Source organism: Aeromonas sp. R4-3, from assembly GCF_040908275.1.
In the GTDB taxonomy this organism is placed as follows: Bacteria; Pseudomonadota; Gammaproteobacteria; order Enterobacterales; family Aeromonadaceae; genus Aeromonas; species Aeromonas rivipollensis.
In genome coordinates this window covers 1-56470 of the sequence record NZ_JBFODK010000038.1, presented here as the reverse complement: position 1 = coordinate 56470, position 56470 = coordinate 1, and the positions used below count along the sequence as shown (strand labels likewise).

50 protein-coding genes and 3 tRNA genes (1 of these 53 cut by a window edge) are annotated in these 56470 nt (G+C 61.7%); 28 read left to right on the top strand and 25 right to left on the bottom strand.

Annotation, left to right across the window (positions count from 1 at the left end; genetic code table 11):
- The 8 genes from AB5Y91_RS13320 to AB5Y91_RS13285 all read left to right on the top strand — a co-directional run.
- A protein-coding gene (locus tag AB5Y91_RS13320) for an ABC transporter permease subunit (protein ID WP_163149793.1) crosses the window boundary here: on the top strand, nt 1-1528 show its 3' portion. Its footprint begins 710 nt before the window's first position; only the last 1528 of its 2238 coding nucleotides appear in the window; its start codon lies off the left edge, out of view; its stop codon occupies nt 1526-1528.
- A gap of 51 nt (nt 1529-1579) precedes the next feature.
- Complete coding sequence (gene pstA / locus AB5Y91_RS13315; protein ID WP_106886380.1) at nt 1580-3229, top strand: phosphate ABC transporter permease PstA; 1650 nt, start codon at nt 1580-1582, stop codon at nt 3227-3229.
- 107 nt (nt 3230-3336) lie between these two features.
- A complete protein-coding gene (pstB, locus tag AB5Y91_RS13310; RefSeq protein WP_005328825.1) occupies nt 3337-4155 on the top strand; it encodes a phosphate ABC transporter ATP-binding protein PstB in 819 nt (272 codons plus the stop codon).
- Nucleotides 4156-4266: 111 nt separating this feature from the next.
- The gene (gene phoU, locus AB5Y91_RS13305) at nt 4267-4977 is read left to right on the top strand and encodes a phosphate signaling complex protein PhoU (RefSeq protein ID WP_025327511.1); all 711 of its coding nucleotides are present in this window, start codon (nt 4267-4269) and stop codon (nt 4975-4977) included.
- Between the two features lie 192 nt (nt 4978-5169).
- Entirely contained in the window at nt 5170-6489 is a 1320-nt protein-coding gene (locus tag AB5Y91_RS13300; protein ID WP_163135115.1) for a hemolysin family protein, read from the top strand.
- Nucleotides 6490-6508: 19 nt separating this feature from the next.
- Nucleotides 6509-7051 carry a hypothetical protein gene (locus tag AB5Y91_RS13295; protein WP_162627170.1) on the top strand — a complete coding sequence of 181 codons (543 nt, stop codon included), beginning with the start codon at nt 6509-6511 and terminating at the stop codon, nt 7049-7051.
- A 275-nt stretch (nt 7052-7326) separates the two neighbouring features.
- Complete coding sequence (locus AB5Y91_RS13290) at nt 7327-8229, top strand: homocysteine S-methyltransferase family protein (RefSeq protein WP_368169998.1); 903 nt, start codon at nt 7327-7329, stop codon at nt 8227-8229.
- 9 nt (nt 8230-8238) lie between these two features.
- The gene (locus tag AB5Y91_RS13285) at nt 8239-9639 is read left to right on the top strand and encodes a basic amino acid/polyamine antiporter (RefSeq protein WP_368169997.1); all 1401 of its coding nucleotides are present in this window, start codon (nt 8239-8241) and stop codon (nt 9637-9639) included.
- A 70-nt stretch (nt 9640-9709) separates the two neighbouring features.
- Here the strand turns inward: AB5Y91_RS13285 and AB5Y91_RS13280 are convergent, their stop codons facing one another.
- The gene (locus AB5Y91_RS13280; RefSeq protein ID WP_368169996.1) at nt 9710-10549 is read right to left on the bottom strand and encodes a sterol desaturase family protein; all 840 of its coding nucleotides are present in this window, start codon (nt 10547-10549) and stop codon (nt 9710-9712) included.
- A 257-nt stretch (nt 10550-10806) separates the two neighbouring features.
- Between AB5Y91_RS13280 and AB5Y91_RS13275 the strand changes: the two genes are divergently transcribed.
- Nucleotides 10807-11169: a hypothetical protein gene (locus AB5Y91_RS13275; protein ID WP_111910100.1), complete on the top strand. Its 363-nt coding sequence runs from the start codon at nt 10807-10809 to the stop codon at nt 11167-11169.
- Between the two features lie 119 nt (nt 11170-11288).
- Here AB5Y91_RS13275 and AB5Y91_RS13270 read toward each other — a convergent pair whose 3' ends face one another.
- The 4 genes from AB5Y91_RS13270 to AB5Y91_RS13255 all read right to left on the bottom strand — a co-directional run bounded on the left by AB5Y91_RS13270 (nt 11289) and on the right by AB5Y91_RS13255 (nt 13966).
- Complete coding sequence (locus AB5Y91_RS13270; RefSeq protein WP_163149812.1) at nt 11289-12032, bottom strand: amino acid ABC transporter ATP-binding protein; 744 nt, start codon at nt 12030-12032, stop codon at nt 11289-11291.
- On the bottom strand, nt 12016-12138 hold the full coding sequence (locus AB5Y91_RS13265; protein WP_368169995.1) for a hypothetical protein: 123 nt from the start codon (nt 12136-12138) through the stop codon (nt 12016-12018). The genes AB5Y91_RS13270 and AB5Y91_RS13265 overlap by 17 nt, the downstream gene beginning before the upstream one ends.
- A complete protein-coding gene (locus AB5Y91_RS13260) occupies nt 12122-13081 on the bottom strand; it encodes an amino acid ABC transporter permease (RefSeq protein WP_368169994.1) in 960 nt (319 codons plus the stop codon). Before AB5Y91_RS13260 ends, AB5Y91_RS13265 begins: the two co-directional genes overlap by 17 nt.
- Nucleotides 13082-13177: 96 nt before the next feature.
- The gene (locus AB5Y91_RS13255; RefSeq protein WP_162520050.1) at nt 13178-13966 is read right to left on the bottom strand and encodes a transporter substrate-binding domain-containing protein; all 789 of its coding nucleotides are present in this window, start codon (nt 13964-13966) and stop codon (nt 13178-13180) included.
- Nucleotides 13967-14429: 463 nt separating this feature from the next.
- On the opposite strand from AB5Y91_RS13255, the gene AB5Y91_RS13250 reads away from it, so the two are divergent.
- Nucleotides 14430-15554 (top strand): GGDEF domain-containing protein, encoded by a 1125-nt coding sequence (locus AB5Y91_RS13250; RefSeq protein WP_368169993.1) that lies wholly within the window; start codon nt 14430-14432, stop codon nt 15552-15554.
- 93 nt (nt 15555-15647) lie between these two features.
- On the opposite strand, the gene AB5Y91_RS13245 is transcribed toward AB5Y91_RS13250, so the two are convergent.
- The 8 genes from AB5Y91_RS13245 to AB5Y91_RS13210 all read right to left on the bottom strand — a co-directional run bounded on the left by AB5Y91_RS13245 (nt 15648) and on the right by AB5Y91_RS13210 (nt 24269).
- Nucleotides 15648-16982: an MFS transporter gene (locus AB5Y91_RS13245; RefSeq protein WP_368169992.1), complete on the bottom strand. Its 1335-nt coding sequence runs from the start codon at nt 16980-16982 to the stop codon at nt 15648-15650.
- Between the two features lie 27 nt (nt 16983-17009).
- The gene (uhpB, locus tag AB5Y91_RS13240) at nt 17010-18527 is read right to left on the bottom strand and encodes a signal transduction histidine-protein kinase/phosphatase UhpB (RefSeq protein ID WP_168235382.1); all 1518 of its coding nucleotides are present in this window, start codon (nt 18525-18527) and stop codon (nt 17010-17012) included.
- Nucleotides 18524-19114 carry a transcriptional regulator UhpA gene (gene uhpA, locus AB5Y91_RS13235; protein ID WP_025327498.1) on the bottom strand — a complete coding sequence of 197 codons (591 nt, stop codon included), beginning with the start codon at nt 19112-19114 and terminating at the stop codon, nt 18524-18526. The genes uhpB and uhpA overlap by 4 nt, the downstream gene beginning before the upstream one ends.
- Nucleotides 19115-19312: 198 nt before the next feature.
- A complete protein-coding gene (rnk, locus tag AB5Y91_RS13230) occupies nt 19313-19708 on the bottom strand; it encodes a nucleoside diphosphate kinase regulator (RefSeq protein ID WP_025327497.1) in 396 nt (131 codons plus the stop codon).
- Nucleotides 19709-19935: 227 nt separating this feature from the next.
- Complete coding sequence (locus AB5Y91_RS13225) at nt 19936-20709, bottom strand: substrate-binding periplasmic protein (protein ID WP_368169991.1); 774 nt, start codon at nt 20707-20709, stop codon at nt 19936-19938.
- A gap of 43 nt (nt 20710-20752) precedes the next feature.
- Entirely contained in the window at nt 20753-21436 is a 684-nt protein-coding gene (locus tag AB5Y91_RS13220; RefSeq protein ID WP_368169990.1) for a hypothetical protein, read from the bottom strand.
- 50 nt (nt 21437-21486) lie between these two features.
- Entirely contained in the window at nt 21487-22854 is a 1368-nt protein-coding gene (locus AB5Y91_RS13215) for an alkaline phosphatase (RefSeq protein WP_368169989.1), read from the bottom strand.
- Nucleotides 22855-22877: 23 nt separating this feature from the next.
- Nucleotides 22878-24269 (bottom strand): alkaline phosphatase, encoded by a 1392-nt coding sequence (locus tag AB5Y91_RS13210; protein WP_368169988.1) that lies wholly within the window; start codon nt 24267-24269, stop codon nt 22878-22880.
- 326 nt (nt 24270-24595) lie between these two features.
- Between AB5Y91_RS13210 and ylqF the strand changes: the two genes are divergently transcribed.
- Together ylqF and AB5Y91_RS13200 are read left to right on the top strand one after the other, a co-directional pair.
- Nucleotides 24596-25546: a ribosome biogenesis GTPase YlqF gene (ylqF, locus tag AB5Y91_RS13205; protein ID WP_106886395.1), complete on the top strand. Its 951-nt coding sequence runs from the start codon at nt 24596-24598 to the stop codon at nt 25544-25546.
- Between the two features lie 172 nt (nt 25547-25718).
- Nucleotides 25719-26867, top strand: coding sequence for an MFS transporter (locus AB5Y91_RS13200; protein ID WP_368169987.1), 1149 nt, complete (start codon nt 25719-25721; stop codon nt 26865-26867).
- A 173-nt stretch (nt 26868-27040) separates the two neighbouring features.
- On the opposite strand, the gene AB5Y91_RS13195 is transcribed toward AB5Y91_RS13200, so the two are convergent.
- From AB5Y91_RS13195 to dinG, 3 genes are all read right to left on the bottom strand, one after another.
- Complete coding sequence (locus tag AB5Y91_RS13195; protein WP_368169986.1) at nt 27041-27937, bottom strand: histone deacetylase; 897 nt, start codon at nt 27935-27937, stop codon at nt 27041-27043.
- 72 nt (nt 27938-28009) lie between these two features.
- A complete protein-coding gene (locus AB5Y91_RS13190) occupies nt 28010-28669 on the bottom strand; it encodes a DUF2057 family protein (RefSeq protein ID WP_368169985.1) in 660 nt (219 codons plus the stop codon).
- 144 nt (nt 28670-28813) lie between these two features.
- Nucleotides 28814-30886, bottom strand: a complete 2073-nt coding sequence (gene dinG, locus AB5Y91_RS13185; protein WP_368169984.1) for an ATP-dependent DNA helicase DinG — start codon at nt 30884-30886, stop codon at nt 28814-28816.
- A 385-nt stretch (nt 30887-31271) separates the two neighbouring features.
- Between dinG and AB5Y91_RS13180 the strand changes: the two genes are divergently transcribed.
- From AB5Y91_RS13180 to AB5Y91_RS13170, 3 genes are all read left to right on the top strand, one after another.
- Nucleotides 31272-32315 (top strand): porin, encoded by a 1044-nt coding sequence (locus tag AB5Y91_RS13180; RefSeq protein WP_202046094.1) that lies wholly within the window; start codon nt 31272-31274, stop codon nt 32313-32315.
- Between the two features lie 202 nt (nt 32316-32517).
- Nucleotides 32518-33459, top strand: a complete 942-nt coding sequence (locus AB5Y91_RS13175; RefSeq protein WP_368169983.1) for a hypothetical protein — start codon at nt 32518-32520, stop codon at nt 33457-33459.
- A gap of 146 nt (nt 33460-33605) precedes the next feature.
- Nucleotides 33606-34796, top strand: a complete 1191-nt coding sequence (locus AB5Y91_RS13170; RefSeq protein ID WP_111910086.1) for an amino acid aminotransferase — start codon at nt 33606-33608, stop codon at nt 34794-34796.
- Nucleotides 34797-34951: 155 nt separating this feature from the next.
- Here the strand turns inward: AB5Y91_RS13170 and AB5Y91_RS13165 are convergent, their stop codons facing one another.
- The 3 genes from AB5Y91_RS13165 to AB5Y91_RS13155 all read right to left on the bottom strand — a co-directional run bounded on the left by AB5Y91_RS13165 (nt 34952) and on the right by AB5Y91_RS13155 (nt 37590).
- Complete coding sequence (locus AB5Y91_RS13165) at nt 34952-36457, bottom strand: helicase HerA-like domain-containing protein (RefSeq protein WP_368169982.1); 1506 nt, start codon at nt 36455-36457, stop codon at nt 34952-34954.
- A gap of 126 nt (nt 36458-36583) precedes the next feature.
- Nucleotides 36584-37078 (bottom strand): DUF2062 domain-containing protein, encoded by a 495-nt coding sequence (locus AB5Y91_RS13160; RefSeq protein WP_368169981.1) that lies wholly within the window; start codon nt 37076-37078, stop codon nt 36584-36586.
- Nucleotides 37072-37590: a DUF2062 domain-containing protein gene (locus AB5Y91_RS13155; protein WP_106886404.1), complete on the bottom strand. Its 519-nt coding sequence runs from the start codon at nt 37588-37590 to the stop codon at nt 37072-37074. The genes AB5Y91_RS13160 and AB5Y91_RS13155 overlap by 7 nt, the downstream gene beginning before the upstream one ends.
- Nucleotides 37591-37618: 28 nt before the next feature.
- Between AB5Y91_RS13155 and AB5Y91_RS13150 the strand changes: the two genes are divergently transcribed.
- The 11 genes from AB5Y91_RS13150 (at nt 37619) to AB5Y91_RS13100 (ending at nt 48180) form a co-directional block, all read left to right on the top strand.
- Entirely contained in the window at nt 37619-39874 is a 2256-nt protein-coding gene (locus AB5Y91_RS13150; RefSeq protein WP_368169999.1) for a DNA internalization-related competence protein ComEC/Rec2, read from the top strand.
- A gap of 291 nt (nt 39875-40165) precedes the next feature.
- The gene (msbA, locus tag AB5Y91_RS13145) at nt 40166-41935 is read left to right on the top strand and encodes a lipid A ABC transporter ATP-binding protein/permease MsbA (protein WP_106886405.1); all 1770 of its coding nucleotides are present in this window, start codon (nt 40166-40168) and stop codon (nt 41933-41935) included.
- Nucleotides 41935-42930, top strand: coding sequence for a tetraacyldisaccharide 4'-kinase (gene lpxK / locus AB5Y91_RS13140; RefSeq protein ID WP_368169980.1), 996 nt, complete (start codon nt 41935-41937; stop codon nt 42928-42930). Before msbA ends, lpxK begins: the two co-directional genes overlap by 1 nt.
- Nucleotides 42931-43083: 153 nt before the next feature.
- Complete coding sequence (locus tag AB5Y91_RS13135; RefSeq protein ID WP_005331987.1) at nt 43084-43284, top strand: Trm112 family protein; 201 nt, start codon at nt 43084-43086, stop codon at nt 43282-43284.
- Nucleotides 43281-44030, top strand: coding sequence for a 3-deoxy-manno-octulosonate cytidylyltransferase (kdsB, locus tag AB5Y91_RS13130; protein ID WP_168235365.1), 750 nt, complete (start codon nt 43281-43283; stop codon nt 44028-44030). The genes AB5Y91_RS13135 and kdsB overlap by 4 nt, the downstream gene beginning before the upstream one ends.
- Before the next feature lie 210 nt (nt 44031-44240).
- A complete protein-coding gene (uvrY, locus tag AB5Y91_RS13125) occupies nt 44241-44885 on the top strand; it encodes a UvrY/SirA/GacA family response regulator transcription factor (RefSeq protein WP_025327477.1) in 645 nt (214 codons plus the stop codon).
- Between the two features lie 127 nt (nt 44886-45012).
- Nucleotides 45013-46866 (top strand): excinuclease ABC subunit UvrC, encoded by a 1854-nt coding sequence (gene uvrC, locus AB5Y91_RS13120; protein ID WP_368169979.1) that lies wholly within the window; start codon nt 45013-45015, stop codon nt 46864-46866.
- Between the two features lie 266 nt (nt 46867-47132).
- Nucleotides 47133-47687: a CDP-diacylglycerol--glycerol-3-phosphate 3-phosphatidyltransferase gene (gene pgsA / locus AB5Y91_RS13115; RefSeq protein WP_025327475.1), complete on the top strand. Its 555-nt coding sequence runs from the start codon at nt 47133-47135 to the stop codon at nt 47685-47687.
- A 181-nt stretch (nt 47688-47868) separates the two neighbouring features.
- Nucleotides 47869-47944, top strand: a tRNA-Gly gene (locus tag AB5Y91_RS13110).
- 35 nt (nt 47945-47979) lie between these two features.
- A tRNA-Cys gene (locus tag AB5Y91_RS13105) sits at nt 47980-48053 on the top strand.
- 40 nt (nt 48054-48093) lie between these two features.
- A tRNA-Leu gene (locus tag AB5Y91_RS13100) sits at nt 48094-48180 on the top strand.
- Nucleotides 48181-48434: 254 nt separating this feature from the next.
- Here AB5Y91_RS13100 and AB5Y91_RS13095 read toward each other — a convergent pair.
- Nucleotides 48435-48584, bottom strand: coding sequence for a hypothetical protein (locus tag AB5Y91_RS13095; protein ID WP_162520054.1), 150 nt, complete (start codon nt 48582-48584; stop codon nt 48435-48437).
- Nucleotides 48585-48822: 238 nt separating this feature from the next.
- On the opposite strand from AB5Y91_RS13095, the gene AB5Y91_RS13090 reads away from it, so the two are divergent.
- Nucleotides 48823-49446, top strand: coding sequence for a glutathione S-transferase family protein (locus AB5Y91_RS13090; protein WP_368169978.1), 624 nt, complete (start codon nt 48823-48825; stop codon nt 49444-49446).
- Nucleotides 49447-49653: 207 nt separating this feature from the next.
- Here the strand turns inward: AB5Y91_RS13090 and AB5Y91_RS13085 are convergent, their stop codons facing one another.
- The 4 genes from AB5Y91_RS13085 to AB5Y91_RS13070 form a co-directional block, all read right to left on the bottom strand.
- Nucleotides 49654-49902 carry a GlsB/YeaQ/YmgE family stress response membrane protein gene (locus tag AB5Y91_RS13085; protein ID WP_106887912.1) on the bottom strand — a complete coding sequence of 83 codons (249 nt, stop codon included), beginning with the start codon at nt 49900-49902 and terminating at the stop codon, nt 49654-49656.
- 119 nt (nt 49903-50021) lie between these two features.
- Nucleotides 50022-50750 (bottom strand): UDP-2,3-diacylglucosamine diphosphatase, encoded by a 729-nt coding sequence (gene lpxH, locus AB5Y91_RS13080; RefSeq protein ID WP_368169977.1) that lies wholly within the window; start codon nt 50748-50750, stop codon nt 50022-50024.
- A complete protein-coding gene (locus AB5Y91_RS13075) occupies nt 50747-51460 on the bottom strand; it encodes a DUF4269 domain-containing protein (RefSeq protein WP_368169976.1) in 714 nt (237 codons plus the stop codon). The genes lpxH and AB5Y91_RS13075 overlap by 4 nt, the downstream gene beginning before the upstream one ends.
- Entirely contained in the window at nt 51450-51947 is a 498-nt protein-coding gene (locus AB5Y91_RS13070; protein ID WP_025327420.1) for a peptidylprolyl isomerase, read from the bottom strand. The genes AB5Y91_RS13075 and AB5Y91_RS13070 overlap by 11 nt, the downstream gene beginning before the upstream one ends.
- A gap of 203 nt (nt 51948-52150) precedes the next feature.
- Here AB5Y91_RS13070 and cysS point away from each other — a divergent pair, with 203 nt between their 5' ends.
- A complete protein-coding gene (gene cysS / locus AB5Y91_RS13065; RefSeq protein WP_368169975.1) occupies nt 52151-53527 on the top strand; it encodes a cysteine--tRNA ligase in 1377 nt (458 codons plus the stop codon).
- 763 nt (nt 53528-54290) lie between these two features.
- Here the strand turns inward: cysS and AB5Y91_RS13060 are convergent.
- The gene (locus AB5Y91_RS13060) at nt 54291-56234 is read right to left on the bottom strand and encodes an ATP-dependent endonuclease (protein ID WP_163153764.1); all 1944 of its coding nucleotides are present in this window, start codon (nt 56232-56234) and stop codon (nt 54291-54293) included.
- Nucleotides 56235-56470: the final 236 nt, after the last annotated feature.

Below are 56470 nucleotides of genomic sequence, written 5' to 3'. Positions count from 1 at the left end.
TCAGATGCTGCTGACCCCCAACCTGCGCATCCTGTTCGTGCGTGAAGGCAATCGCCTGTCGGTCTATGACATCCACAACCTGAGCGACATCTCCCTGCGCGACGTCATGGAGATCAATGCTCCCAACGCCGACGTGACCCAGGTTGCCCTGCTCTCCGGCGCCTCCTCCCTGCTGGTGGGCAATGACAATGGCGTCATCTCCCAGTGGTTCGAGGTGGCGAAGGACGGCAAGCGCCAGTTCACCCAGATTCGTGACTTCAAGGGCGACGGCCCGGTCGCGCTGCTGACCCCGGAGCACTTCCGCAAGGGCTTCATCAGCGCCGCCAAAGACGGGACCATCAACTTCTTCCACGCCACCGGCGAGGCCAAGCTTCTCGGCGAGACCATAGAAGGCGGCGCCCTGGCGGCCCTGGCCATCTCTCCCCGCCACAACCTGCTGCTGACCCAGCAGGGGAATGACTTCAAGGTCTTTGAGGTGGAGAACGATCACCCCGAGGTGACCTGGTCGGCCCTGTGGCAGCAGGTGTGGTACGAAGGTTATCCCGAGCCCATGTATGTGTGGCAGTCCACCTCTGCCAGCAACGACTTCGAAGCCAAGCTGAGCCTGGTGCCCCTGGTATTCGGGACCCTCAAGGCCTCCTTCTACGCCATGCTGTTTGCGGTACCGCTTGGCGTGGCCGGTGCCATCTACACCGCCTACTTCATGTCGGCGGGCCTGCGCAAATACGTCAAGCCGACGGTGGAGATCATGGCGGCGCTGCCGACCGTTATCCTGGGCTTCCTGGCGGGTCTGTGGCTGGCGCCCATCATCGAGGGTGCGCTGCCCGGGGTGATCCTGCTGCTGCTGCTGCTGCCGATGGGCATGTTGCTCACCGCGCTGGTGTGGAACTACCTGCCGGAGCGCGGCAAGTCCTGGTTGCCGGAGGGCTGGCACGCCATCCTGTTGATCCCCGTGCTGCTGCTGATTGGCTGGGGCGCCTTCGCCTTGAGCCCGCTCATCGAGAATGCCTTCATGCACGGCGATTCGCGCATCTGGCTGACCCACGAGATGGGCATCAAGTTTGACCAGCGCAACTCCCTGGTGGTCGGTATCGCCATGGGCTTCGCCGTCATACCCACCATCTTCTCCATCGCCGAAGATGCGGTCTTCTCGGTGCCCAAGCACCTGACCCAAGGGTCTCTGGCGCTCGGGGCGACCCCCTGGCAGACCCTGAGCCGTGTGGTGATCCTGACCGCGAGTCCGGGCATTTTCTCGGCGGTGATGATGGGCCTGGGCCGCGCCGTGGGCGAGACCATGATAGTGCTGATGGCGACCGGCAATACCCCCATCATGGACTTCTCCATGTTCCAGGGGCTGCGTACCCTGGCGGCGAACATAGCGGTGGAAATGCCGGAGTCGGAAGTGGGCAGCTCCCACTACCGGGTGCTCTTCCTCGCGGCCTTCGTCCTGTTTGTGTTCACCTTTATGTTCAACACCCTGGCCGAGTTCATTCGTCAGCGGTTGCGCGAAAAATACAGCTCTCTGTAATGAGCCGTTCTCTTAAAAAGCGGCGTTCTGTATATGGACAAGGAATCAACAATGGGTAAGTGGTTTAAATCAGGGGCCCCCTGGATCTGGATGACAGGCGGCGCCGTCAGCCTGAGTCTGGTAGCCGTACTGGGTCTGTTGCTGCTGATCGGCTGGCGTGGTCTGGTCTACTTCTGGCCGCACCCCATCTATGAGTGGCAGCTTGAAGACGCCAGCGGCAACAAGAGCGTGCTGATCGGCGAAATCAATGACCGCGAGATGGTACCTGTGGAGCGGCTGCGCGCCGCGGGCCAGGCGCTGGAGGGGGAAGAGCGCGAGTTGCTTACCCGTTATCTGGTCAAGACCGGCAACCGTGAGTTCGTCGACCTCGATTTTCGCTGGGTGCTGGAGACCGACATCAAGTCCCAGAGCCAGCCGGCCGAGCTCGCCATGGTGGAGCGTGCCACCAACGGCAACTTCTACGGTTACATCACCTCGGTGAAAGAGGATGGCAAAGAGCTGACGGCAGATCTGCATCCTGCCCTGCAACGGGTACTGGCTCGTGCCAACGCCCTGTCGGAGCAGGCCAACGATCTGCAAAAGGGAGACATCGGCGGCATCAACTACCAGCTGGAGCGACTGCGTCTGAAAGAGCGCAAGGCGGAGCTGGAAGGGGAGCTGACCGACGCGCTCAAGGCGGATCTCGCCGCCCAGCGCCAGGCCCTGAACGATCGCTATCTGGTGCTGGAAAAGGAGCTCTTCTCCCTGCGCGCCCAGGCGGATCGTGACGCTATCACCGTCAAGGATATGCGTGGCGAGCTGGTGACCATGCCCATGTCCAAGGTGCTGGACGTGGTCTGGCCCAACGACATGAGCCTGCCCGCCAAGGTAGGTCACTGGTTCCACCAGATTGGCAAGTTCGTCTCCGACGATCCCCGTGAGGCCAACACCGAGGGCGGCGTCTTCCCCGCCATCTTCGGCACCGTCTTCATGGTGTTGCTGATGGCCATCATAGTGACACCCCTCGGCGTGGTGGCCGCTGTCTACCTGCACGAGTACGCGGGCAAGAACAGCCTGACCAAGATCATCCGCATCGCGGTGATCAACCTGGCGGGTGTGCCCTCCATCGTCTACGGCGTGTTTGGCCTCGGCTTCTTCGTCTACACGCTCGGTGGTTCGTTAGACCAGCTGTTCTACCCGGAAGCGCTGCCGAGCCCGACCTTTGGCTCCCCCGGCGTCATCTGGTCGGCGCTGACCCTGGCCATCCTGACCCTGCCGGTGGTGATCGTCTCCACCGAAGAGGGGCTGGCCCGGATCCCGAGCACCATACGCCAGGGCTCCCTGGCCCTGGGGGCCACCCAGGCCGAGACCCTGTGGCGCATAGTGCTGCCCATGGCGAGCCCGGCCATCATGACAGGCCTCATCCTGGCGATTGCCCGTGCAGCCGGTGAAGTGGCGCCGCTGATGCTGGTGGGGGTGGTAAAACTGGCACCGACCCTGCCGATGGATGGCAACTTCCCGTACCTGCACGTGGAGCGCAAGTTCATGCACCTGGGCTTCCACATCTATGACGTCGGCTTCCAGAGCCCGAACGTCGAGGCGGCGCGGCCCCTGGTCTATGCCACCTCCTTCCTGCTGGTGACTGTGATAGTGGGCCTCAACCTGACGGCTATCGGTATTCGTAACCACCTGCGCGAGAAATTCCGGTCGCTGGAGCATTAATCCGGCCACCTGACCGAGACAAGAGATGCGCGGCCCAGCGGCCGCCATCAACAGCATGATGGTCGCCGGAATGTATCCGGCCACCCCAGAGAGATTTGAGGTAACAGATGATCAACGTAACACCGACTTCGACCCAGCATACCGCCCTGGACCTGCTCAACCTGAGCCCGGAGCAGACCGCCCTTGAGGTCAAGGATCTCAACCTGTATTACGGCAACAAGCAGGCGCTGTTCAACGTCAACATGAAGATCCCGAAAGGGCAGGTGACGGCCTTTATCGGCCCGTCCGGCTGTGGCAAGTCGACCCTGCTGCGCTGCATCAACCGGATGAACGATCTGGTGGAGATCTGCCGCATCGAGGGGGAAATCCAGCTGCACGGCCACAACATCTATGACAAGAGCGTGGATGTCTCCGCCCTGCGCCGTCAGGTCGGCATGGTGTTCCAGCGCCCCAACCCCTTCCCGAAATCCATCTATGAGAACGTGGTCTATGGCCTGCGCCTGCAGGGCATCAACGACAGACGCACCCTGGACGAGGCCGCCGAGCGCTCACTGCGCGGCGCGGCCCTGTGGGAAGAGGTGAAGGATCGCCTGCACGACAACGCCTTCGGCCTCTCAGGTGGTCAGCAGCAGCGTCTGGTTATCGCCCGGGCCATCGCCATCGAGCCGGAAGTGCTGTTGCTCGATGAGCCGACCTCGGCGCTCGACCCCATCTCCACCCTCACCATCGAGGAGCTGATCAACGAGCTCAAGAGCCAGTTCACCGTGGTGATAGTGACCCACAACATGCAGCAGGCGGCGCGGGTGTCGGATCAGACCGCCTTCATGTACATGGGTGAGCTCATCGAGTACTCGAACACCAATACCATCTTCACCACCCCGGCCAAGAAGAAGACCGAGGACTACATCACAGGTCGTTACGGCTAAGGCATGGTTGGTGCAACAAGGGTTATTGGTATGAACAAGATGAGCATCAATAAACAGATTACCGGTCGGTTCAACGGCTAAGGCATAATCGGAGCAACAAGGATTATTTGTATGGACAATATGAACCTCAATAAACACATCTCCGGTCAGTTCAATGCCGAGCTCGAGAACGTGCGCAACCAGGTGCTGGTGATGGGCGGTCTGGTGGAGCAGCAGCTGACGGACGCCATCTCCGCCATCCACATCCAGGATCTGGATGCGGCGCGCAAGATAGTGGCCAACGACCACAAGGTCAACGCCATGGAAGTGGCCATCGACGAGGAGTGCACCCGCATCATCGCCAAGCGCCAGCCCACCGCGTCCGACCTGCGCCTGGTGATGGCCATCATCAAGACCATCACGGATCTGGAGCGCATCGGCGATGTGGCGGACAAGATAGCCCGCATGCTGACCGACAACGCCAACAAGCCGCAGCCGCCGCTGGTGTCCCTCGAGAACATGGGCCGTCGCACCATCAAGATGCTGCACGACGTGCTCGACGCCTTCGCCCGCATGGATCTGGAGGCGGCCATTGCCGTCTACAAGGAAGATGACAAGGTGGACAGGGAGTACGAGTCCATCATCCGCGAGCTGATGACCTACATGATGGAAGATCCCCGCACCATTCCCCAGGTACTGAACGTACTGTGGGCGGCGCGGGCCATAGAGCGGGTCGGCGACCGTTGCCAGCACATCTGCGAATACATCGTCTACTACGTCAAGGGCAAGGACGTGCGCCACACCAAGGCGGACGAGCTGAGCGACCTGCTGGGCAAGCATTGAGACAGAAATGAATAAAAAGGCGCCTTGAGCGCCTTTTTTATTGCATTGGGGGGCGGCTTAAGATAACGCGCCCCACGGGGCGCTTTTCTGCTAGAATATGGCCCCTGTGTGAGTCCCGGATGGAGTCACGGTCCGGTTTCCCGGGCCCAGTTTGCCGTCTTGTGCTAAGGCGGCTGTAGCAATAGGTTAATCATGAGTTTTGCCGATAGTTTGTTCTTTTTGATGCTGCTGGTCGCCGGCAGCGTGTTCTTCTCGCTTTCCGAGATCTCTCTCGCCGCCTCCCGCAAGATCAAGTTGCAGGTGATGGCCGACGAGGGCAATCGCCATGCCGAAAAAGTGCTGGCACTGCAGGCCCAGCCAGGTAACTTCTTTACCGTGGTGCAGATAGGCCTCAATACCGTCGCCATCCTGGGCGGCATACTGGGCGAATCCGCCCTGAACCCCGCCATCAAGTCGTTGATCTCCGGCTTCTATCAGGGCCCCTGGCTCTCCCAGATAAGCTCGATCGCCTCCTTCGTGTTCGTCACCGGCATGTTCATCCTGATAGCGGACTTGATGCCCAAGCGCCTGGCCATGACGATGCCGGAACGGGTTGCGGTGGTGGTGGTGCGTCCCATGCTGCTGTGCGTGACCCTGCTGATGCCGCTGGTGTGGTTCTTCAACGGCCTGGCCAACGCCCTGTTCCGCCTGCTGCGGGTCTCCATGGTGCGCAACGACGAGATCACCTCGGACGACATCTATGCGGTGATGGATGCGGGCGCCGAGGCCGGCGTCATCCAGCGTGAGGAGCACCAGCTCATCGAGAACGTGTTCGAGTTGCAGTCCTTGGGCGTCACCTCCGCCATGACGGCCCGCGAGAGCCTCATCTACTTCACCCTGCAAGAGGGCGAAGAGAGCATCAAGGCCAAGATCGCCGAGCACCCCCACAACAAGTTCCTGGTCTGTGACCACAACCTCGACAGCATCAAGGGCTTCGTCGACGCCAAGGAGCTGCTGATCCGCGTCATCAGCGGTCAGAGCATAGATCTCAACAGCGGCTCCCTGGTGCAGAACGTCATCATCATCCCCGACACCTTGAACCTCTACGAGGCCATGGAGTACTTCAAGAATCATCGCGGTGATTTCGCGGTGGTGATGAACGAGTACGCCCTGGTGGTGGGCATAGTCACCATGAATGACCTGATGAGCACCGTCATGGGCGAGTGGGCCACCCATGCGATGGAAGAGCAGATAGTGCAGCGGGACGAGAACTCCTGGCTGGTGGACGGTGTCACCCCCATCTCCGATGTGATGCGGGCCTTCGACATAGAGGAGTTCCCGGGGAACCAGAACTACGAGACCATCGCCGGTTTCATCATGTTCATGCTGCGCAAGATCCCCAAGCGGACGGACTCGGTGAAATACGCGGGCTACAAGTTCGAAGTGGTCGACATCGACAGCTACAAGATCGATCAGTTGCTGGTCACCCGGGTGGAGCCTGTGCAGGCCGAGAAACCCGCCCTGGAATCGTGAAAGGAGTTACCAAGGAGTCATGAAGATGCCGTCTTATTCCCGTGCGTTGAGCTGTGTGGCGCTCGCCCTGGCGCTGGGGGCCTGCAGCCAGAGCGCTCCCCGCAAACCCGCCGCCGCCCCCAAGCCCGTGGCCCCCAAGGCCGCTGTGGTGGCGCCGCAGCCGGATCCCGATGCCGTGGTGCAAAGCGCAGTGGCAGAGCCGAGCCCGGTGTTCGATGAGGAGTACCATGGTCCGGATCAGGGGTCGCTGGAGTCGGTGACCGCCCTGTTCGCCCGTGGCTACATAGAGTCGGCCATGCGTGAGACCATGCTGGCGGCGGTGCACAGCGATTACCCCTTGCTCGGCATGCGGGACGTGCGCCTGACCGACCCTGTGGCCAAGTTCCTCACCTCGGCCCAGGCCCGTACCACGGCCCACGACTATCTCTATGCCGGGGTGCAGCGCAGGCTGGGCCGCCCCCTGAGTCCGGCCCAGTGGGAGCAGATCTGGCAAGGATTCCCCCAGCAGGGGCGAGTCTCCGACTGGGTCAAGCAGACCAAGCGGGTCCTGGCAGGGCGCTGAGTCGCCAGCCCATCCATGCTTCACAAGAGGCCACCCACGGGGTGGCCTCTTGTCGTTCAGGCCTGTGGACTCGGGCCCTGGGTGGCAAGGACGAGGGGCCTCCCTTTGCCGCTATCATCCTGAGCTTGCTCAGATTTGTTCCTAGTTCCCGATTGCCTCTCCCTCTGCTTTGCGCCATGATGCACAGGACTTATAGCCGTCTAGATGTTTTGATGGCTTAATGTTTTTTCACACAATAAACACCCGTCATGACGGGGACACGCAGAGAGACAGAGATGGATACAAAGGATTTGTGGGTACTGGATGGCGGCATGGGGCGTGAGCTGGCACGACGGGGCGCACCGTTTCGCCAGCCGGAGTGGTCGGCCCTGGCCCTGATGGAGGCACCACAGACGGTGCGCGAGGTGCATCAGGCCTATGTGGCGAGCGGTGCCCGGGTCATCACCACCAACAGCTATGCCCTGGTGCCCTTTCATATCGGTGACGAGCGCTTCGCCGAGGATGGCGAGCGGCTTGCAACCCTGGCCGGGCAGCTGGCCCGCGACGTGGCTGACGGGCAGGCCGGTGCCGTGCAGGTGGCCGGTTCATTGCCACCGCTGTTTGGCTCCTACCGTGCCGATTTGTTCGAGGCGGACAGGGTGAGCGAGCTGGCGACCCCGCTTATCCGGGGCCTCTCACCTCATGTGGATATCTGGCTGGCCGAGACCATGAGCCTGATTGCCGAGCCGCTGGCCCTCAAGGCGCTGCTGCCAGGCGATGGCAAGCCGTTCTGGGTCTCCTTCACCCTGGAGGACGAGGCGCCGGGCAGCGAGCCGACTCTGCGCTCCGGTGAGCGGGTGGCCGATGCGGTCGCCGCGTTGGCGTCGGCCGGGGTGAGCGCCATCCTGTTCAACTGCTGCCAGCCCGAGGTGATTGAAGGGGCGCTCAAGGTGGCGAGCGCCCGCTTGCAGGCCCTGGGCCGCACCGACATTCGCCTCGGCGCCTATGCCAACGCCTTCCCGCCCCAGCCCAAGGAGGCCACCGCCAACGACGGGCTGGACGAGATCCGCGCCGATCTGGGGCCGCAGGATTACCTCGGCTGGGCCGAGCGCTGGCGCGCGGTCGGAGCGAATCTTATCGGCGGCTGCTGCGGCATAGGCCCGGAGCACATTCAGGCCCTGGCCAGCCGGCTGCGCTAAGGAGATCCCATGAAAGAGAGCAAGATAGGCCTCTGGTCCCTCACCGCCCTGGTGTTCAGCTCCATGGTGGGGGCGGGGATCTTCAGCCTGCCCCAGAACATGGCCGAGGTGGCGGGGGCCCGCGCCGTGCTGATTGGCTGGGGCGTCACCGGGGTGGGCATACTGGCGCTCGCCGCGAGCTTCCTCTATCTGTCGCGGTTAAGACCCGAGCTAGACGGCGGCATCTACAGCTATGCCCGCGCCGGTTTTGGGGACCTGGTGGGCTTCTTCTCTGCCTGGGGCTACTGGCTCTGTGCCACCATAGGCGTGGTGGGCTATCTGGTGATCGCCTTCGCGGCGCTGGGCAGCTTTGTCGATACCCCCGAACAGATCTGGTTTGGTGACGGTAATACGCTGGCGGCCTTTATCGGCGAGTCCTGCATCCTCTGGGCGGTGCACCTGCTGGTGGCCCGCGGTGTGCAGCAGGCGGCCCTGTTCAACCTGGTGGCGACCCTGGCCAAGAGCCTGCCACTGCTGCTGTTCATCCTGTTCGCCTGCTACTGGTTCGATCCTGTCACCTTCGCGGCGGATCAGGGGGGAAGCACGCTGGCGGTGCCGGTTTCCGAGCAGGTGCGCAACACCATGCTCATCACCCTCTGGGTCTTCACCGGCATAGAGGGGGCGGCCGTGCTCTCGGCCCGGGCGAGAAACAAGCGGGATGTGGGCACGGCCACAGTGCTCGGGGTGGTGCTGGCACTGCTGCTCTATGTGCTCATCTCTGTGCTGGCGCTGGGGATATTGAGTCGCCCCGAGCTCGCGGCCCTGCCCAACCCCTCCATGGCGGGGCTGATGGCCCAGATGACGGGCTCCTGGGGCAAGCTGCTGATAAGCGTCGGCCTCATCGTCTCTGTGCTCGCCTCCTACGTGAGCTGGACCCTGTTCTCGGCCGAGGTGCCCTTCAGCGCGGCGCGCCACGGCGCCTTCCCGGCCATCTTCCGGCGCCAGAACCGCAACGGCACCCCCATAGCCTCGCTCTGGCTCACCAGCCTGACGGTGCAGGGCTGCCTGCTGCTGGTGTGGCTGCTCGGCAAGGGGTACACCAACCTGCTGCTCATCTCCACCTCCATGATACTGGTGCCCTACCTGCTGATCGGCCTCTTCCTGCTCAAGCTCTCCTTAAGCGGGCAGGGCAATGGCCTGGTGCGGGCGGTGGCCCTGGTGTCGAGTGGTTACGGTCTCTGGCTGCTCTATGCCGCCGGGGTGGAGTATCTGCTGCTGTCGCTTTTGCTCTACGGGCCGGGTCTGCTGCTGTTTCTCTACAGCCGCCGCCAGCTCGGGGCGGATCAGCGGCTCAGCCTGCGCGAGCGGCTGCTGGCCGGGATCACCCTGGTGAGCCTGGTGCCCGCCGTCTGGTCCTTTGCCCATGTCTGAGTGAGGTGGTGACCCAATGCAAGAGAGCGCCCTGGTGGCGCTCTCTTTTTTGGGCTGTCGGTGCGCCTGATCAGGCGCCCCCCGGGCCCGCCGGTTTGCCAAACAGCACGGCGAGTTTTTGTCGCCACGGCAGGCCACGGGCGTCATGCAGCATATCGCGCCACTCGTGGAAGGTGAGGGTGAGGGGATTGAAGCTGTGGATGGGCTTGGTGATGCCGAAGCGACAGGGCTCGCCCAAGTCTTCCTCCACAAAGGTGCCAAACAGCCGATCCCAGATGATCAGCACCCCGGCGAAGTTGCGGTCTATGTATTTGGGGTTGCTGGCGTGGTGCACCCTGTGGTGGGAGGGGGTGTTGAAGACCCGCTCCAGCCAGCCCAGCTTGCCCACCACCTGGGTGTGGACGAAGAACTGAAAGCCCAGGCTCAGCAGCACTGTGGCGACCACGGCCTCGGGGGGGAAGCCGATGAGGATCATGGGGATCCAGAACAGCCACATGCCGGAGACAGGGTACATCAGGCTCTGGCGAAAGGCGGTGGAGAGGTTGAGCCGCTCCGAGCTGTGGTGCACCACGTGGGAGGCCCAGAGCCAGCGCACATGGTGGCTGGCAAAGTGGAACAGCCAGTAGCAGAGATCCTGCAACAAGAAGAGCAGCAAGAGACTCCAGAGGTTCAGCTCTATGTCGAACAGTCGCCAGCCCCAAAGACCCTCATAGAGGTAGGCGATGGCGATGGCCGCCAGGGCATCGCCCCCCTGGTGCATCAGGGCCAGGGTGGCGTTGGCGAACAGGTCCCGCCACTGGTAGCTGGCGGTGGGAAAGGCTGCCCCGTGTTTGCGCAGATAGAGCATCTCCCAGCCGACGAAGGCCAGAAAGAGGGGGGAGAGGTAGAGCAGCAGCAGTTGCACATCCATGTGAGGCATCCGGTTGGACCAGTTGGGTTCCAGCATACCGAATGGATTTAAAAATTCATTAACATTTGATGACCCAGGTGTGCCTGCCGCTACCGGGACCGAGATCCAATGGCTTGTTTTTGCTGACAAAGCCTGGCCGCTGGCGATAAGCCCTGGATGAGTCAGCCTTGGGCGGCACCCCTCGTCCGGCGGGGCCTCGCATACACTGGGATAACGAGGTTGCCAGGGGCGGCAGGGTGTCGCCAGTGGAGGGGATAATGAGAGCGGTTCATCTGTGTGTCATGTTCGGCCTGCTGAGCGCGAGTGCGCAGGCCAATGACAGCTTCAACAGCGAGCTGAGTCATTTCGCCGGGGGCGCGGCCATGGGGGCGGGCTTCACGGCAGTGGCCGATCACTACGGCTATCGGGAGCACAGAGGCTGGATAGGGTTCGGGATCTCCACCGGGATCGGGGTGGTGGGGGAGCTGGCGTCGAGAAACGGCGACTTCTCTGCCCTGGACGCGGGCGTCAATGCGCTGGGAGCGGCGCTTGGCGCCTTTGCCACCGATCGCTGGATCCTGGCCCCCCTAGTGCTGCCCGAACAACACTACGCCGGGCTGATGACAGGTTATCGCTTCTGAGGCGTACCCATCAGCCTCAACAACAGAGGGAGCCCAGGGCTCCCTCTGTTGTATCTCTTTCCCTTGCAACACCTGACGCAGTCACTGGCGCAGGCGCTCTGGGTTGTCGAAGCTTGCGGTCACAGCACCTGACTCAGGAACTGGCGCAGGCGCGGTGAGGGAGGGTTGTCGAAGAAGTCGGTGGGTTTTTCATCCACCAGCAGCTCGCCGCTCTCCATGAAGAGCACCCTGTCCGCCACTTCCCGGGCAAAGCCCATCTCGTGGGTCACCACCACCATGGTCATGCCTTCCCGGGCCAGGCCCTTCATGACGTCCAGCACCTCACCCACCATCTCGGGGTCGAGCGCGCTGGTGGGCTCGTCAAACAGCATGATGCGAGGCTGCATGGCGAGCGCCCGGGCTATGGCCACCCGCTGCTGCTGGCCGCCGGAGAGCTGGGACGGGTAGCTCTGGGCCTTGTTCGACAGCCCCACTTTCAGCAGCAGGGCCTTGGCCCGCTCCTCGGCATCCTTGCGAGACAACCCCCGCACCTTCTGGGGGGCGAGGCTGATGTTGTCCAGCACGTTCAGGTGGGGGAAGAGGTTGAAGGACTGGAACACCATGCCCACCTCTTCCCGCAGCTTGTTGACGTCACCCGGCTCGGTCAGACTGATGCCATCGACCTCGATATGGCCGTCGTTGATGGTCTCGAGCTGGTTGAGGGTGCGCAGGAAGGTGGATTTGCCAGAGCCGCTCGGCCCCACTATTACCACCACTTCCCCTTCGGCTACCTGGGTACTGACGTTCTTGAGGGCGTGCACCTCGGTGCCGTAGAATTTTTCCACGCCGCTAGCCTTGATAATGGGATCAGTTGCTGCGCGCATATTTCACCTCCAGACGACGTACCAGGAAGGGGCTGGGTGTGCCGGTGATGGCACCATTTTTCGACACCTGTTGTGCCTTGATGACGGGGTCAGTTGCTCTTGGCATATTTCACCTCCAGACGACGCACCAGGAAGGAGAGGGTGCCGGTGAGCACCAGGTAGAGCAGGGCCACGGTGAACCACACCTCGAACGGGCTGAAGGTGGAGCTGACCACCTCGCGGCCGGCCTTGGTGAGATCCGTGATGGAGATGACCGAGACCAGGGAGGAGTCCTTGATGAGGTTGATGAACTGGCCCGCGAGCGGCGGCAGCACCCGCTTGAACGCCTGGGGCAGGATGACGTAGCGCATGGTCTGGGCCGAGGTGAGGCCCAGGCTGCGGCCCGCCTCCATCTGCCCCTTGTGGATGGAGCTGATGCCGGCGCGCACGATTTCGGCCACATAGGCGCCGGTGAAGACGGCCAGCGCCGCTACCCCGGCGGTGAATCTGTCGAGGTTGAGCACAGTGCCAATAAAGAAATAGACGATGAAGATCTGCACCAGCAGCGGCGTGCCGCGAATGAGCTCCACGTAGGTGACCGCCAGGTTGCGCAGGGCGGGATTGGGGGAGAGACGCGCCAGCCCGGCCAGGGTGCCCAGCAGGATGGCGAAGACGCCCGCGACCAGGGAAAGCTTGACCGTGACCCAGACGCCCCAGGCGATGGGGCCGGCGGTCCAGCTCAGTTGGGTGTCCAGGGTGTCGCCCTGGAAGACGGTATCCCCTTCGGCAACCTGGGCGCCTGTGCTGGCGATGGCCTGGCGACGGTTGGGGTCGAGATCGTCTTGCAGGAAGAGCTGTCCCTTCTCTGCGGCAGTGGTGCCGGCCACCACTGTGCCGTCAAATTCTGCGTACTGTTTTTGTTCGGCCTTATAGGCGATGTACTGGGGAATGCGTTCCCAGCGCCAGGTGTAATCCACCGCCTGCACGGCCTTGTAGATGCCAAAGATGGCGGCCAGCAGCATCAGCAGGAAAACCCCGTGCCAGAGCAGCAGGTTGGGCTGTTTTTCCATCTGTCTTGTGATTTTGGGGTTGATCACTGTCACAACCTCTCTTGTCGTTATTGTGTGGGGTCTGCGTGAAGGGGCGGCGAACCGCCCCTTGAGAGGTTATTTGAGCTGGTTGAGCCAGGCGTTGGATTCAAACCACTTCTTGTAGAGACGGTCGTAGCTGCCGTCGCCCTTGATCTGGCGCAGGTAGTTGTTGAACCAGTTGAGGGTGTCCTGATCCCCCTTGCGGATGGCCCAGGCCAGCGGCTCGAAGGTGAAGGGTTTGTCCAGGTGCACCACGGCGCCGGTGTTCTGGGAGGCGAAGATGGCGTTGTAGGGCAGGTCGTAGACGAAGGCATCCACTTTGCCGTTGATCACTTCCAGCTTGGCGTCGTCCTGGGTTTCAAACTGCAGCAGGGTGGCCTTGGGGATCAGGCGCTTGACCGCCTGCTCGCCAGTGGTGCCGAGCTTGACCGCGATCTTGTACTTGGGATCGTTCAGATCGCTGAAGGACTTGATCTCCCCCGCCTTGTCCTTGCGAAGGACTATGGTCTGGCCCACGACTATGTAGGGGTCGGCGAAGTTGACGCGCAGGTTGCGCTGGGGGGTGACCGTCATGCCGCCCATGATGACGTCGAACTTGTCGGTCAGCAGGGCCGGGATGATGCCGTCCCAGGCGGTGTTGACGAACTCCACCTTCACGCCCATCTCCTTGGCGACCATCTTGGCCAGATCCACATCGAAGCCGATGTACTGGCCCTGCTTGTTGGTCATCTCGAAGGGTTGATAGCCGGCGTCGAAGCCGACCCGCAGCACACCGCGCTCCAGCACGGCGTCCAGGGTGGAGCTGGGGGCCGCATTGGCGAGCCCGCACAGCAGCAGGGTAGAGAGAATGAGTTTTTTGATCATAAGTGACGTCTCTGTCGAAAGTGTGTTCGGCCTTGAACCTGCTCCGTGCGACTCCATGGCACAAGAGACTGCTGCATCCGGCAGCAGGCAAGACAGGATTATTGTCTTGATTGAGGCAAAAGCCCCATATGAGATTCTACCCCCCATTCGTTGAGTGAAAAATGTACCAAAATCCGATTGTGTCAGACGACTCAATAGGTTAGTGGCGCTTTTTCCTCGCGGCACGGCTCATAAAACCACATGAAAACAACATATCTATCTAATGGCGTTGGTTCAAGTGCAAAAATAGTTGGCAGGCATTTTGCTGTGTGGTCGGTGAGAAATCTGGGTCCGAACGAACCTTGAGCGCCAGGCATCGGGTCAGCTGGGGAGCCGGAAAATATTTCATTGCGCCAGAAGGCTCCCTCTGTGTCTTGTCATGGGCTTCCCATATACTCAGCCATCCCCAATGGAAGGCTCGGGAATGGACACCTCAATTCTGCTCAATCTGGATGTATTCACGCTGATGCTCATGGCCCTCGGGGGCTACAGCCTGGGATTCATCACCCTCTCCATCATCTGGTCGACCCACAGGGAGATCCCCGGCCTCGGGCTCTGGTGGTGGTCCAGCCTCTGTGCCCTGGCGGCCCAGTCGCTGTTCTTTATGCAGGCGTTCGCCCCCCACATCGCGGGGATCTGGCTGGCCAACCTGCTCATCACCCTCTGCATAGCGCTGATGCCGCTGGCGCTGCAGCGCTTCTTCGGCGAGCCGCCGAACTGGCGGGCCTTTGCGCTCTTCATGCTGGTCTACCTGCTGATCCTCTGCTGGAGCGTGCTGTTCAACGACGAGATGGCCCCCCGGGTGCTGCTGGCCTGCCTGAGCTACATGGTGCTGGGGGCCGTGGTGGTGCTCATCTGGCGGCATGGCTATCCGGCCTACCTGCCGGCCGTGCTGGTGTTTACCGTGGTCAATATCCTGCTCTACGGCTTCAACCTGGTGCGCATGGGGGCCCTGCTCAGTGGCGAGGTGCGGGTGCTGATGGATCCGCACGTGGTCAATGTGTTGCCCTTCCTCTCCATGCTGATGGGCAACTACCTCTCCACCTTCGGGGTGCTGCTGCTCTGTACCCAGTACCGGGCCCTGGCCCTGCGCCGGCAGGCGAGCCAGGATCCTTTGACGGGCCTGCTCAACCGGCGTGGCTTTATGGAGCGCTGTGTGACTGCGCCCAAACAGGGGGCGCTGGTGGTGCTGGATCTCGATGACTTCAAGCAGATCAACGATCGCCACGGTCACGAGGCGGGGGACAGGGTGCTGGCAGCGGTAGGCGCCTATCTGGCCGGTCAGGGGGATCTGGTGGCCAGCCGCTTCGGCGGCGAGGAGTTCGTGCTGCTGCTGCCCGAGGGGGATGCCCTGGCCCAGCAAGCCCGTTGCGAGCAGATCCGTCAGGGCATAGCGACGCTGCCCCTGGACGGCATCCAGGTCACCGCCAGCCTGGGGCTGGTGCCCTATGCCAGGGGCTGGCATCTCGATACCCTGTTCGGGCAGGCGGATCGCGCCCTCTATCAGGCCAAGCGCAGCGGCAAGAACCGGGTCTGCCTGCTGGCCTGAGCTGTGATGCTCAGCCCGGTTCGGTTGCGAGGGGACGGGGCGCCTGGGCCTTCAGCCTGAAGAGGTGCAGCAGCAGGGTCGGGAGTCGGCCTCTTAGCCTGTTTCGACTGCGAGGGGACGGGGCGCCTGGGCCTTGAGGAAGGGCAGCAGCAACAGGGCCGAGACCCCGGCCGCCACCGAGATGACCACGAAGAAGCCGTTCCAGTGCCAGATCTCCATCACCTTGGCCAGCGGATACCCCGACAGCGCCGCCCCCATGTAGGCAAACAGCCCGACGAAGCCGGTGGCGGCCCCGGCGCAATCCTTGTGGGAGCACTCCGCCGCCGCCATGCCGATCAGCATCTGGGGGCCGAACACGAAGAAGCCGATGGTGAAGAAGCACGCCGCCTGCATCACGTAGCTGAAGAAGGGCATCAGCCAGAGTGACCCCACAGAGAGCAGTATCCCCATGGCGAAGATGAGGTTCATCGGCCCCCGGTTGCCGTTGAACAGCTTGTCCGAGCCCCAGCCCGCCACCAGGGCGCCGATAAAGCCCCCCACCTCGAACATGGAGATGGCCGAGTTGGCGCTCATCAGGTTGAAGCCGCGCTGCTCCGTCATGTAGAGGTTGCCCCAGTCGTTGATGGCGGTGCGCACCACGTAGACCAGCACGTAGCAGCAGGCCAGCAGCCAGATGTAGGGATTGCCGAGCACGTATTTACGCAGGATCTGGCGCGGATCCAGGCCGACATCCTGGGTCTGCTGGGCCATCTCCAGGGCGTCCTGGCGCCACTGTCCGACCGTGGGCAGCCCCAGGGTGCTCGGGGTGTCCCGCAGTCGCCAGCACAGCAGCAGCCCGGCCAGTATGGCGATGAGGCCGGGCACTATCATGCCGTAGCGCCAGCCGTGCTGCAGGGCTATGGTGCTGACGATAAGCGGGATCAGGGCCCCGCCCACGTTGTGTGCCGTGTTCCAGGCCGACCACCAGAAGCCGCGCTCGGTCCTCGAGTACCAGCTGGTGAGCAGCTTGGAGCAGGGGGGCCAGCCCCAGCCCTGGAAGAAGGCGTTGGCAATCCAGAGTGCCACAAACATCCAGAGGGCCGACGAGAGGCCGAACAGTATGTTGATGACCCCGGTCGCCATCAGCCCCAGCCCCATGAAGTAACGGGGGTTGGCCCGATCGCTTATGATGCCGGAGACGAACTTGGAGCAGCCATAGGTGAGGTAGAACAGGGTCCACATCATGCCGATGTTGGCCTTGTCCAGGATGCCGCTCGCCAGCATGTCTGGCATGGCGAAGTTGAAGCTCTTGCGGGTGAAGTAGAAGACCGCATAGCCCAGGTACATGGTCAGCAGTATGTGGAGGCGCCAATGGCGATAGCTGGCATCGATCTCGGCCTGATCCCGCACCAGAGGGGCCGCCGGGCGGCTCTTCATAAAGCTCAGCATGGGGCGCCCTGCCTTCTGGATCCTGGATCAGTCATGGGACTCCTCCCGTTTGCGGCTGGGGAGGTTGACAGTCAGCTGGGTCCCCTGGGCACAGGAGAGGCGCAGTGTCCCCCCCAGCGCCTGCACCCGCTCGCGAATGCCGAGCAGGCCATAGCCCTGGGGCGTCTGCTCGGGCAGGCCGCAGCCGTCGTCGTCCAGTTGCAGCAGCACCCGATCGGCCTGCTGGCGGGCCAGTATGGTGACAGCGCTGGCATTGGCGTGTTTGACCACGTTGTTGAGCCCCTCCTGACAGACCCTAAACAGGGTGACTCGCTGGGCATCCGAGAGCGCCTCATCCGCGAGCCCCCACTCCAGCCGGGTGACGATTCCGCGCCGCTCCAGCTCCAGCTCCCGCAGCAGGCCGCGCACCGCCTGCTCCAGGCTCATGTCGTCGAGCTGGCGCGGGCGCAGGCGACCGAGCAGGCCGCGCACCGCATCGTAAATACCCAGCGACAGGGTCTCGATAAGGGCGCTGCTCTGGCCGACATGGGGGTTGTCCGGCGCAAGGCGGCGCACTATGCCCGCCTGGGTGCGGATGGCGGTGATGGTCTGGCCTATGTCGTCGTGCAGCTCCCGGGCCACCTCCTTGCGGATGCTCTCCTCGGTCTCCAGCAGCCGCTCGGTGAGCTGGCGGTTGTGGGCGAGCTGGCGGGTCAGCGCCTGGTTGAGCTCGCGCTGGCGCTGGATGCCGGCACCGAGCAGCAGGCCGGTCAGGCTCTGGGCCAGCAGGGAGAGCAGCAGATCCAGGGGATGTTCGTGCCAGGCCTGGCCCGCCATCAGGGCCACCGTATTCATCAGGGTGGCGAGCAGGGCCCCCTGCCAGCCGTAGCGCCAGGCCATAGCCATGATGGGAATGGCGAGGCAAAACGGGGTGAAGCGCACCAAAGAGTCCGGCAGGCCGAGCTGCAACCCCAGGCTCAGCACGAACAGCAGTAGATACCAGACCAGATGGCGAAAGCGCCAGTCCACCGGCTGATCCACCAGCGCAGGGCCGAGCGGCACCCAGGTGGCGCGGGTCAGATAGTGCCAGATCAGCATGCAGGTGGAGGTGAGGGTCAGGCCGCCGGTCAGGGTGAGCAGCAGGGCGGTGAGGCCATCTTCTCCGGCCAGATGCCAGAGCAGGGATTGCAGGGCCGCCGCCACAGTGACGGTGGCGAGCAACACCAGCAGTTGCTGCCAGTCGTCGCGCACCCGTTGGCGGCGGGCGATGAGCAGCGGCAGCAGGGTGAGCAGGCTGCCAGCCAGGATGAGGGGCCACAGGGGCATTCCCACCTCCCGATCGAGCCAGTGGAGCAGCAGGGCTTCACAGAGCAGCAGGGGCGGCCAGTAGCGGAGGGGGCTCTGCAGCAACAGGCCCAGCCGCAGCCCGAAGGGGAACAGCAACACCGCCAGCACCGGGCTCTCCACCAGATGCAGGCCGATGCTCCAGAGGCAGAACCAGCCGGCGGCGAAGATGAAGCAGGCCGCCAGCGAGATGGCGACATAGCTGGCAAGGCGGGAGATCACCAGCTGTCCAGCATGCGGTGAGCCAGCTCCACGTTGTTGCTGACGTTGAGCTTGTCCATCAGGTTGGCGCGGTGCACGTGCACCGTCTTGGGGGAGAGGCCGAGGCGCTCGGCGATGGCCTTCACCTCCATGCCGCCGGCCAGCAGCTGCGCCACCTCCCGCTCCCTGTTGGTGAGGGGATCTCTGTGGCTGCTGGCGAGCTTGTGGGCTATGTCAGGGGTGAGGTAGCAACCACCCTGGGCGGCGGTGCGTACCGCGGCGATCAGCTCCTCCGGGCTGCAGCGCTTGGAGAGAAACCCCTTGGCACCGGCCTGCAGGGCCTGCTCGATGAGGGCCGGGCTGTCGTGCACCGACAGCATCACCACGGCGAGGCCGGCGGGCAGTTGCCTGAGCAGGTCCAGCCCGGATTGATCCGGCATTGAGATGTCGCACACGCACAGCTGGACACCGCTGCCCGGCAAGCCGGCGAGGGCGTCGGCGGCGCTGCCAAATTCGGCAACGACCCGCAGATCGGGTTCGAGATTGAGCAACTGGGCAAAGCCGGAGCGGACTATCTGGTGATCGTCGATGAGGGCAATTTTTATCATGGTGTCAGCCTGAAATCTGCGGCCAGGGCGCTGGCGCGGCCAACAAGATACTCCCGCTCGCCCCCTGGCTCAAGGGGGAGGAGAGCCCCAGCGAAGGAGACGCGGCTATGGGTGCTTCACCTGAGTGCGTGATTCAGGGCGGTAATATAAGGAGAGGCACGCTCTGCTCGCCGGGGCGGCAGGGCGTGCCTGGCCCTGTCAGCGGTGCAGCTCACCCGCCCGCTCCGGTTGATAGACCACTTCCAGTATCTCCACCTGTATGGTGCGCCCGGCCGGGCCCGGCCAGGCGATGCTGTCACCCACCTTCAAGCCCAGCAGGGCGCTGCCCACAGGCGCCAGCACGGAGATCTTCGACTCGTCCCCCTGCACGTCCTTCGGGTAGACCAGGGTCAGGCAGAAGTCATTGCCGCTGTTTTGCATCTTGAAGCGCACAGTGCTGTTCATGGTCACCACGTCCGGCGGCATGTCGGCGGGGTCGCGGATCTCGGCGCGGTTCAGCTCCTCCTGCAGGGCCAGGTGTTGCGGGTGGTTGCCGAGCAGTTGCTCGATGCGATCCAGATCCAGGTTGGAGATGACGAGATGTGGCTGTTGCATGGGGTATTCCTTATCAATGGCTGAAAGGACCAGGATGACGGACAAGCTGGTCGAAAAAGGGTTCGGATTGTGAGAATAGATCGCAAGCGCGATGCCCCCGAGCGACTCGCTGTCAGGGGCGAGGGCGGGGGCTCAACGGGGTGTGAGCAGACTGGAAAAAATCATGAGCGCTTTCATGGGGATACCATAACCATTCTGAATGGCTTTGGCAAATGCCCGGCCGGGGGTCAGGGCGCCTGGTAATCGTACTGCCGCAGGATGCGCGCCAGGCTGCCATCCTCGCGCATCTCCTCAATCGCCTTGCGCCAGCGCAGCGCCTCGGCCGCAGGAAACTGCGGGCTGGCGGCCAGGTAGAGGGCGCTCTCTTGCAAGGTGTCGCCGCGCACCAGATCCGCCAGGGGCAAGCCGGCCCGCTGCTGGTTGTAGAGGGCCGTGTTCCAGGCCACGGCCCAGCCCTGGATGCGGCCCAGCGCCAGCTTGCTGGCATTGTTGACCTCCTCGGTGACCAGCTCCCGGGTCACTCCCTTCAGGGGCTGGATCAGGCTCTGACCATGAGAGCCGCGCATCGCCCCCAGGGTCAGGCCGGACAGCGCCTTGACCGAGAGGGGGGCCGGGTGGTACTGGCGGTGGCTGACCAGCACGAAGGCCTCCTCCAGCAGGGGGGCAATCCAGAGGAACAGGGGCTCGCGCTGGGGACTCCTGGCCGGTGGCAGCAGCAGGACGTCCGCCCGATGGCGGGTCTGGCTGAGGGCGCGGGCGAGCGGCATCAGCTCTATCTCCAGCGGCTCCCGAAGGCGGCGGGCCGCCTCTTCCAGCACCTCGATTGCCATGCCGCTCGGGGCCCCCTGCTGGGAGCGAATGACATAAGGGGGAACGTCTGCGGCCAGGACCACCACGGCGTGGGCGCCGGGGCCTGGGAAGAGGAGGACGCAGCAGAATAGAAGCAATAGGGGAAGACGCATAGAAGACCGGGTCAGGGATGAGTACACAGAGTGTAACATCCCGTAACCCCAAGTCAGTCAACCCATTGGGGGGATCGGGCCGTCAGTCGAAGAAGTCCCGCAGATCCAGGGTCTGGTAGCTATCGAGCTGCTGCCAGGGCAACTGCCTTGGCAAGGGCTTGAGGGTCACCTCCATCCGGTAGCTGCGATAGCCGTCCAGGCTCGCGGACTCCACCACCAGGGGCAACTGCCATTGGCTAGACCAGAGGATGCGGGTGCGCTGCCTGCCCTCGCGCTTTTCGTACCAGCGGGCCTGCTCGGGGGCCGCCTCGTCCAGGGGGGTCATGCCCTGCAGCAGGGCCGGGTCTACCAGGTGGCGAAGGCGCGCCCAGTCCGCGGTAAAGGCCACCTGGCCATACTCCTCCGGCGGCACCTCCACCAGTTGGTTGTGCCAGGCGTCGGCGTAGCGCAGTTGCAGCTCTCCTTCATCACTGCGGCTGACCCAGCGGGCCGCCATCTGGTGGGTGAAGTGCTTGTGGCCCGGAGTGGCATCGTGGCTGGCGTGATAGGCGCGGGCCAGCGGCAGAGGGATGAGCCGCTGGCTCCACACCTGGTTGCCGACCCGTATCCATTTCTCCTGCCAGTGGTTCTCCCGGGCTATGCCGTCGCTGCTGGTGATCCTGTCCTGATAGCGGATGCGGGCGGCCAGATCGGGGGCCTCGTCGGCCAGCAGGGGGAAGCAGAGGGTGCTGCCAAGGAGCCATAACGGAAGTAACAATCGCATCATGGATGATCGCTCGAAAGAAGTGGGCCCGGCGTGACACCGGGCCCACTTTCTTACAGGCCGAGCGCCTCCCTGAGCTTGCCGAACACCAGGGTGTTGTCCAGGGTGCCCTTGAAGCGGCCGCTGCCGGCCCCGCCTGCAAACAGCATCACATCGCCGCCGCCGTGGGTCTCCGATCCCAGCTTGACCCCGGTCTCCTGCAGGTAGTCATCCCCCATCACCTGGTTGCTGGTGAGGGTGGGGCGCAGGTCCGCGCGGTTAGGGCCGTTGCCGAACACCAGGGTGGTGAAGGGCTTGCCATCCACGTCGTTCTGGGTGGAGCCGTCGCCATTCTTGACCAGATCCAGCACAGGGTTGCCCTTGGCGGAGTAGCCGTTGATGGTCATGGTGTGGTCGTGATCGGCGGTGACCACTATCAGGGTATCGGTCAAGTCCACCTTGCCGAGCGCCGTCTTGACCGCCTCGTCCAGCGCCACCGCATCGGTCAGAGACCGTTTGGCGTTGGTGGCGTGCAGGGCGTGATCGATGCGGCCCCCTTCCACCATCAGGAAGTAACCCTGGCTGTTCTGGCTCAAGAGATCGATCGCCTTGGCGGTCATCTCGGAGAGGGACGGTTGGGTATTGGCCGCCCCCTTGGCGACGCGGTCCAGCTCGTAGTCGAGGTGGGACTTGGCACTGAACAGACCCAGCACCTTGCCGCTCTCAATCTTGGCGAGATCGCTCTGGGTGGTGACGTACTGATAGCCCTGGGCACTGAGCTCGGCGGTGAGATCCCGGCCATCGGCCCGGCCACCCTTGTTGCTGGCACTGTAGGGGGTCCAGTGATTGGCTCCGCCCCCCATCAGCACGTCGACCCCGTCTCCGAGCGCGGCGTTGAAGCCTGCGCCCCCCGGTACCGCCTGCTCGGCGATGGCGTAGGCCGCGTCACGGTGGCAGATGTGGGAGTAGGTGGCCGCCGGGGTGGCATGGGTCAGCTCCGTGGTGGTGACGGCACCGACCGATTTACCCGCTGCCTTGGCCAGCTCGAGTATGGTCGGCACCGGGGTGCCGTTGTCGCCGGTGCAGTTGTTGATGCCCTTGTTGCCGTTGGCATCCTTGGACGGTGCCACGGCCTGGGTGTCGCTGCTCATGGCGATCACCTCGTTGTTCATCTTTACCCCAGTGGTGTAGGCCGCCATTGAGGGGGCCGAGTCCGTGGTCTGGGCGTCGTGGGAGAAGGTCTTGATGCGGGCGCTGCGTGGCAGCTTCATCATCTCGAGATCCCCCTCTTCCCCCACCTTGTAGAGGCGGGTGGCGGTGAGCACGCTGGGGCCCATGCCGTCGCCGATAAAGAGGATGACGTTCTTGGCATCGCTGGCCTGGGCCTGGGACAGGCCGCCGAGGACGGTGAACAGGGCGGTGCACACCAGGGTTTTGTTCATGGTTTTTCTCACAGGAATGATCCTCACAGCTTGGCCGCAGCCTTGACCTTGCCGAAGACGGCGGTGTTATCGAGGGAGCCGTGGAAGCTGTCTGCCCCCTGGCCTATGGCGCCGAGGAAGACGTCGGTGCCGCCGTGGGTCTCGTTGCCTAGCTCGCCCACCTTGACCACCACCTCCTGGTGATAGTCGTCGGCCGAGACGGTGGCGTCGTCGAGCGGTGCCACGCTGCTGCGCGGGCCATCCACCCGGTTGTAGCCGTTGCCAAAGCCGATGATGGTGTAGGGCATGCCGTCGCTGTCCTTGCTCGGCTCGCCGGTCTCGTAGTTCTTCACCAGCCCGAGCACCCCGGGGTTGTCAGCCGTGGTCTTGCCGGTACGCTTGGCGTAGCCGTTCAGCACCAGCGTATGGTCATGGTCGGCGGTGACCACTATCAGGGTGTTTTTCAGCTCGGGATCGGTCTTCTTCACCTCGTCGATGGTGGCCTTGATGGCGTCGTCGAAGGCGAGGGTGTCCTGCAGGGCGCGCTTGGCGTTGGTGTCGTGCAGGGCGTGATCGATGCGGCCCCCTTCCACCATCAGGAAATAACCCTTCTCCTTGTCCTTGAGCTGCTTGATGGCGGCCAGGGTCATCTGGGCAAGGGAGGGCTCGCTGGCGGGCCTGTCCAGGTCATATTTCATGTGACTGGCGCCAAACAGCCCCAGCAGCGGCTTGCCCGCCTCGGCCTGGTTCAGCTCGTCCAGGGTGCTGGCAAACTGGTAGCCCTTGGCCTGCATCTCGCTGATGAGGTTGCGGCCATCCTCCCGCTTGCCCTTGTCGGCGGTGGGCAGGAAGAAGCTGCTGCCGCCACCGAGCACCACGTCCAGCCCCTCTTTCAGGGCGCCGTTGTAACCGGCACCACCCGGCACCAGTTGGGCGGCGATGTCGGCTTCCAGATCCCGGTTGCAGATGTGGGCATAGGTGGCGGCCGGGGTGGCATGGGTGACCCGGGTGCTGGTGACCACGCCGGTGCCGCGGCCGTCGGCCTTGGCCAGCTCCAGCAAGGTGGTGACCGGCTTGCCGGCGCTCTGGCTGCAGTCGCTCTCATAGGTGGCGTCGCTGTCCATGCTGATGACGCCGTTGTTGCTCTTGACCCCTGTCATGTAGGCCGCCATGGAGGGGGCCGAGTCTGTGACCTGGGCGTCGTGGGAGAAGGTCTTGATGAAGGCCGTTTCCGGCAGTGTGTCTATGGTGAGGCTGCCCTCTTCCCCCACGCCGTAGATGCGGGCGGCGGTCAGGGTGTTGAGGCCCATGCCGTCGCCGAGGAAGAAGATGACGTTTTTGGCGCTGGGTTCCGGGGTGCTGCTGTCATTGTTGGAGTTGCAGCCGGCGACCAGGGTGGCGCCTATCATCACTGCAAGTCCTGCCATGTTTCTCATTGGGGTTCGCTCCTTGTAAAACCTGAGCGCAGCCTAGAGGGGGCAGATGACACTTTTAGTGAGTCTGGATGACAATACGGTGAAGGCACCGTATAAATGTTATGTTGTATCAACCACTTATTGATAGCTGTCTGCCCTTCTGCCCCAGGCCGTTGTGGTGGCACCGGCGCCGCGGCCGTGCACGCCTGTGGCCACAATGGCCTGTCAAATCGGGGCCGCAGCAGGTAAAATGCGCCCCCTTGCGATGAGTGCCAGCGGTTTGGCGCATCACCAGGCGCCCGCCGCCCCCAGCGGGAGCCAGCATCCCCAATGAGAGAGTAACGGATATGTCCATCAACTGGTTCCCCGGCCACATGCACAAGGCCCGCAAAGAAATTGCCGAGGTCATGCCCCAGGTCGATGTCATCATCGAGATGCTCGATGCCCGCATCCCCTTCTCCAGCGAGAACCCCCTGGTGCCCGAGCTGCGTGGGGATACCCCTGTCATCAAGGTGCTGAACAAGGCGGATCTCGCCGATCCGGCGATCACCGAGCTGTGGGTGGCGCACATGGAACAAGAGAAGGGGATCAAGGCGTTGCCCCTGACCCAGCAGGAGCCGGAGAAGATCAAGGCGCTGCTGACCCTGTGCCACGAGATGCTGCCGGAGCGCAACTTCGACCTGCGCGGGGTGCGGGCCATGATCATGGGCATCCCCAACGTGGGCAAGTCCACCCTGATCAACACCCTGGCGGGGCGCATCATAGCCCGGACCGGCAACGAGGCGGGGGTGACCAAGTCCCAGCAGCGGATCAAGCTGGACAACAACGTCATCCTGACCGATACCCCGGGGTTCCTCTGGCCCAAGCTCAACCCGCCCTCCTGCGGCTACCGGCTGGCCATCACCGCGGCCATCAAGGACACCGTATTTGACTACGCCGACATCGCCATGTTCGCCGCCGACTACTTCATCAAGGCCTACCCCGAGCGCATCAAGGCTCGCTACCAGATAACCGATCTGCCCGAGACCGAGATCGAGCTGCTGGAGATGATCGCCCGTCAGCGCGCCTTCGTGCGCAAGGGCGGCCTGGCGGATCTGCACAAGGCCTCCGAGATCCTGGTCAACGAGTTCCGCTCAGGTATGCTGGGGCGCATCTCCCTGGAGACCCCTGAGATGGTGAGCGCCGAGATCATACTGGCGGCAGAAGAGGCTGAGGAGAAGGCCAAGGAGAAGGCCGAACGGGAAGAGGAGCGCCAGGCGCGGGCCCGTCGCAAGTACGCCAAAAAGCGTCAGAAATAGCCGATGTTGTGGCAGCTATAACGCAGAGGCGACCCCGGGGTCGCCTCTTCTGTTATGACGCCAATGGCCGGGCCGGGGCAAAACCTGGCTGCGGCTCGTTCAGTGCCGATTGACAATGGCATTGGCGGTGGCATGATGCGCTCGCATTTTGCCTCTCCCCAGAGTTTTATCCATGACCACATACTCCCGGCCGGTGCAGTTATTGCTCTGTGGCCTGCTGCTGTTGACCCTGGCCATAGCAGTGTTGAATACCCTGGTGCCGCTCTGGCTCGCCCATGACAAGCTGCCGACCTGGCAGGTGGGCATGGTCGGCTCCGCCTATTTTTGCGGCAACCTGCTGGGGACTTTGCTGGCGGGGGCGCTGATCAAAGGCGTCGGGTTCAACCGCAGCTACTACCTGGCTTCAGCCCTCTTCGCAGCAGCCTGTGTCGGGCTTGGGCTCACCCTGGGGTTCTGGAGCTGGCTTATCTGGCGATTCATCGCCGGCATCGGCTGCGCCATGATCTGGGTGGTGGTTGAGAGTGCGCTGATGTGCAGCGGCAACGCACGCAACCGGGGGCGCCTGCTCGCCGCCTACATGATGGTCTATTACATGGGGACTGTGCTCGGGCAACTGCTGGTCAGCACGCTGCCGACCGGGCTGATGGATGTGCTGCCCTGGGTGACTGGCCTGGTACTGGCCGCCATCCTGCCGCTACTGTTTACCCGCATTGTCAACGAGCAGGGCGAGCAGCAGGGGGCAACCCGGGTGTGGCCCATGCTGCGCCTGCGTCAGGCGCGCCTTGGGGTCAATGGCTGCATCATCTCCGGCATAGTGTTGGGGTCGCTCTATGGCCTGATGCCGCTCTACCTGAACCACCAGGGAGTGAGTGATGCCGGTATCGGCTACTGGATGGCGGTCATGGTGAGCGCCGGCATCCTGGGGCAGTGGCCTGCCGGCCGTCTGGCAGACAGGTTCGGTCGCTTGCCGGTACTGCGGCTGCAGGTGCTGGTGGTCATCCTGGGCGCCTTGGCGATGCTCGGTAACCTGGCGATGGGCCCGGCGCTCTTCATCCTGGGCGCCGCCGGTTTTACCCTCTATCCGGTGGCCATGGCCTGGGCCTGCGAGAAGGTCGAGCAGCATCAGCTGGTGGCGATGAATCAGGCGCTGCTGCTGAGCTACACCATAGGCAGCCTGCTCGGCCCGGCCTATACCTCGCTCTTGATGCAGCACCTTTCGGACAAGCTGCTGTTTATCATGATCGCCAGCGTGTCCTTCATCTATCTGCTGATGCTGCTGCGTCCCGTGGGTGAGCATCCGACGCCGGTGGCACATGCCTGATGGCTAGTGTCTGATGGCTAGTGTCTGAAGGAAAGAGGCGTCGAGAGCCATGGATGACGCCCTGCCCTGTCTCTGGTGACAGGTGCTGCAAAACGCAGCTGTGCCCTATATAAGAAGAGGCGGCCCCGGGGCCGCCTTGTTGTTATCAGAGACTGGCGAGGGGGAGAGGGGCACTAGCCATAGCGCTTTTTCGCCTCTTCGAACAGGGAGAGGTGCAGCGGGATCAACTGCCGCCAGTCGCGCCTATAACCGCCCCCTGGTACGGCGGCGATGGGCAGGCCGTGGCTTATCGCACAGTCAAACACCATGGCGTCCCGCTGGCGCACCCCTGCGTCGCTCAGGGAGAGATAGCCGAGCTCATCGGCCTGGTGCACGTCGACCCCGGCCTGGTAGAGGATGAGGTCGGGGCGGTAGAGGCGCAGCGCCAGTGACAGCGCCTGGGTCAGGGTCTCGAGGTAGGCGTCGTCCTCCATGCCGGTGGGCAGCGGGAAGTCGAGGTGAGAGGCGGGCTTGTGGTGGGGAAAATTGTGCTCCCCATGCAGGGAGAGGGTGATGATGTCCCGGCTCCCCGTGCACAGGGCGGCGCTGCCATCCCCTTGGTGGACATCGAGATCCACTATCAGCACCCGCTCGCAGCGCCCCTCGTCGAGGCAGGCTCTGGCCGCTATCACCAGATCGTTGAACAGGCAGAAGCCGCTGCCAAAGTCCCTGTGGGCGTGATGATAGCCGCCGGAGACCTGCAGGCCGCAGCCCTGTTCGAGGGCGTGGCGGCTGGCGGCTATGGTGGCCCCGACCGAGCGCAGGGTGCGTTCAATCAGCAGGGGTGACCAGGGAAAGCCGAGTCTGCGGATGGCGCCGTCATCCAGGGTGCCGGCAAGGGCCGCCGCCACATAGTCGGCGTCGTGGACCCGCGTTATCTGCTGGCGGCTCGCGGCGGGCGCCTCTGCCAGCGGATAGCCCTGTGTTGCCAGGATCTGGTAGAGCGCCTGGTACTTGGCCAGGGGAAAGCGGTGGCGCTCGGGCAGCGTCAGGGAGGAGTAATGGGGGTGATAGAAGATGCGCAGGGACATGGCAATCGGCCTGAACTGATATGAAAAAGGGGAGCCAGGCTCCCCTCTATGCATAAAGCGACGCGCTGCGCCTTACTGCTGCTGGATCACCCAGATCTGGAAGGCTTTGCGGGTCTCCGCATCGGCCTTGTTGTACCAGTTTTGCAGCTGGGTCAGGGCTTCCGGATTGCTCTGGGCCTTGCTCGGCGCCACTTCGACCGGCGCGCTGGCGGCGGCCATCACGGCAGCAGAGGAGACGGCAACGCTGGCTGGCTGGTTGAAGGCCTTGCCCATCTTGAGCAGCTCCTGCTGGTAGTCGCGGGTCAGCTGGAAACCGCCAACGGTCGGCATGACGAATTGCTCGCTGGCCAGGGCCTGACCGCTGACTTTGTCTTTAAGGACGACCTTCTGCTCTTTCACGAATGCCTTGGCTTCGTCTTCGTTACGGGGCTTCTTGAAATCCAGCATCAGGGTCTGGTTGTCACCGGCGGTAAAGTTGATCACCAGGGGCTCGGCGGTCACCAGCTTGATGTCGTTGCGGTTGGAGTAGTTGCCTTCGAAGGCCACCACCACCTGGTGCTTGCCGGCACTGATGGGGAAGCTGCTGGTCTTCTCCAGCAGCTTGGGATTGATGGACTCGCCATCGATCAGCTGCACCACATAGGGATTGTGTATTTCCAGTTGGCTATCAGCCAGGGCGCTACCTGCCCACAACAGACCAGCCAGAGCCGGCACCAGAACAGTCAGTTTCATTTCATCTCCTTGAACAGTCAGGCGATTGCCCACTGAAAAATAGGGGCTCATTTTTACAGGTTTGCCCCAGAGCGGCAATAGCCGTTTGTGGCGCCGCCCGGCAGGCGGCTTGCTGACTTATCTGTCAAATAAACCCGGCATGGCTCACTCGATACGCCGGGTGAAGGGGGGCAGCGCGTCGAGCAAGCCCTTGCCGTAGCGCTTGGTAAGCAGGCGTCGATCGAGAATGGTTACCCGGCCCCGATCGGCTTCCTTGCGGATCAGACGACCGCAGGCCTGGATCAGTTTGCGAGACGCCTCCGGCACCGTCAGTTGCAGGAAGGGGTTGCCACCGCGTTTTTCGACCCACTCGGCGGTGGCCTCTTCCACCGGGGAGTTCGGCACCGCGAAGGGGAGCTTGGTGATCACCAGATTGGTGAGATAGTGACCGGGCAGGTCCAGTCCCTCGGAGAAGCTGCCGGTGCCAAAGAGGATGCTGGCCTGGCCGCCATCGCACTTCTGTTTGTGCAAGGCCAGCAGGGCGTTGCGTGACGCTTCCCCCTGCACCAGCAGGGAGAGCCCCTTGGCCCGCAGCCCTACCGCCACCTCGTTCATCTGCCGATAGGAGGAGAAGAGCACCAGGCTCGCCTCCTTGCCTGCCAGCAGACGGGGCAGGGTATCGACCAGCTCCTGGGTAAAGCCGGGGGCGCTGGGTTCATGGGTCATTTTTGGCAGATAGAGCTCGGCCTTGTGGTACTCGAAAGGAGAGCGCAGTCGCAGATAGCGGGTGCCGTCGTGCTCCTTGAGTCCCACCTGATGGCGGAAATAGCTGAAGGAGGAGAGGGCGGTGAGGGTGGCCGAGACCAGCACGGCGCCCAGACAGCGGGACCAGAGCCACTCTTCCAGCAGATAACCCACCTCTATGGGGGAGGCGTGCAGCCAGATGTCCCCATCCTCGCTCCTGGCCATCCAGCGGGCCAGCGGTGTCTTGCCCGTGGGCACGTGACGACTCAGCATCTCCCACAGGGCGCAGAAACTCTCCAGCCGCTGCAGGTGAAAACCGCTCTCCGCCAGCAGGGGTTCGGCCTCCTTGCGACGGATCTCGCCGTCCTTGAGCGCCTCGCCGATGGCACCCTGCATCCTGTCCAGCGCCCGCAGCGCCTTCTTGCTCGCCTCCTTCAGGTTCTCCGCCAGCATGGGCAGGGGATCGGGCAGCACCCCTTCGGCAAATCTGTGGTGCTGCTCGGAGCCAAACAGCTGATCGTTGCCGGCGAGCCACTGCTCCAGCGCCTTGAGATCCGGCTGCAGGGAGGCCAGGGCATCCTGCAGCTTGAGCTGGGGGTCGAGCAAGCTCTCCTTGTTCAGCGTCCTGGCCAGCTTGCCGGCGCTCTGCACCAGTTTTTCCAGCCAGCGGCGGGACCCCTTGATGCTGGCGGAGGCGGCGCCGTGATCCCGGGCTATGGTCGGCAGGTGGTGGGCCTCATCCAGCACATAGATGCACTCGTCCGGTGGCGGCAGTATGATGCCGCCGCCCATGGTGAGATCGGAGAGCAGCAGGGCATGGTTGACTACCAGCACATCGGCAGCGTCCATGTCGTTCCTGGCACGGTGGAAGGGGCAGTGCTGATGGTGGCTCAGCGCCTTGTTGCAGCTGTGGCGATCGGCGGCGATGCGATCCCAGCACAGATCCGGGATGGGCTTGGGCCAGTTGTCCCTGTCCCCGTCCCACTTCCCCTCGGTGTAGGCCTGCCACAGCGCCTGATAGCGCTCCTTGTCAGAATCTGACGGCTTGTGCTTACTCAAGCTGCCGAAATCGAGTTCGAAATTGGCCATCTCGGCGCCACTTGCCGCTTGTTCAAGCAGATGCTCGCAGCAGTAACGCTGGCGCCCCTTGACCAGCATGAAGCGAAACGGCAGCTCGCTGTGGCGATGGTAGAACGGCAGGTCCTTGTGGATCAGCTGTTCCTGCAGGGCGACGGTGGCGGTGGAGATCACCAGCTTCTTCTGGGTGAGCCGCGCCACCGGGATGGCGCCCTGGGCATAGGAGAGGGATTTGCCGATGCCGGTGCCCGCCTCGGCCACCAGGATGCGGCGACTCTTCTCATACTCTCCGGTGAGCGTCTTGGCGATTTCGGCCACCAGAAAATTCTGCTCCTTGCGCGGCACAAAACCGGGTAAACCATCGGCAATCTGTCGATAGGTATTGCGAATGGTGGCTTTGAGGCGAGTCGATAGCATGAATGAGGTGTGACCGTGTCTGGGATGAATGGCCACAGGATACCCGCAACAGGCGGCCTGGGTCGAGGCAAGGCGAGGCAGGGGTTAGGGGTCGGGATCCGCACTTATGTTATGGGGTGGATGGCACGTGCAATAAACCACCAAAAAAGGGCTGTTCAGGCAGCAAGTATCGCTGTAAACGTTTTCCCTGAGAGGGCAAACAATATGGGATTCAGCTCACAAATTTTTCCCTATGACTATGGTTTTCTCAAAAAGTTCCAAGTTTTTTCGTTGCGGATCCTAAAACCCGGTGATAGTCTCGGCGGCATAGTGATGCAAAGAACATCGCTAACACAGGGAATAACAAGGACTTAGTGTTTAATTACAGTAGGCATTGGAAACAACTATGAAAAAGACAATTCTGGCTATCGCTATCCCGGCTCTGTTCGCATCTGCCGCTAACGCCGCAGTCGTTTATGACAAAGACGGTACCTCTTTTGATATCTACGGCCGTGTTCAGGCTAACTACTACGCTGACAGCCAAGACGCCAGCCCCATCACTGCCAGCAACGCTGGTGATGCCGAGCTGATCGGTTCCTCCCGTCTGGGCTGGTCCGGTAAAGTTGCGCTGAACAACACCTGGTCCGGTATCGCCAAGACCGAGTGGCAGGTTTCCGCCGAAAACTCCGACAACAAGTTCAACTCCCGTCACATCTGGGTTGGCTTCGACGGTACCCAGTACGGCAAGATCATCTTCGGCCAGACCGACACCGCGTTCTACGACGTGCTGGAGCCGACCGATATCTTCAACGAGTGGGGTGATTACGGTAACTTCTACGACGGTCGTCAAGAAGGCCAGATCATCTACTCCAACACCTACGGTGGTTTCAAGGGCAAAGTGTCCTACCAGACCAACGACGACGAAGCCGTCAAGGTTTCTGACATGGGTGGCCAAACCGTCACTACCGTATTCCCGGACCTGAAGCGTAACTACGGCTACGCAGCTGCCATCGGTTATGACTTCGACTTCGGTCTGGGCCTGAACGGCGGTTATGCTTACTCCGACCTGGAAAGCACCACCAGCACCAATACTGGTGACAAGTCCGAGTGGGCGCTGGGCGCACACTACGCCATCAACGGCTTCTACTTCGCCGGTGTCTACACCGAAGGCGACCTGAAGAACGACACCACCGGTTACAAGGGTGAAGGTCGTGGCTACGAGCTGGCTGCTTCCTACAACGTTGATGCCTGGACCTTCCTGGCTGGCTACAACTTCAAGGAAGGCAAGGACAACTCTGCCGGTTCTTCCTACGAAGACATGGTTGACGAAACCCTGCTGGGCGTACAGTACAACTTCACTTCCAAGCTGAAGGCGTACACCGAGTACAAGATCCAGGGTATCGACGACATGGACGACGAGTTCACTGTTGCCCTGCAATACAACTTCTAATCCAGTCTTAGTACGGATTTAGTTGATAAACGGCCAAGCTTGCTTGGCCGTTTTGTTTTATCTGCCTTTCACCTTCCTCATACCCCGCTGTTTGGCCCTGCGCCAGGTCACGTTGTCTCTTTTCCGTCCTTGGCTCCCCCCTCGTAAATCGCTAGATTATTCAATTCGTTGAAAGATGGTCTGCCGACAGGGAAGGATGCGTGTGATCGATTTCAGTCACCCCGAGTGGCGGGCGTTGGCGCAGCAGTTGCTGGGCCACTCGCCTGTGGTGATCCGTGGCCGCCAGTGGCAACCGCTGGTGGGTCTGCTCAAGGATAACCAGCTGCTGCTCGCCCATGGCAGCAACAGCTATGAGCTCACACCGGCCGGACGGCGCTATCTCACCCGCGAGCTGATGCTGGCCGAGATCGCCACCGCTCTCCCCGAGCCTGAGGAGTGGCTTCATGCTCAGGGTTGGCAGTTGGGGGAGCAGGTTAACGAGCGGGTGCTGGCGGCGCTCTATCGCAAGTCAGATGTGAACTTCACCCCCAACGAGCAGATCGACTTTGAGGACAAGGGCATTCGGCTCTGTGCCGATCAGCTGTTGCGCTTGCGCTCCGCCCAGCCGTTCAGCCTCTTTTTTAGCAGCGGTACCCTGATCGACGCGGCGCCCTGGCTGCAGGCCCTCGGCGAAGTGGCCCTGCCTGAGCGCACCCTTGCGGGTCTTGGCAAGATCCTGTGGGGGGAAGGGAATATCGAGCGGGTGATCACCACCGACAGCGTCGGCGCCTTTGCCGAGCTTCTTCTTGAGTCAGGCTGCTTGCTGGTGTGGGCACCCCCATCTGCCTCCCTGGCCCTGCAGCAGGTGGTGGCCGCTTTGCCGCCCAATGTGCTGTGGAGCCATCTCACCGCTCTCGACCCTGCCGGGGTGGATCGGGTGCAGGCGCTGGCCCAGCGACTGGGGCGTCCGGCAAGCTGGTGGCTGCCCCGGGATCTGGCTCCCATCAAGGAGGCCTATGCCGCCCCTCTGCAGGACGCTCGCCCCTGGGAGCCGAGCCGGATACCCCGTCCATTGCGGGCCCTGTGCAGCGATCTGGTAGAGTCCAACCGCGGCCTGTCGGCCGAGGTATGCGCCCTGGCATCGGGCTGGCATGCCATCGGCTGAGGGGGCCCGTCATCACCCTTGAGAAAGCGGTTTTCCCCTATGGAAGGCAGTGGTATAAAGAGTTGACGGAGCGCTCGCCAAAGGAGCGCTTTTGTTTGCCAACCTAGTTTGCCAGCCAACGAACTCAACGGAATACAGGGAATACCATGTTTGAAAAGGTTGTTGCCGCCCCAGCGGATCCGATCCTGGGCCTGACCGAAGCCTTCCGTGCCGACTCTCGCAGCCACAAGATCAATCTGGGGGTCGGGATCTACAAGGATGAGACCGGTGCCACTCCTATCCTTCATTGCGTCAAGAAAGCCGAGCAGAAGCTGCTCACCGACGAGAAAACCAAGAACTACCTCGGTATTGAAGGCAATATCGAATATGGCCGCATAGTGCAGCAACTGCTGTTCGGGCAGGATTCCGCCCTGATTGCCAGCGGCCGCGCCAAGACAGCCCAGGCGCCGGGCGGTACAGGTGCCCTGCGCATCGCCGCCGAGTTCGTGGTGCGCAACGGTCTGGCCAAGACCATCTGGATCTCCGATCCCACCTGGGCCAACCACGTCAGCGTGTTCCAGGCCGCCGGCCTCACCGTCAAGTGGTACAAGTACTACGATGCGGCGACCAAGGGTCTCGACTTTGCCGCCATGCAGGCGTCGCTCTGCGAAGCGCAGGCCGGCGATCTGGTGCTGCTGCACGGCTGCTGCCACAACCCGACCGGCATAGACCCCACAGCTGATCAGTGGCGCGCCCTGGCCAAGCAGAGCGCCGCCGCCGGCTGGCTGCCGCTGTTTGACTTCGCCTATCAGGGTTTTGCCCGTGGTATAGAGGAAGATGCCGAGGGGCTGCGCATCTTCGCCGAGTGCCATGACGAACTGCTGGTGGCGAGTTCCTTCTCCAAGAACTTCGGCCTCTACAACGAGCGGGTCGGTGCCTTCACCCTGGTCAGCGCGACCAAGGCGATTGCCGATGTGGCCTTCACCCAGGTCAAGACCGTCATCCGTGCCAACTACTCCAACCCGCCGTCACACGGCGCCGCCGTGGTGACCACCATAGTCAGCGATCCGGCCCTCTATGCCGAGTGGGTGGAAGAGGTGGCGGCCATGCGGGTGCGTATTCGCGAGATGCGCGAACTGCTGGTAGAGAAGTTGGCTGCCCTCGGTGTGAGCCAGGACTTCAGCTTCATCCGCGAGCAGAACGGCATGTTCTCCTTCTCCGGTCTCTCCAAGGATCAGGTTGAGCGTCTCAAGAGCGAGTTTGCCATCTATATCGTCGGTTCCGGCCGGATCAGCGTGGCCGGGATCACCCGAGCCAACATAGATCCCCTGTGCGATGCCATCGCCAAGGTGCTGTAACTGAGGCGAAGAGGTTCTATGCGGGAATCACCCGCGTCAATATCATAGATCCCCTGTGCGATGCCATTGCCAAGGTGTTGTAAGCACAACCATCGGCATCCGCTCAGTAAAAAGCCCGCCATGTCGGCGGGCTTTTTCATGCCTGTTTTCCGGCATCAGCGGCGCCGTTTGCTGCCCCCCAGCAGGGAGCCGAGTACGCCCCGTACCAGCTGGCGCCCCACCTCGTTGCCCAGGGTACGGGCCACGCTCTTGGCGGCTGTCTGCACCACGCCGTCATGCTGGCCACCGCGCGGGCCTGTGCGACCGAACAGGATACCGTTGAGGGCGTCGAGCAATCCGCCCCCCTGCTCCGACGGGGTCTGGGAGGCATCATCCGAGGCGGCTGGTGCCCCGCCATTGAGGCGCTCGAAGGCGGATTCGCGATCCTCGCGGGTCTCGTATCTGCCGTGAAGCACTGATCCCTGGATCAGGGCCTGCCGCTCGGCGTCGCCCAGGGGACCTATGCGACTGGCGGGCGGGGCGATAAAGGCGCGCTCCACCACGCTTGGGCGCCCCTTCTCATCGAGCAGGGAGACCAGGGCCTCGCCCACCCCGAGCTCGGTGATGACGCCGGCCGCGTCGAAGGCCGGGTTGGCTCTCAGGGTGTTGGCGGCGATGCGCACCGCTTTTTGGTCGCTCGGCGTAAAGGCGCGCAGGGCGTGCTGCACCCGGTTGCCGAGCTGTCCCAGCACGCTGTCGGGAATGTCGGCCGGGCTCTGGGTCACGAAATAGACGCCCACTCCTTTCGAGCGGATGAGGCGCACCACCAGCTCTATCTTCTCCAGCAGCGCCTTGGGGGCGTCGTTGAACAGCAGGTGAGCCTCGTCGAAGAAGAACACCAGCACGGGTTTATCGGGATCCCCCACCTCGGGCAGTTGCTCGAACAGCTCGGACAACAGCCAGAGCAGGAAGCAGGCATAGAGGCGGCTGGACTGGGTGAGCTTGCCGGCCGCCAGCACATTGATGTGGCCGTGGCCGGCCCCGTCGGTCTGCAGCAGATCCTGAATGTCCAGCATGGGCTCGCCGAAGAAGTGGTCCCCTCCCGCACTCTCCAGGGTGAGCAGGTTGCGCAGTATGGCGCCGATGGAGGCGGTGGACACATTGCCATAGCGGGTGGTAAGGGATTTGGCGTTGTCTCCGGCAAACTGCACCATGGCGCGCAAGTCTTTCAGATCGAGCAGCAGCAAGCCCTCGTCGTCCGCCACCTTGAACACCAGCTCCAGCACCCCGCTCTGGGTGTCGTTGAGGCCGAGCAGACGGGCGAGCAGCAGGGGCCCCATGTCGGAGACTGTGGCCCGCACCGGGTGCCCCTGCTCCGCAAACAGGTCCCAGAACAGGGTCGGACTGGGGGCGAAGGCGGGGGCCGGGATGCCGAGCTGGGCCAGACGGGCATCCAGCTTGCTCGACGGGGTGCCGGCGGCGCCGAGGCCGCTGAGATCCCCCTTCACATCCGCCAGAAAGACCGGCACCCCGAGGCGGGAGAACCCCTCTGCCAGCACCTGCAGGGTGACTGTCTTGCCGGTCCCCGTGGCACCTGTGATGAGGCCGTGGCGGTTGGCCATGGCGGGCTGCAGTGAGATGGGTTGGCCATTGGCATAGGCCAGCGTCAGGGGTTGGGCCATGGTGAACTCCTTGTCTTTGCAGGTAGCGGCAAGCTGAGGGCTACAAGGAGTGTGGTGGCAGAGCCAAACGATGGCAAGGCGGCGCGAATTGCGCCCTGTGGCTAAGCCGAAGGGCGGGCAGGAGGCTCAGCGGGCGCGGGTCAGTCTGCCCAGTTGCAGCATCATGAAGGTGAGCAGGGCCCCGGTGGCGGCGGTCAGCACCGCAAGCAACAGGCTGCCGAGCAGGAAGGGGGGCACCAGGGTCGCCGCTTCGTGCTCCAGCCAGTGCAATGACCAGGTGAGGTGGAAGGGCTCGGGCGTCTGGTGCAGCACCAGGCAGCCGGTGCGATAGGCATAGAGGTACATGAAGGGCAGCGTCAACGGGTTGTTGAACCAGACCGCCAGCAGGGCCAGCGGCAGGTTGAGGCGAAACGCCAGCGCCAGTCCGACCGCGACGAGGGAGTGCATGGGGATGGGGATCCAGCTGGCGAAGAGGCCGGCCGCCACGGCGCCGCTGAGCGCCCGGGTGCCGCCCTGCCAGAGGGCGGGGGTCAGCAGGCGCTCACCAAAGAGGGCGAACCACTTCTGCTGGCGCAGGGTGTCCGGGTCTATCTTGAAACGGGCCAGCCAGCGGCTCAGCATGCCCGCGCCTCCTTGCGCTTCTGCCACTGGCGCACTGTGTTGATGCGCCAGAAGGTGCGGATGAAGGCGTAACCCATCAAGGCGCTCAGCAGCGCGAGCACCAGGGAGCCCAGCAGCAGCGGCGGGGCCAGGGTTTCAAATACCGAGACAAGCCACTCCCAGGTGAACTGGATATCGATGTGCTGGGCGGGGTGCCCGAGCAGCTGGCAGCCCACCAGATAGGCGCCATAGAACAGCGGCGGCATGGTGAAGGGGTTGGAGAGCCAGACCAGGGCGACCGAGAGGGGCAGATTGACCCTAAAGAGGATGGCGCCACCGGCCGCCAGCAGCATCTGGCAGGGGAGCGGGATCCAGGCCATGAAGAGGCCGACCGCGAAGGCACCGGCGGCGGAGCGGCGGTTGAGGTGCCAGAGGTTGGCATCGAGCAGGAGCTTGCCGAACAGCCGCAAGTGCTTGTGTTCCTTGAGCTTGTCCTGATCGGGCAGCCAGCGTTTTATGAGTCGTTTGGGCATGTTTGAAACCTTGCTAAATACTTGCTCCATGGATCTGCGTCTGTTGTCGTTTGCCCTGGGGGCAAGCTCCTCACTGCTCTGGCCCTGGTTACCCTCTACTGCATGGGGCGGCGCGCTGCTGGCCCTCGCCATCCTGCTCGCCCATGGCCGTCATTGGCGGCTCATGTTTCTGGTGCTCGGCATGCTCTGGATGCAGCTGAACCTGCAGTATCGGTTGGCCTGGCTGGACAAGCTGGAGACACAGACCAGCCACATCATAACCGCACGGGTGCAAAGTACGGAGTCCTCGGGCGATAAACCGCGAGATAAATTTGCCCGCCTGCTGCTGCGGGTGGAGACGCTGGACGAGCAGCCCCTCACGATAGCCCCCCTGGTCAGGATCAATGCCTACCAAGGGTTGCCCCCTTTGCCGGCCGGCAGTCGCATCACCCTGGTGAGCTCCCTCAAGCCCGCCCATGGGCTGGCCAACGAGGCGGGCATGGATGGGCGGCGCCTGCTGCTTGGCAAGGGGATCACGGCGACCGGCAACCTGCGCCGGATCGTCGAGGTCCAGGAGGCAGCCCCCGGGATGCGCGAGCGCTGGCTGGCCGCAGCCAGCAGCGCCTGGCAGGGACTGGAGCAGGCCCCCTTGCTGGCGGCGCTCAGCTTCGGGGAGCAGGGGGGCATCACGGATGCCCAGTGGGATCTGTTTCGCGGCAGCGGCCTGACCCATATCATCGCCATCTCGGGCCAGCATATCGCCCTGGTGGCGGTGCTCGGCTGGTGGCTGGGGCGGCTGCTGGGGTTGCGGGGGGCCATTGTGGTCTCCCTCTTGTTTGCCGCCGTCTACAGCTGGCTGGCGGGATTCGCTGTGGCGACCGAGCGGGCCCTCATCATGGTGCTGGTGTGGAGCCTGCTGCGCTGGTTGAATCGGGACTGGCCCAGCCACCGCATCTGGCTGTGGGCCTTCGTGGTGATAGTGCTCTGGGATCCCTTCGCCCTCTACTCGGCCGGTTTCTGGCTCTCCTTCATGGCGGTGGCCCTGCTGTTGCTGGCGAGCCTGCTGCACGCGCGTCCCGGACTGGTGCGGCTGCAGATCCTGCTGCTGCTCGGCCTGCTGCCCCTGCAACTGCTGCTGTTCGAGGGCATGGCCCCGCTGGCGCTCTTGCTCAATCTGCTGGCGTTGCCGCTGTTCTGCCTCGGCATCATTCCGCTGGCGCTGATCGGCGTGCTGTTGGCGCCGCTCTCCACCGCCCTGGCTCATGCCCTGTTCTGGCTGTCCGATCTGGGGCTGACCTGGGTGTTGTGGGGACTCGGCCTGCTGGCGGACCATCTGCAGCTCTGGTGGCCTGTTCCCGGCTGGCTGATGCCCGTCAGCGCCTTGCTGGTGCTGCTGTGGGGGGCCTGGCAGTTGCCGGGAGGGCGCGGCTTGCTGCTCCCTGTGGGGGCCGCCCTGCTACTGGGTGCCTGGCCTGCTCCCACGCCCTGGCAGGTGCGGGTGCTGGATGTGGGGCAGGGCTTGTCGGTGCTCGTCACCCGGGGCGAGCGCGGCATCCTCTATGACACCGGGAATAGCTACCCCGGCGGCTACAACATGGCGGAGGCCGCCATACTGCCCGTGCTGAGCCGCCTCGATGTGCGGGTGCTCGATGCCCTCATCATCAGTCACAAGGACAGGGATCATGCGGGCAACAGGCGCGCCATGCTGCAGGCGATGCCGGTGCGCCGCGAGCTCTCCTCGTTCGGCTTCGCGCGCAGCACGACACTGTGTCGCCGCGGTCAGCGCTGGCACTGGCAGGGGCTGGAGGTGCGCGTGCTCTGGCCCGAGCGGCCGGGGGCGGGGCGCAACAACGACAGTTGCGTGGTGCAGATAAGCGACGGCCGGCATCGCATCCTGCTCAGCGGCGACATAGAGCAGGGGGCGGAGCGCCGCCTGCTGGCCCTGGAAGAGCAGGGTGAAGGAGAGGAACTCGCCAGCACATTTTCCAGTGCTGACTTCAGCACCCTTTCCAGCACTGTACTGGTGAGCCCTCACCATGGCAGCCGCACCTCCTCGACCCCGGGCTTCGTGGCGGCGGTGAACCCGGATGTCGTCATCCACAGCGCCGGCGACAGAAACCAGTGGCAGTTTCCCCGCCCCGAGGTGGTGGCAAGATACCAGGGGGCCCGTCAGTGGGTGACGGGGCAGGATGGCGCCATCCTGATCGAGGCGGGGGAGGCCGGGCTCAAGATCCGGGCCGAGCGCGAGCAGGGCCCCTGGTACAGGCGCAATGGCCACTGGTGGCAACCCAGGTTATGGCGCTAGAACCACTCCCTTAGCTGTCATTTCGCTTTGGGGTGGGGCCAGGCTATGGCAACGCTTGGTGTAATCCTGTGCTTTGGCTAGGGCAATAATCCGTCATTTTCCTTTGAGGAAGGGTGGGGGAGATGGCCAGGTTATGGCAACGCTTGGTGTAATCCTGCGCTTTGGCCAGGGCAATAATCCGTCATTTCCCTATGAGGAAGGGGTAGGGAGATGGTCAGGCTATGGCAACGCTTGGTGTAATCCTGCGCTTTGGCTAGAATACCCCGTCATTTCCCTTATTAACGGCTATTCATGCAACAAGAAACCTCACAAGAGAGCTGGCCCGTCTTCAAACGCCTGCTCGGTTATGTCCGGGATCGCAAACTGGGGCTGGTGGGCGGCATCATCGGCATGCTGGGTTATGCGGCCGTGGATACCACCTTCGTCTACTCCATCAAGCCGCTCATCGATCAGGGCCTCAACGGCAACGACAGCAGCGTGCTCAAGTGGATGCCCTTCTTCGTGCTCGGCATCGTCGCCCTGCGCGGTTGCGCCGCCTTCCTTTCCAACTACTGCATGGCCTGGGTCGGCAACCATGTGGTGATGCGGCTGCAGCAGCAGGTGTTCAGCCACCTGATGGCCATGCCCATGAGCTTCTTCGACCGCCAGAATACCGGCAACCTGCTCTCCAAGGTGACCTATGACGCCGGTCAGGTGTCGTCCGCCGCAAGCTCCACCCTGGTGTCGCTGGTGCGCGAAGGGGCCACCGTCATCGGCCTGCTCGGCCTGATGTTCTGGCACTCCTGGCAGTTGTCGGTGATCTTCCTGGTGGTCGGCCCTGTGGTGGGCGTGCTGATTGGTCTCATCAGCCGTCGTTTTCGCAAGATCAGCCGTCACATACAGCAGGCGGTGGGTGACATCACCACCTCCACCGAGCAGATGCTCAAGGGCCATAAAGAGGTGCTGATGTTCGGTGGCCAGCAGGTGGAGGACAAGCGCTTCTTCACCGTCAGCAACCGGATGCGCCAGCAGACCATGAAGATGGTGGCGGCCGATGCCATCGGCAGCCCCATAGTCCAGATGGTGGCCTCGGTCGCCCTGGCGGTCTTCCTCTACGTGGCGACCATAGACTCGGTCAAGGCGACCCTGACTGCGGGTACCTTCACCGTCATGGTCACCTCCATGATGATGCTGCTCAAGCCGCTGAAAAGTCTGACCGACGTGAACAACCAGTTCCAGCGTGGCATCACCGCCTGCCAAAGCCTGTTCGGTCTGCTGGACTCTACCCCGGAGCAGGACACCGGCACCCGCACCCTGGAGCGTGCCCGTGGGGAGATAGAGTTTCGCAACGTCACCTTCACCTATCCGACCAAGGAGACCCCGGCGCTGCACAACATCAGCTTCAAGGTGGAGGCGGGCAAGTCCGTGGCCCTGGTGGGTCGCTCCGGCTCCGGCAAGAGCACCATCGCCAGCCTGTTGACCCGCTTCTATGACATAGAGCAGGGGGAGATACTGCTGGACGGCGTCAACATCCGCGAATACAAGTTGAGCGAGCTGCGCAAGCAGTACGCCCTGGTTTCCCAGCATGTGCACCTGTTCAACGACTCCGTGGCCAACAACATCGCCTACGCGGCAGAAGACAAGTACAGCCGGGAAGAGATACAGCATGCGGCCCGCATCGCCCATGCCGACGAGTTCGTGCGCAAGATGCCGGAAGGCTATGACACCGTCATCGGCGAGAACGGCGCTTCATTGTCTGGTGGCCAGCGCCAGCGCATCGCCATCGCCCGCGCCCTGCTGCGGGACTCCCCCGTGCTGCTGCTGGACGAGGCCACCTCGGCCCTGGATACAGAATCCGAGCGCCACATCCAGGCGGCCATCGACGAGCTGTGCAAGGCGCGCACCTCACTGGTCATCGCCCACCGTCTCTCCACCATAGAGAAGGCGGACGAGATCCTGGTGATCGACGAGGGTCATATCGTCGAGCGCGGCAACCATGACGCCCTGATGGCCCAACAGGGCACATATGCCCAGTTGCGGGCCATTCAGTTTGGCAACGTCGCCGTGAGTAACAAGGGCTGATGCTGGAGCGTCTCTGGTACGGCAAGAGTGGCTGGCGCTGGGCGCTGGCCCCCTTGGCCCTGTTGTTTGCCCTCGTCAGCGGCGGGCGCCGTTTCGCTTACCGGCGCGGCTGGCTCAGCCGCTATCGGGCCAGCCTGCCGGTGATAGTGGTGGGCAATATCTCGGTCGGCGGCAACGGCAAGACCCCTGTCGTGGTCTGGCTGGTGGAACAGCTGCAAGCCCGTGGCTGGCGCCCCGGCGTAGTCAGTCGGGGTTATGGTGGCAAGGCGCCCCATTACCCTTATCGGCTGGACGCCACCAGCACCACGGCCCAGGCGGGGGATGAGCCGGTGCTCATCGCCCGGCGCTGCGGCTGCCCCGTGGTGGTGGCACCCAAGCGCGCCGATGCGGTGCGTCAGCTTGAGCAGAGCGGCGAGGTGGACATCATCATCACCGACGACGGCCTGCAGCACTACGCCCTGGCACGGGACATAGAGCTGGTGGTGGTGGATGGGGCCCGGCGCTTTGGCAATGGCTGCCTGCTGCCCATGGGGCCGCTGCGCGAACCCATGACCCGCCTCAAGCGGGTCGATGCCATCATCTGCAACGGCGGGACCCCGGCCCAGGGGGAATACCCCATGGCACTGGTGGCGGCCGCGCCGCGCCGCGTATGCGACGATGCCCCCCTCGAGGCCCCCCTCGCCGGACCTGTGGACGCATTGGCGGGCATAGGCCATCCCCCCCGCTTCTTTGCCACCCTGACCGGGCTCGGTTATGAGCTGGCAGAGAGTGTCGGTTATGCGGATCATCAGGCCTTTGATCGGGATGAGCTGCTCGCCCGCTTCGGCGAGCGCCCCCTGCTGATGACGGAGAAGGATGCGGTCAAGTGCCGGGCCTTCGCGCCGGCGCACTGGTGGTATCTGCCGGTGAGCGCCGAGTTGCCCGCCTCACTGCTCGACGCCCTGCTGCAGCGGTTGACCTCGCCGCAAGCGTCCGACTCTGACCATGCACATTGAATGGCACAAGATCATCGCCTGCACGGCATCATAGCCCGTGCGGCGCCGTTGCAAGGAGCCGGCTTCCGGCTCCGGCGATGGACCATTAAACTGCTCGGCAGCATAGCCCGCTCGAGATCGTCGCTTGCTCGACATCGTTGAAGGAGTTTCGTTTTGGCACTGGATATCAAATTGCTCGACATCATCGCCTGCCCGGTTTGCAAGGGGAAGCTGCACTATCAACCGCAATCGGACAAGGCCGCCCATGAGCTCATCTGCCGCTTCGACAGACTGGCCTATCCGCTGGAGGAGGGGATCCCCGTCCTGCTGGAGAACCGGGCGCGCCATCTGCCCCTGGAAGAGCTGAAGCCATGAGTTTCGTCGTCGTCATTCCGGCCCGCTACGCCTCCACCCGCTTGCCGGGCAAGCCGCTGGCGGACATCCATGGCAAGCCCATGGTGCAGCACGTGGTGGAGAAGGCCCTGCAATCGGGCGCCGATCGGGTGATAGTCGCCACCGACGACGAGCGGGTGCAGCAGGCGCTGCAGACCACCGGCGTCGAGGTGTGCATGACATCGAAGGATCACCAATCCGGCACCGAGCGTCTGGCCGAGGTGTGCCGTCACTACGGCTTTGCCGCCGATACTATCGTGGTCAACGTGCAGGGGGATGAGCCCCTGATCCCGCCCGCCATCATCCGCCAGGTGGCGGACAACCTGGCCGCCGCCACGGCGCCTATGGCCACCCTGTCCGTGCCCATCCAGGACGCCGAAGAGGCGTTCAACCCCAATGCGGTCAAGGTGGTGACGGACAAGGATGGCTACGCCCTCTACTTCAGCCGGGCCAGCATTCCCTGGGACAGGGATCGCTTTGCCAAGAGCCGGGAGCAGATTGGCAGCCACTATCAGCGCCACATCGGCATCTACGCCTATCGCGCCGGCTTCATCCAGCGCTACGTGGACTGGGCGCCGAGCGCGCTCGAGCAGGTAGAGGCGCTGGAGCAGTTGCGGGTGCTCTGGTACGGGGAGAAGATCCATGTTGCCCAGGCGCTGGAAGCCCCCCCGGTCGGGGTGGATACCCAGCAGGACCTGGACAAGGTGCGTGCGCTGCTGGCCCACTGAGGCTGGCGGCACCAAAGTTGACCGATACGGCGCCTTCAGGCGCCGTTTTTTCGTTGATTATTTATATAATAAGTTGATTTAAAACGGCTTTTACGAGCGATTTCAAACTTTTCCCGGCCATGGTTTGCCAAATCATCGAGTTTGGTTATGATGCAAGACGCCGTGTTAACCCTAACTGGCATATAACGAGATAAAAAACGGGGTGTTTGGGTGATTAATGTATTCCTGGTCGATGATCATGAGTTGGTGCGTACAGGGATAAGACGCATTTTGGAAGATGTCCGCGGGATCAAGGTGGTGGGCGAGGCACAGAGCGGGGAAACCGCCGTGGCCTTCTGTCGACAGCATCACCCCGACGTGATCCTGATGGACATGAACATGCCGGGCATCGGCGGTCTGGAAGCGACCCGCAAGATCCTGCGGCTGCGCCCCGATGTGCGCATCATAGTGCTGACCATTCATTCCGAGAATCCGTTCCCCACCAAGGTGATGCAGGCGGGTGCAGCCGGATACCTCACCAAGGGGGCCGCGCCGGACGAGATGATCCACGCCATTCGCCTGGTGCACTCCGGCCAGCGTTACATCTCCCCCGAGATAGCCCAGCAGATGGCTCTCAGCCAGTTTGCCTCGGCGGACGAGAACCCCTTCAAGTCCCTCTCCGAGCGCGAGCTGCAGATCATGATGATGATCACCAAGGGGCAGAAGGTGACCGACATCTCGGAGCAGCTCAACCTGAGCCCCAAGACGGTCAACAGCTATCGCTACCGCCTGTTCAGCAAGCTGGGGATCAATGGCGACGTTGAGCTGACCCATCTGGCCATTCGCTATGGCATGCTGGATGCCGACACCCTGTAAGGGGTCGTGTGGACACCAAAGGCGGCACCGGCCGCCTTTTGCTTTTTCAGCCCCTTTTGCTTTTCAGTCTGTGGGCGCAGTATGCTTCCCCCGTCTTTTTGCATTCATCCGTTGAGTCGAGTTGCCGATGACCCTCTCTCCCGAGCCCCTTTTTGACAGCAAGGCCTTTCTGAGTGCCGTGACTCACCAGAGCGGCGTCTACCGTATGTATGACGGCGGTGGCACCGTCATCTACGTGGGCAAGGCCAAGGATCTTAAAAAACGGCTCGCCTCCTACTTTCGCACCAATGTCGACAGCATCAAGACCCGCACCCTGGTGCGCCAGATAGCCGACATCCAGGTCACTGTCACCCACACAGAGACCGAGGCGCTGATCCTCGAGCACAACCTCATCAAGCAGTACCAGCCGCGCTACAACGTGCTGCTGCGGGATGACAAGTCCTACCCCTGGATCATCATCACGGCGCACCAGCATCCCCGTATCGGCGTGCATCGCGGTGCCCGCAAGGTGAAGGGGGAGTATTTCGGTCCATACCCCTCCGGCGGCGCCGTGCGCGAGAGCCTGCACCTGATGCAGAAGATCTTCCCGGTGCGCCAGTGCGAGGACGCTGTCTATGCCAACCGTACCCGCCCCTGCCTGCTCTATCAGCTCAAGCGCTGCGCCGGCCCTTGCGTGGCGGGGCTGGTGAGCGAGTCGGAATATGCCCAGCAGGTGGAGCTGGCCAAGTTGTTCCTGGCGGGCAAGAACCAGCAGGTGATAGGGGAACTGGTGGGCAAGATGGAGTCTGCCAGCGGCGATCTGCGCTTCGAGGAGGCGGCCCGCTACCGGGATCAGATCCAGGCCCTGCGCCGGGTCACCGAGCAGCAGTCGGTGAGCGGCAACGTGCTGGACGAGCTGGATGTGGTGGGGGTGGCCTTCGATCAGGGGGCGGCCTGCATCCATGTGCTCTTCATCCGTCAGGGCAAGGTGCTCGGCTCGCGCAGCTACTTCCCCAAGGTGCCGGCCGATACCCCCCTCGACGAAGTGGTGCAATCCTTCCTGCTGCAGTTCTATCTGTCGGGGCAGGGGGGCAGGCAGATCCCGAGCGAGGTGCTGCTGGATGTGGCGCTGGAAGACGAGGCGGTGATCGCCGAGACCCTGAGCCAGACCGCAGGTTACAAGGTGCGGGTGCAGAGCCGCACCCGCAGCGAACGGGCCCGCTTTATCAAGCTCGCCTCCATCAACGCGCAGACGGCGCTGCGCTCGCGCCTGGCCCACAAGAGCACCATCACAGCCCGCTACGACCAGCTGGAGGAGCTGCTGGAGCTCGAGACCCCCATCGCCCGCATGGAGTGTTTCGACATCTCCCACACCATGGGGGAGCGCACCGTCGCCTCTTGCGTGGTGTTCAACCGGGAGGGGCCGCTCTCCTCGGAATACCGCCGCTTCAACATCGACGGCATCACGGGGGGAGATGACTACGCCGCCATGGAGCAGGCGCTGGAGCGCCGCTTTGGCAAGCAGCAGGAGCCGGACAAGGTGCCTGACGTGCTGTTTATCGACGGCGGCCTCGGCCAGCTGCGCCGCGCCGAGGAGATCCTGACTCGCCAGCTGGAGTTTCTCGGCGGCAAGTACCCGCTGCTGGTGGGCATCGCCAAGGGGGTGACCCGCAAGGCGGGGCTGGAGACCCTGATCCTGGGGGAGAGCCACGAAGAGCTGCACTTGCCGGCAGATATGCCCGCTTTGCACCTTATTCAGCACATTCGCGATGAATCCCACCGTTTTGCCATCACGGGCCACAGGGCCCGCCGAGCCAAGGCCCGTACCACCAGTACCCTGGAGGACATTCCGGGGGTGGGGCCCAAGCGGCGGCAGGCACTGCTCAAATACCTGGGCGGTCTGCAGGAGGTGAAGAAGGCGGGGGTGGACGAGCTTGCCAAGGTGCCCGGCATCAGCCAGGAGCTGGCCCAGTCCATTCACGACGCCCTGCACTCGCTCTGACCCGGGATAAAGATTGTTGTTCAGGAGAGGTGATACCCAGGAGGGGGTCTGACCCGGGCCACCTCGAGTGGGTGGCATTTGATGTGGATCCCGCAAACCGGCCCCGGCAGCACAAGAGCCGTGACGCAGGGGGCCCGCAAATGCCATAATGGCATGCATCCTGAGGTTATTGATGGATTAATAGACCAAGGCGGGCGCCTGTCCGGTTGCAACGGTGATCGGCTTGGGGCTACCATGTAGCGGCATACAAGAAGTGGCTGAAAATAATGACAAATATTCCTAACCTGCTGACGTTTTTTCGGATTTTGCTCATCCCCGTCTTCGTCATCCTGTTCTACCTTCCCTATCAGTGGTCCTACATGGCGGCTGCGCTTGTCTTCATCCTGGCGGCCGCGACCGACTGGTTTGATGGCTACCTCGCCCGCAAGCTGAACCAGTCCACCGCCTTCGGCGCCTTCCTCGATCCCGTTGCCGACAAGATCATGGTGGCGGCTGCCCTGGTGGTCATCGTCGAACACTACAACACCATCTGGGTCACCATACCGGCCATGACCATGATTGGCCGCGAGATCATCATCTCCGCCCTGCGGGAATGGATGGCGGAGCTCGGCAAGCGCTCCTCGGTGGCGGTCAGCTGGATTGGCAAGTGGAAGACCATGATCCAGATGGTGTCGCTCACCGGCCTCATCTGGCAATACGACATCTGGATGGTGTGGCTCGCCTACGTGCTGCTCTATGTCGCCACCGTGCTCACCTTCTGGTCCATGTTCCAGTACATGAAGGCCGCCTGGGGCGATCTGACCTACCACTCCCGCTTCTAGTCCTCCCATGGGCAAATGGCCGTTTCCTTGCCGTTGGGGCAGAGAAACGGCCATGAGTGGCAAAAGTGTGGGAGAAGGGCAAAAAATGCCCGAACGATCAGAGTATTAAATGTTTTTGGTTGACTGGACGAGGAACATCGCTAGAATGCGTTCTCGTAGTCAGGCAGTCAGCCAGACCGATGCGGGAATAGCTCAGTTGGTAGAGCACGACCTTGCCAAGGTCGGGGTCGCGAGTTCGAGTCTCGTTTCCCGCTCCAAATTCAGACAATAGAGAGCCAACTCTCTTTTGCATGGCGCGTTAGCAAAGCGGTTATGCAGCGGATTGCAAATCCGTTTAGTCCGGTTCGACTCCGGAACGTGCCTCCATATTGACAAGCCCGCCCGCGGACTTGATACCGATTGCGGTGCCTGAGTGGTGAAATCGGTAGACACAAGGGATTTAAAATCCCTCGACGTTCGCGTCGTGCCGGTTCGATTCCGGCCTCAGGCACCAGTTATTGAAGAAAGCAATCAAAGACTTACGAAGGCCACTAGCGATAGTGGCCTTTTTGTTTTTCCTCCGTGTCCACCTTTGCTCCAGATGGCGCTGTTCTGCCCCTTCTTTGGGTCATTGTGCCCGTGGTCGTCGGGCAGGGCATCACCGATTGGCGAGACGAAAAGCGCCGGCGGGCTGCCGGCGCTTTCTGGTCTTGTCGTATTAGACGTTGGGGCCTGGCTGAGCCTCGGTTTGCAGGGGCGATGGCCTGGCTAATAGGTCAGGTAGCTGCTGCCACCTCCGCTCTTGCCGCCGGCGTTGCTGCCATCGTCCCCGGTCGGGGGAGGGCCTGCGCCGTCGGAGGAGGCGCAGGCAACCAGCATGAGCTGCGCTGCTATCAGGCAGATTTTCCATATTTTCATGATGTTGTCCTTTACTGCTTGGCCTGTCCCGCGGCCGCTCTGAAGGAGCCGGTCAAGCCGGACACGCAAGCATGAGTTTAGCCCACCGCCTCTTTTTCATCTGTGGCTCACCCCTCTCAGGTCATGCCTAGGGCGGCCCATGAGCCAGTCCCATGGGCCAACTGCAGTCATGGCTCTCCCCTTGACCGGCGCTCTCCCCTTGATGGAAGCTGGGCCCTTCTCATACAAGGACGAAGATATGGTACTGATACTGGGCAAGGGGTCGTCAATCAATGTGCGCAAGGTGTTGTGGACCTGCGCCGAGCTCGATCTCCCTTTCGAGCGGGAGGAGTGGGGGAGCGGTTTTCAGTCCACCCGGAGTGCCGAGTTCCTGGCGTTGAATCCCAACGGTATGGTGCCGGTCATGAGAGATGGGGACTTCACCCTGTGGGAATCGAACAGCATCATCCGATATCTGGCGACGGGCTATGGCGACGGCTCTCTCTATCCCGCCGAGGCGCGGGCAAGGGCCAGGGTCGATCAATGGATGGATTGGCAGTCGTCGGACTTGAACCGCGCCTGGAGCTACGCCTTCATGTCGCTGGTGAGGCACTCCCCCGCCCATCAGGACAGCCAGGCGATGGAGGCGAGTTGTGCCGAGTGGTCCAGGTACATGCAGATCCTGGACAGGCAGCTCGAGGCCACCGGCGGCTATGTGGCCGGGAGCCGCTTCTCGCTGGCGGACATTCCCGTCGGCCTGTCGGTGAATCGCTGGTTCCATACCCCCTTCGAGCGCCCGCCACTCGCGGCGGTGAGCGATTACTACGCGCAATTGAGCGAGCGCCCCGGCTTCTGTCTGTATGGCAATAACGGGATGCCATAGACGGAAGCACTAGGTTTGCACCAATGCCGCACCCGCCAACCTCTATACGTCAGCGCCTCGCGCCAGAACCCCGGCACCTGGGTTGGGCTGCCAGCTGCGCCGGAGGCGAAAGGGGCGGAGCGCCCATAAAAAATCCGAAACCCAAGGTTTCGGATCCTGGCCCGGGGGGCATACACATCGAGTGCTGAAAGAAACGGATTCAGCGGCTCAGCTGCGGATCTTGTTGTAGAAAAACAGCACTATCAAGGCACCCACGGTGGCGATAAGTATGCTCGGCAGGTTGAAGCCGGTCACCGTTCCCATGCCCAGCAGGGTGCCCACATAGCCACCCACCATGGCGCCTATGACCCCCAGGATCACCGTCATGAAGAAACCGCCCCCATCCTTGCCCGGCATTATCCATTTGGCCAGGATGCCGACGATCAATCCCAATACAACCCAGGTAAGAAATCCCATCATCTAGTCCTCATTTGTGTGCAGAGATACAGAGTATATGCAGGGTTCGGCATTGCATCCTGCTCGGGGAGGGGGACAGACGTTGTCATATGAGCATTCCTCATCCCCGAGGGGGACCCTCACTCTGGGAGGGGACGACTCTCGAGCCGCTGGCCCTGCGGGGAGCAGCTCAGCACGGATCCTTGCTCGAACCAGTCTCCCAGCACTATGCGCCGCGCCGGCTTGCCGTCCAGCATGAAGTCATGGACGGCGGGTCTGTGGGTGTGGCCATGGATAAGCAGCCGGCAGCCATGCTGGCGCAACAGCGCATCGACCGCCGCCGGGGTCACATCCATGATGGTCTGTGGCTTGCCGGCATTCTCCATCTGGCTCTGGCCCCGCATCTTGCAGGCGATGGCCTGGCGGCGGGCCAGCGGCAGGCGCAGGAAGAGCCAGCGCAGCCATTTTTGCTGGGTGATGCGGCGAAACTTCTGATAGCCCTCATCCAGGGTGCAGAGCAGGTCCCCGTGGCTCAGCAGCACCCGCTCCCCGTAAAGATCGATGACGCAAGGGTCGCCAAGCAGCGTCATGCCCGCCCGTTTGGCGAAGGCCTTGCCCAGCAGGAAGTCGCGGTTGCCGTGGATGAAGTAGATGGGCACATCCTGCCGGCTCAGGGCCAGGAAAGCCTCGGCCACCTGGCTGTGGAGCGGGTTGGGATCGTCGTCGCCAATCCAGAATTCGAACAGATCTCCCAGCACATAGAGGGCATCGGCCTTGGGGGCGTCGCGCTCGAGAAAACGCACCAGTGCGGCTGTCATGTCGGGCCGCTGGGCGCACAGGTGAATATCACTGATAAAAAGGGTGCTCATGATGTGGGATGAGTGCTCTTGATGGGTTCCGGGCAAAGGGGGGCAGGGGAGTCTGCCGGGGTGGACGAGTCGCACTGGGAATGGGCCTGCCAGTGGAGCGTGGCAAGGTCGCGCCCCTCCAGGGTCAGCAGCGCGGCGTAAGGATCGCCGCCAAGGCCGAGCAGACGGCAGATGGCCGCCTCTCCCTTGAGCCCTGCCTCGAGGCGAAGGCGCAGCACGGCCTGATAGAAGTCGTGGCCAAAGTGCCCCAGCAGGGCGGCCATCAGGCTGAGGTGACGCCAGCCGTTGAGCGTCTCAAGCGGGGCTTGGGTGACATAGAGCTCCACCGGCCAGCGCGCCTGATCCGGGCCTGTCAGGGTCTGCTCCAGCAGCCACACCTGGTGCCCCTTGTCGCTGGCCGTCCAGCCCTGCTCACGCAAGAGGGCGGCGAGGCGCGCGGGATCAGGGTGCTGGCAGAGGATGTCGAGATCGCTGCCGGGCCTGTCGAGCCCGATGGCGACTGTGCTCACCAGCGCCAGGTCCTGGCACAGGCGCCCCAGCGCATCCCAGCATCCTGCGTTGAGCAGGGCATGGGCGGAGCGCTGGCGAGGATTGCCCCAGGCCAGATAGTCGAGACGGCGCCAGTTGGCCGGGGTGGCCTGCGCAGATGGAAAAACTGCGGCCGGGGCCGCAGTTATATCAGTGCGCAGAAGGCGACAATCACTCAGCAAGGGTCACCTTGGTGATGACGACGTCTTCGGTCGGCACGTCTTGATGCATGCGGCCGTAGTTGCCGGTCTTGACGCCCTTGATCTTGTTGACCACGTCCATGCCGGCGGTGACTTCACCGAACACGCAGTAGCCGAAGCCCTGGGTGGTGGGGGACTTGAAGTCCAGGAAGTCGTTGTTGTTCACGTTGATGAAGAACTGGGCGCTGGCGGAGTGCGGCTCCGAGGTGCGGGCCATGGCGATGGTGCCAATCTTGTTGGACAGGCCGTTGGCCGCCTCGTTCTTGATGGAGGCGCGGGTCTCTTTCTCTTCGAAGCCAGGAGCATAACCGCCGCCCTGGATCATGAAGCCGTCGATGACGCGGTGGAAGATGGTGTTGTCGTAGTGACCGTCACGGCAGTATTGCAGGAAGTTGGCCACGGTCTCGGGGGCTTTTTCCGCGTTCAGGGTCAGGGTGATGTCGCCGTGGTTGGTGTGCAGAGTAACCATGATATGTCCTTTCAAATGTTGCGCGAGCACGAAGCCGGCTCGCGGCTGTTGCATGGGCTATGGCCTAAAGTGGTGGCAATTCTAGCCCATCAAGGGGCTGCGGCATAGATGGCATGGGGGATCCGGCGCTTTTTCTGCCTCGTTTTCTCCACCGGATGCGGTTAGAATGTCAGGCCATTTTACTCACAGGCAGTGGTCATAAGATGCTGAAGATATACAACACACTCACTCGTCAAAAAGAAGAATTCAAACCTATCCACCCGGGCAAGGTGGGCATGTATGTGTGTGGCGTCACCATCTACGATCACTGTCATATCGGCCACGGTCGCACCTTCGTCTCCTTCGATGTGGTGGCCCGTTACCTGCGTTACGCCGGTTACGATCTCACCTATGTGCGCAACATCACCGACGTGGATGACAAGATCATCAAGCGCGCTGCCGAGACCCAGGTCACCTGTGACGACCTCACCGAGCGCCTGATCGGCGACATGCATCAGGACTTCGACGCCCTCGGCATGCTGCGCCCGGACATCGAGCCCCGCGCCACCCAGCACATCCATGAAATCATCGCCCTGGTCGAAACCCTGCTGGAGAAAGAGCACGCCTACGTGGCGGACAACGGCGATGTGATGTTCATCGTCGAGTCCTTCGCCGACTACGGCAAGCTCTCTGGCCAGGATCTGGAGCAACTGCAGGCCGGCGCCCGAGTCGACGTGGTCGAAGCCAAGCGCAACCCGCTCGACTTCGTGCTGTGGAAGATGTCCAAGCCCGGCGAGCCGACCTGGGACAGCCCCTGGGGCCCGGGTCGCCCCGGCTGGCACATAGAGTGCTCCGCCATGAACTCCAAGCACCTTGGCAACCACTTCGACATCCACGGCGGCGGCTCGGATCTGCAGTTCCCCCACCACGAGAACGAAATAGCCCAGTCCTGCTGCGCCCACGGTGGCGACTACGTCAACACCTGGATGCACAGCGGCATGGTGATGGTGGACAAGGAGAAGATGTCCAAGTCCCTCGGCAACTTCTTCACCATCCGCGACGTCCTGGCCCATTTTGACGCCGAAACCGTCCGCTACTTCCTGATGTCCGGCCACTACCGCAGCCAGCTCAACTACTCGGAAGACAACCTGAAGCAGGCCCGCGCCGCCCTGGAGCGGATGTACACCGCCTTGCGCGACCTGCCTGTAGCCGCAGCCGCCGGTGGTGACGAGCAGGTGGCCCGCTTTGTCGATGCCATGGACGACGACTTCAACACCCCGGAAGCCTACTCCGCCCTGTTCGACCTGGTGCGCGAGATCAACCGCCAGAAGGCCGAAGACATCGCTGTCGCCGCTGGCCTGGGTGCCCGCCTGCGGGAACTGGGCGCCGTGCTCGGCATACTGCAACAAGACCCGGACGCCTTCCTGAAGGGTGGCGAAGCGGACGACGAAGTGGCCGAAATCGAGCAACTGATCGCCCAGCGCAACCAGGCCCGCGCCGACAAGAACTGGGCCGCCGCCGACGCCGCCCGCAACCGTCTCACCGAGATGGGCATAGTGCTGGAAGACAGCGCCGGCAAAACCAGCTGGCGCCGTGCGTAAGATCGGTGGCTCTGTTGGAGCCAACTGGTTAGCCAAATAAAAAACCGCAGCCCTAGGCTGCGGTTTTTGTTTGTGCCTTTTCCCTCGACACCTCTCAAGCCTCGGTGGCCTGAGTTCTGATCCCCTCTCCCCTTGTGGGAGAGGGTTAGGGTGAGGGGCCTCTAACCTCTTTGGCTCGCCAGTCTGGCGCGCAAGCCGAGGGTTTGGCTTTCAGCCTAAAAGAGGCGAGGGCTCTGCCCTCGAAGGGGTTTCGCCGCCGCTGCGCGGCTTGGCGAGTGACTTTGGAAAGACCCGCTCTTTATTGGCAAATAACACCAAAAGTCTTCTCCCCCGGCAAACCGCCCGCTTCGCGGGTTCCCTCGTCTCGTCCAACGGGTCGGACGGAGCGCCGCAGACGGCACTTTGGCCTACGCCATCCCTGGCTTCGGCCAAAGCCCACTTCGAACCTCCTTGTTTTCGCGCCAAATCGGGGTCGAGCAGTGCTCGCCCTGATCCGATTTGGCCCCTATGCCGGCTGCGGCTGCGCCATCATCCCTGATGGCGCTCCTGACCCGTTGAACTCGACTCGGCGGTAATACCGTGCCTGCCCGTGACAGCTGCTAGTTCTAATTATCTGACAGAATGCTGGACACCATGTGCAACTCTCTCACCAAAATGGATATCGAACAGAGAGACAGAGTTGGCAAAACCAGCAAGTGCTGTGCGTAATGCCGATTTTATTTGAGAGGGTTAAACTATTACGGTACTTAAAGTGTGAAAAATACTAATGGGAGTTGAAATGCATCAGTATAGGTTTCATCCACAATAGGGATAGATGTTTGTTTTTTGCTCTAACGATTTCACAGTATTTATGAGCTATTTTAGCTTTCATTATTGTCGAGTCTAGGTATGTTTTTAATTCTTCTAATCGCTCATGAGATTCTATAGATAATTTGTTTAGGAATGGGAAACCTCGTGAAAAACCTGTATGCATGGCTTTATTATTGAAACTGTAAAGAGCAATGAGGCTACTCAATATTTCATCGTCCCTTGCTAAATAATTCAATGTATCCCACATGATCACTGGCTCTAGAATATCTTCAATTTCTGACTGTAATGCATTTGGGTTTTTCACACTCACTGTGCTCGCTGATTGAGCATTATCAGCTAATGAAATTCTCTCAAACCGTAAACATGCATTTGGGGAATAGTCATTTTCAATAATTAAATTTCTAGTGTCGGTGTCAATTAAACAAAATACTTTGCCCTTCAAATATTTTAATTCAGAATTATCAGACATAGATGCGGAAAGTAATTTATATAATTTTCTAATGTTACCACAGCCATTAAAAGGCATAATATTAACATTGCTGAGCTGATTCTTTAAATATGCATTTAGATAGAGAGCATCTTCAGAGCCTTCACATATTATCCAATTGTTTTCTGCCGATTTTAGCAAGGCATTCATAGAACTTACTAGGTCAAAATAGCTCTTCATTTCAACAGCTTGAGGGAAGCTGCCTCTGTGCTCATAGACTGCATTTAAGGGAAACTGGATTATCTCAGGTGTCATATTTTGTTGCGTTGATGGCTTGCTATCAATGTAATGTAAGGTTCCATTAGCGGAACTTAATAATGAACCATACCAATGTGTAGTTATAAATAGTTGTCGATTGTATTTTTCCGAAACATCAATTAGTTTCATAAAAGAACGGAATCTTAAAGATGCTTCTAATGAACTCTCTGGTTCATCAATAGCTAATATAATTTCTTTCTCTTTATCATTTTTTGTAGAAAGGAATGTTGTTGCGACATCGATTAAGGCTAATCTTTGTTGGCCAGAACTGAGATCTTTTATGTGTTTTCCATCTTTTGTCAGTGGCCTGATAGAAAAAAACTCCTTTATTATTACATCAGTGATATCACCTGGTCTGATATTTCTCTTTGAGTTTCCGCCCTTAGATTTAAAAACATAGGCTCCATTCATATCACTATTGATATTCTCTATATAATCATCTAGTTTTTCATTGACAATGCCCAGAACACTTTTTTTGGCACTACCAACGGTATATTCCTTTCTATCTAAAAGAGCTTTAATTTCGCTAATAATTGACTTGTCCATGAGGCTCTGCATTTCACTTGCCTGTAGGCTAAGAATATCGCTTATTTTATTCTCAACAGGGATATATACAAATCTATACTTTTCAAAAACATAACTTATTATTTTCTTTACTATGACGGAGGAAACACCATTTCGTCTAGTTTTGTTTAGTATTTGTTGGTTGAATGGTGATAACTGTATTTCACCCAATCCATTTTTACCAACAGATATAAGCCAATGATCTTTTGGATTTATAGTATCTTTTAATGAATTTCTAAATTGAATAAAATCTTTGCAGTAATCATCTTTATGGACGGAAGTGAAATCATAATTCCAAAAAGCATCAGATATAGCATCTATATGTTGATAATTTTCTACTCTATCATCTCTATCTATTAAGAAAACAGGGGATATTTCAGATCGATCTATTTTTTGACCTGAAGTTATAGACCATTCTTTAGGGTCAACACCATTCATGACACAATTTATGCTTTCTAATACTGATGATTTCCCAACACCATTTGGACCTATAAACAAATTCAAGCGATTCTGTGTTTTTGTTGTAAATCCAATAAAGTTAATGTTTTTATAACATTTGTAATTTCTTAAAAACAACCCAATTATCATGGAGTTAGTATTCCTATTGACTTTCTTCTATTGGAAGGGCGGTTGATACTAATGTGAAATATATTTTTGGTGATTAATGTGTGGAATTGTTTTTTAGTAGATTAAAAAAACAATAATGGTGGAGGTATTGATATATTTGCCTGCAATTTTATATCAAAGTATCCGATCAGGTATTCCCCTTGTTGTTCGCCGAGGTGAGCCCGTTTGTCCAGGCCGCGAGGCAGGACGCCGAGCGA

Coding starts and splice junctions, on each gene's coding strand:
- AB5Y91_RS13255 (WP_162520050.1), bottom strand. CDS start 13,966: ATGATCAAAAAACTCATTCTCTCTACCCTGCTGCTGTGCGGGCTCGCC.
- AB5Y91_RS13245 (WP_368169992.1), bottom strand. CDS start 16,982: ATGCTGAGCTTTATGAAGAGCCGCCCGGCGGCCCCTCTGGTGCGGGAT.
- pstA (WP_106886380.1), top strand. CDS start 1,580: ATGGGTAAGTGGTTTAAATCAGGGGCCCCCTGGATCTGGATGACAGGC.
- kdsB (WP_168235365.1), top strand. CDS start 43,281: ATGAGTTTCGTCGTCGTCATTCCGGCCCGCTACGCCTCCACCCGCTTG.
- AB5Y91_RS13270 (WP_163149812.1), bottom strand. CDS start 12,032: ATGCGCGCAGCAACTGATCCCATTATCAAGGCTAGCGGCGTGGAAAAA.
- AB5Y91_RS13085 (WP_106887912.1), bottom strand. CDS start 49,902: ATGGGATTTCTTACCTGGGTTGTATTGGGATTGATCGTCGGCATCCTG.
- AB5Y91_RS13095 (WP_162520054.1), bottom strand. CDS start 48,584: ATGAAAATATGGAAAATCTGCCTGATAGCAGCGCAGCTCATGCTGGTT.
- AB5Y91_RS13155 (WP_106886404.1), bottom strand. CDS start 37,590: ATGCCCAAACGACTCATAAAACGCTGGCTGCCCGATCAGGACAAGCTC.
- AB5Y91_RS13275 (WP_111910100.1), top strand. CDS start 10,807: ATGAGAGCGGTTCATCTGTGTGTCATGTTCGGCCTGCTGAGCGCGAGT.
- msbA (WP_106886405.1), top strand. CDS start 40,166: ATGCAACAAGAAACCTCACAAGAGAGCTGGCCCGTCTTCAAACGCCTG.
- AB5Y91_RS13210 (WP_368169988.1), bottom strand. CDS start 24,269: ATGAGAAACATGGCAGGACTTGCAGTGATGATAGGCGCCACCCTGGTC.
- pstB (WP_005328825.1), top strand. CDS start 3,337: ATGATCAACGTAACACCGACTTCGACCCAGCATACCGCCCTGGACCTG.
- rnk (WP_025327497.1), bottom strand. CDS start 19,708: ATGCAACAGCCACATCTCGTCATCTCCAACCTGGATCTGGATCGCATC.
- AB5Y91_RS13290 (WP_368169998.1), top strand. CDS start 7,327: ATGGATACAAAGGATTTGTGGGTACTGGATGGCGGCATGGGGCGTGAG.
- AB5Y91_RS13190 (WP_368169985.1), bottom strand. CDS start 28,669: ATGAAACTGACTGTTCTGGTGCCGGCTCTGGCTGGTCTGTTGTGGGCA.
- pgsA (WP_025327475.1), top strand. CDS start 47,133: ATGACAAATATTCCTAACCTGCTGACGTTTTTTCGGATTTTGCTCATC.
- lpxH (WP_368169977.1), bottom strand. CDS start 50,750: ATGAGCACCCTTTTTATCAGTGATATTCACCTGTGCGCCCAGCGGCCC.
- ylqF (WP_106886395.1), top strand. CDS start 24,596: ATGTCCATCAACTGGTTCCCCGGCCACATGCACAAGGCCCGCAAAGAA.
- AB5Y91_RS13195 (WP_368169986.1), bottom strand. CDS start 27,937: ATGTCCCTGCGCATCTTCTATCACCCCCATTACTCCTCCCTGACGCTG.
- AB5Y91_RS13220 (WP_368169990.1), bottom strand. CDS start 21,436: ATGATGCGATTGTTACTTCCGTTATGGCTCCTTGGCAGCACCCTCTGC.
- AB5Y91_RS13215 (WP_368169989.1), bottom strand. CDS start 22,854: ATGAACAAAACCCTGGTGTGCACCGCCCTGTTCACCGTCCTCGGCGGC.
- AB5Y91_RS13295 (WP_162627170.1), top strand. CDS start 6,509: ATGAAGATGCCGTCTTATTCCCGTGCGTTGAGCTGTGTGGCGCTCGCC.
- AB5Y91_RS13225 (WP_368169991.1), bottom strand. CDS start 20,709: ATGTTACACTCTGTGTACTCATCCCTGACCCGGTCTTCTATGCGTCTT.
- AB5Y91_RS13060 (WP_163153764.1), bottom strand. CDS start 56,234: ATGATAATTGGGTTGTTTTTAAGAAATTACAAATGTTATAAAAACATT.
- AB5Y91_RS13300 (WP_163135115.1), top strand. CDS start 5,170: ATGAGTTTTGCCGATAGTTTGTTCTTTTTGATGCTGCTGGTCGCCGGC.
- phoU (WP_025327511.1), top strand. CDS start 4,267: ATGGACAATATGAACCTCAATAAACACATCTCCGGTCAGTTCAATGCC.
- AB5Y91_RS13250 (WP_368169993.1), top strand. CDS start 14,430: ATGGACACCTCAATTCTGCTCAATCTGGATGTATTCACGCTGATGCTC.
- AB5Y91_RS13285 (WP_368169997.1), top strand. CDS start 8,239: ATGAAAGAGAGCAAGATAGGCCTCTGGTCCCTCACCGCCCTGGTGTTC.
- AB5Y91_RS13090 (WP_368169978.1), top strand. CDS start 48,823: ATGGTACTGATACTGGGCAAGGGGTCGTCAATCAATGTGCGCAAGGTG.
- AB5Y91_RS13180 (WP_202046094.1), top strand. CDS start 31,272: ATGAAAAAGACAATTCTGGCTATCGCTATCCCGGCTCTGTTCGCATCT.
- AB5Y91_RS13165 (WP_368169982.1), bottom strand. CDS start 36,457: ATGGCCCAACCCCTGACGCTGGCCTATGCCAATGGCCAACCCATCTCA.
- uvrC (WP_368169979.1), top strand. CDS start 45,013: ATGACCCTCTCTCCCGAGCCCCTTTTTGACAGCAAGGCCTTTCTGAGT.
- AB5Y91_RS13200 (WP_368169987.1), top strand. CDS start 25,719: ATGACCACATACTCCCGGCCGGTGCAGTTATTGCTCTGTGGCCTGCTG.
- AB5Y91_RS13265 (WP_368169995.1), bottom strand. CDS start 12,138: ATGCCAAGAGCAACTGACCCCGTCATCAAGGCACAACAGGTGTCGAAA.
- dinG (WP_368169984.1), bottom strand. CDS start 30,886: ATGCTATCGACTCGCCTCAAAGCCACCATTCGCAATACCTATCGACAG.
- lpxK (WP_368169980.1), top strand. CDS start 41,935: ATGCTGGAGCGTCTCTGGTACGGCAAGAGTGGCTGGCGCTGGGCGCTG.
- uhpA (WP_025327498.1), bottom strand. CDS start 19,114: ATGATAAAAATTGCCCTCATCGACGATCACCAGATAGTCCGCTCCGGC.
- cysS (WP_368169975.1), top strand. CDS start 52,151: ATGCTGAAGATATACAACACACTCACTCGTCAAAAAGAAGAATTCAAA.
- AB5Y91_RS13260 (WP_368169994.1), bottom strand. CDS start 13,081: ATGGAAAAACAGCCCAACCTGCTGCTCTGGCACGGGGTTTTCCTGCTG.
- AB5Y91_RS13150 (WP_368169999.1), top strand. CDS start 37,619: ATGGATCTGCGTCTGTTGTCGTTTGCCCTGGGGGCAAGCTCCTCACTG.
- AB5Y91_RS13070 (WP_025327420.1), bottom strand. CDS start 51,947: ATGGTTACTCTGCACACCAACCACGGCGACATCACCCTGACCCTGAAC.
- AB5Y91_RS13160 (WP_368169981.1), bottom strand. CDS start 37,078: ATGCTGAGCCGCTGGCTGGCCCGTTTCAAGATAGACCCGGACACCCTG.
- AB5Y91_RS13280 (WP_368169996.1), bottom strand. CDS start 10,549: ATGGATGTGCAACTGCTGCTGCTCTACCTCTCCCCCCTCTTTCTGGCC.
- AB5Y91_RS13170 (WP_111910086.1), top strand. CDS start 33,606: ATGTTTGAAAAGGTTGTTGCCGCCCCAGCGGATCCGATCCTGGGCCTG.